Source organism: Pseudomonas kielensis (assembly GCF_030505375.1).
In the GTDB taxonomy this organism is placed as follows: Bacteria; Pseudomonadota; Gammaproteobacteria; order Pseudomonadales; family Pseudomonadaceae; genus Aquipseudomonas; species Aquipseudomonas kielensis.
In genome coordinates this window covers 3,044,161-3,100,882 of sequence record NZ_CP130043.1, presented here as the reverse complement: position 1 = coordinate 3,100,882, position 56,722 = coordinate 3,044,161, and the positions used below count along the sequence as shown (strand labels likewise).

The following is a 56,722-nucleotide window of genomic DNA, read 5'->3' as shown; positions in this document are numbered from 1 at the left end:
TTTCAGATCTGCACGAACTATCCACAACATATGCAGCAAACCAAGCCCCAGAATCCCGTAGACCAGGCGATGCAACTTCTTCCAGCGCACCCCCAAACGTCGCTGACTGTATCGATTGGAAGTCACCGCCAGCAGCAGCAACCCCACAAGGCCGAGACTGCCAACAATAATGTATGGCCGCTTGCTCAGTCTCCACCCCCAACTGCGACCAATCCAATCCGAGAACAAATACCAGATAGGCAGACAGATGCAGCGCAGCATAGGCAAAACTCCACAACCCCAACTGCCGCCTGACCGCTATCCAGCCCGGCCACCCGCTCAGTCTCTGCAAAGGCGTCATACCCAGGGTAATCAAGAGCAGCGTCAAGGTTCCCAACCCCAGGCGATCGACCAACACCTTGCCCGGGTCCGGCCCCAGCGCCGAACTCCAGGCCTCATACAACCAGAGTAGCGGCCACACCGCCGCCGCTATAAAGACGGCACAGCGCCAAAACACAAAGCGCATCAGTAGTGAGTCCTCAAGTCCATCCCTGCATACAGGTCGGCGACTTCATCCGCGTAGCCATTGAACATCTGAGTGTCGCGCACATTGGGCTTGAACAATCCGCTGGGCAAACGCCGCTCCCGCGCCTGAGTCCAACGCGGATGATCCACTGTGGGGTTCACATTGGCGAAGAAGCCGTACTCATCCGCGGCAATGCTCTGCCAAGTGGTTTTCGGCTGCTCGCTGACCAGGCTGATCCGCACGATGGATTTCACACTCTTGAACCCATACTTCCACGGCACCACCAGACGCAATGGCGCACCGTTCTGGTTCGGCAATTCGCGCCCGTACATCCCGACCGCCAGTATCGCCAGCGGATTCATCGCCTCATCCAGGCGCAGCCCTTCTATATAAGGCCAGTCGATCAGGGCAAACCCGGAGCGCTGGCCCGGCATACTCTTAGGATCCTGCAAGGTTTCGAAGCGAATGTAGCGAGCCTTGGAAGTAGGCTCGACCTGCTTGAGCAACGCCGAAAGAGGAAAACCGATCCAGGGGATCACCATCGACCAGGCCTCCACACAGCGCAGGCGGTAAATGCGTTCCTCCAACTGATAGGGTTTCATCAAGTCTTCCAAGGCATAGCGCCCCGGCTTCCCCACCTCCCCGTCCACCACCACGCTCCAGGGTTCGGTTTTCAAGGCGCCAGCATTGGCCGCTGGATCCCCCTTGTCGGTACCGAACTCATAGAAGTTGTTGTAGTGGGTCGCATCCTTGAAGGGCGTGATCGACTCATCCTTGACATTGACCGCCCCCCAGCGCGTCGCAGGGAGTTTCTCGTTGAACCAGGCAGGCGCCTTGCCAGGCTCGACGCCCGGGTAACGCGCAACGTCATCGGCGCTGGCCCAGCGCGGCAGACTGCTGGCAGCTATTACGCCGACAGCACTGCCCAGCACGCTGCGGCGAGAGAGATAGAGGGATTCAGGTGTGACGTCCGACTCAGTGCAGTCAGACGACTTGGGGAATTTGAATAACATGACAACTCCGCAGCATTGGAGGGCTGATGCACCAATAGACTGCGGAGTATGGGGGAAATTACATCACTCGGCTTTTTTGTGCCGGCGAAGGTGTAACAAGTACTGCACCGGGCCAGAGGCGGCGTAGGCGAGGAACACCAGCAGCAAGATGCGCGGCGGATCACTGAACACCACGGCAAACACCAGCACCACCGCCAGGATCGCCACAAAAGGCACGCGCCCCTTCAGGTCCAGCTCCTTGAAGCTGTTGTACTTGATGTTGCTGACCATCAGCATGCCGGCCGCGGCCACCATCAGCGCCACCAGGAAGGACATTTTTGAGCCCTGGATCCCGTAGTCGCTGAACGCCCAGACAATACCCGCCACCACACCCGCGGCAGCCGGGCTGGCCAGGCCAATGAAGTAACGCTTGTCCGCGGTCCCCACCTGGGTGTTGAAGCGCGCCAGACGCAAGGCCGCACCCGCTACATAGATGAAGGCAACCATCCAGCCGACCTTGCCCATGTCGCCCAGGGCCCAGCCGAAGGCCAGCAACGCCGGTGCAACGCCAAAGGCGACCATATCCGACAGCGAGTCGTACTCGGCGCCAAAGGCGCTCTGGGTGTTGGTCATCCGCGCCACCCGACCATCGAGGCCATCGAGCACCATGGCAACAAAGATCGCGATTGCCGCGAAAGCAAAATACTTGCTCGCGCCGGCAGCATCACCGGCACTCAAGGCACTCTGGGCGCTCATCGAGTTGATGATGGAGTAGAACCCCGCGAACAGGTTCGCGGTGGTGAACAGATTCGGCAGAAGATAGATACCACGATGCCGGACTTTACGGCCTTCAGCGTCATGCCCTTCTTCGATGTGTTCATCGATGGGCAGCAGGCTTTCGGCGTCAGAAGCCTGGTTTGGCTCTTCGGGACGTTCGCTCATGGACAGTACCTTGCAACGGTGTGGAAAGTTTCGACAGGTGTCTGCGCCAACGGTTCGCAGCACAAACGATGCAGCTTTATACCAGAACCTGCCCACCAAACGAAAAAACGCGGCCTAAGCCGCGTTTTTCGTACAGGGTCGTGACTTAGTTTTTGGCTTTGTCGACGATCTTGTTGGCACCGATCCACGGCATCATCGAACGCAGTTGCTCGCCGATGATTTCGATACCGTGCGCAGCGTTGTTACGACGCTTGGCGGTCATCGAAGGGTAGCCGGTAGCACCTTCGCTGATGAACATCTTGGCGTACTCGCCGTCCTGAATGCGTTTCAGGGCGTTGCGCATGGCCTGACGGGATTCGGCGTTGATAACTTCCGGGCCGGTCACGTACTCGCCGTACTCGGCGTTGTTGGAGATCGAGTAGTTCATGTTGGCGATACCGCCTTCGTACATGAGGTCTACGATCAACTTCAGTTCGTGCAGGCACTCGAAGTAGGCCATTTCTGGCGCGTAGCCAGCTTCAACCAGCGTTTCGAAACCGGCTTTGACCAGTTCAACGGTACCGCCGCACAGAACGGCTTGCTCGCCGAACAGGTCGGTTTCGGTCTCGTCCTTGAAGGTGGTTTCGATGATGCCGGTACGACCACCGCCAACGCCCGCAGCGTAGGACAGTGCAACGTTCTTGGCGTTGCCCGAAGCATCCTGGTAGATGGCGATCAGGTCAGGGATACCACCGCCTTTGACGAACTCGGAACGCACGGTGTGACCTGGAGCCTTCGGCGCGATCATGATCACGTCGAGGTCAGCGCGCGGCACAACCTGGTTGTAGTGGATCGCGAAACCGTGGGAGAAGGCCAGGGTGGCGCCTTTCTTGATGTTCGGCTCGATTTCGTTCTTGTACAGGGCAGATTGGAACTCGTCCGGGGTCAGGATCATGACCAGGTCGGCAGCGGCAACAGCGGAAGCCACGTCAGTCACTTTCAGGCCGTGAGCTTCAGCCTTGGCAACGGTAGCCGAACCTTTACGCAGGCCAACGGTAACGTCAACGCCGGAATCTTTCAGGTTGCACGCTTGAGCGTGACCCTGGGAGCCGTAACCGATAATGGCAACTTTCTTGCCCTGGATGATGGACAGGTCGCAGTCTTTTTCGTAATAAACTTTCATGAAATTCCCCTATATATCCAGGCCGTTCAGGCCATTCGCTAATTTGGTTTAGATGCTGAGTACTTTGTCGCCGCGGGCAATACCGGTTACGCCACTACGGACGGTTTCCAGGATCGAGGCGGTGCCAATGGACTGGATGAAGCTGTCGAGCTTGTCGCTGGTACCGGTCAGTTGAACGGTATACACGCTGGCGCTGACATCGACGATCTGCCCACGATAAATATCGGTAGTGCGTTTGATCTCGGCGCGCTGGGCACCGGTGGCCTTGACCTTGACCAGCATCAGCTCGCGCTCGATGTGCGCGCTTTCCGACAGGTCGACCAGCTTGACCACTTCGATCAGCTTGTTCAGGTTCTTGGTGATCTGCTCGATGATTTCATCGTGCCCCACGGTAGTCAGCGTCAGACGCGACAGGGTCGGGTCTTCGGTAGGTGCCACGGTCAGGCTTTCGATGTTGTAGTTACGCTGCGAGAACAGCCCGACCACACGAGACAGAGCGCCCGGTTCGTTTTCCAGAAGCAAGGAAATAATGTGCCGCATGATTAAGTACGCTCCGTCTTGCTCAGCCACATATCGCGCATGGAGCCGTCTTTGATCTGCATCGGGTAGACGTGCTCGCTGGTGTCGACCGAAATATCGATCACCACCAGGCGGTCCTTCATGGCAAACGCTTCTTCCATCTTCGACTTGAGGTCTTTCGAGTCGGTGATGCGCACGCCGACGTGGCCATAGGCCTCGGCCAGCTTGACGAAGTCAGGCAACGACTCCATGTAGGAGTGCGAATGACGGCTGCCGTAGCTCATGTCTTGCCATTGGCGAACCATGCCCAGCACACCGTTGTTGAGGATCACGATCTTGACCGGCAAGCCGTACTGCAGGCAGGTGGACAGTTCCTGGATGTTCATCTGGATGCTGCCTTCGCCTGTGACGCAGGCAACATCGACATCCGGGAAGCTCAACTTGATGCCCATGGCCGCCGGGAAACCGAAGCCCATGGTGCCCAGGCCGCCAGAGTTGATCCAGCGGTTTGGCTTGTTGAACTTGTAGTACTGCGCCGCGAACATCTGGTGCTGGCCCACGTCGGAGGTCACAAAGGCATCGCCCTTGGTCACTTCGCACAGGGTCTCGATCACGGTCTGTGGCTTGATGACGCTGCCATCACCCTTGTCGTAAGGGAACAGGCCACGATCACCGCGCCACTCGTCCACTTGCTTCCACCAACTGGCAACGGACTCCTTGTTCGGGGTCTCGCCGATTTCCTTGAGGATCGCGACCATTTCGTTCAGGACGCTTTCCACCGGGCCCACGATTGGCACGTCGGCCTTGATGGTCTTGGAGATCGAAGCCGGGTCGATATCGATGTGGATGATCTTGGCATTCGGGCAGAACTTCGCCGGGCCGTTGATCACACGGTCATCGAAACGGGCGCCGACCGCCAGGATCACGTCAGCGTGGTGCATGGCCAGGTTGGCGGTGTAACTGCCGTGCATGCCGAGCATGCCAATGAACTGACGGTCGGTGCCAGGGTAGGCACCCAAGCCCATCAGGGTATTGGTCACGGGCAGATTGAGCATCTGGGCCAGTTCGGTCAGCGGCGCGGAGCCGCCACCGAGGATCACGCCGCCACCTGCGTACAACACAGGACGCTTGGCCGCCAGGAGCATTTCTGCCGCCTTGCGGATTTGCCCGGAGTGACCACGAACAGCCGGGCTGTAGGAACGCAGCTTGGCTTTTTTCGGGAAGATGTATTCGAACTTCTCGGCCGGGTTGGTCATGTCTTTTGGAATATCGACAACCACCGGACCAGGACGACCGGATTGCGCCAGGTAGAACGCCTTCTTCATGACTTCCGGGATTTCCGAAGCGTGCTTGATCATGAAGCTGTGCTTCACGATCGGCCGGGAGATACCGATCATGTCGGTTTCCTGGAACGCGTCGGTGCCGACCATGGTGCTAGGCACCTGACCGGAAATGATCACCATTGGAATCGAGTCCATATAGGCGGTGGCAATCCCGGTGATGGCGTTTGTGGCGCCTGGACCGGAAGTCACCAATACCACGCCGGCTTTACCGGTGGCACGGGCGTAGCCGTCAGCCATATGGGTAGCCGCTTGTTCGTGGCGAACCAGGATGTGAGTCACTTCCGGTTCTTTGAACAGGGCATCGTATACATGAAGGAGAGCACCACCCGGGTACCCGTAGATATATTTGACGCCTTCGTCACGCAAAAAGCGGACGAGCATCTCACCGCCAGATAAAAGCTCCACGTTGTTCACCTCTAAAACGCCAGAATACCGCCCACATAAGGGGACGGGTCTTAATAGGTTTACTTCTCAGCAGAGCATGAGCGACGGTGGTCGCCGACTACGTCAGCACTGACTGAGCAAGTATTGGGAGCGTCCCAAGTGTTGCGGGACTTTCCCACCCAGCGCGAGGTAACGCGTTGCGGGTGTAACAGGTCGGCGCGGATGTGCGCCTCATGATCTGCTGAGCGGGCCTGCTTCTGGCAGTCCCTCTACAGCGGACTTTGGATTCTTCTGTTTCGCCCTCTGCAAGTCAAGCCGTCAATGTGCTTAATTCGAACTAAGCGCATGAGAACGCAAGAAAAAACCGCCAAACCCCAGGTCGGATTATTTCAATTGCGCAGTTTTGGCAAGAAAATGGCATACGAACGCACCTGTCGCAGCGCACAGAGTGGATTTTCTTGAGGGGTTAAGCGTCACTGCCAGCAGGACGCTGGCAGTGATCATATCAACGGGAAGCGCTGATCAGTTGGTCGAACTCTTTGAGCAGAACCTGCAACTGACGATCCCGGCCCTGGACATCGCGGGCGGCGAAGACCATTTCGGCCATCTCCTGAATCCCCGAGGCGTTGGGCAAGGGCAGATCCTGTTCGAGGATCAACTTCATCCGTGGCAGGAAGATCCATTGCAGCCACTGCTCGAAGTCCAGGGTGTCGACCGAGAACGGCTCCACACTGGACAGTGCCTGCGCAGAAGGCGAGACCTCGTCCCACCAGCCCTGGACCCGCAACTCGCGCTCGATCAGCAGCAACTGCTCGGCAATCTTCGGAAAACGTTGATCCATCACAGCGTAACCTTGGCCTTCTGCCGTGCCTGGGCGGCACCGGCGGCATCGCCCTGCTGCTCACGCGCCTGGGCGATCAACCCCCACAGGCTGGCCTGCAGGTCAGGACGGCCATTAGCCAGGGTCAGGCCGCGACGGGCGAACTGCTCCGCCTGAGGGGCATCGCCCTGGGCCATGCGCACTTGCGCCAGGCGATAGAGCACTTGCGGCTCACGCGGGGCTACCCGCTGGGCCCGCTCCAGGCTCGACGAGGCGCCATTGAGGTCACCGCCTGCCTGTTGCTGCTGGGCCGTGGTGAGCAAGGCCAGTACCGGGCCGTCCAACTGTTCATCAGCCGACAGACCACCGGCCGCGCTGCTGGCAGAAGGCACGCCGCTTGGCGTCGGCGGCAGGCTGTAGCTGGTGCTCGGCACGAGCGGACCACTGTCGACCGGCCCCGGAGTAATCGGTCCGGAGCTGATCGGGCCTGGGGTGATCGGCTGAGTGCTGATCGGCGTCGAGGTCGTGGCGCCGCCACCTGGCACCATCACCACCACACCGGTATCACCCTGTGGAATGGCCTGGACCTGACCCTGTGCAGGGCGGGTCACCGTAGTCTTGCGAAAGCCGCCGTTGGCAGAGAGCCGCTCGCTGTTGGACACCGCGGTGCCCGAATCAACCACCGGAATCGAACCGCGCTGCACGGTCGAGCAACCACTGAGCAAAGTCAGAGCCGTCAGCGTTACCGCTGGAATAAACCACTTGTTCACTTGAAACCCTCTCTGCTTAATTCATCCAGCCCTTGACCCAGTCCATCACCGATTCGCCTGACGCGGGGTCTGTGCCACCGCAGGCAGCGCCGGGAGGCGGTTCGCTGCCGCGAATATACGGCATCTGCACCGCGCCTGGGCAACTGGCATCCGAGCCCTGCCCGGTCCGCGAATCGACCCACGCCTGCACGATGTTATCCGGCTGCGGCATGTCCAGCGGCAGCGGATCGGCCTTGCGCATGAAACTGCTCCAGACCTGCAGCGCACCGGTGGCACCGGTGAACGGCGTCTTGCCGTTGTCATCGCGGCCCAGCCACACCACCGCCAGCAGGTCCTGGCTGAAACCGGCGAACCAGCTGTCGCGAGAATCGTTACTGGTGCCGGTCTTGCCTGCCAGGGTCAACGTCTTGGGCAGCACGTTGTAAACCGAACTGCCGGTACCCTCACGCATCACCCGCTGCATGGCGCTCTGGATCAGATAAATGGAAGCCGGATCAAAACGCTGCTGAATCTGGAACGGATACCGCTTGAGCGGCTCGCCCTCGGCCGTCAGCACGCTGCGAATCCCGCGCATCGGCGTATTAAAACCACCGTTGGCCAGGGTCTGGTACATGGTTGCCACTTCGATCGGCGTCAAGGCGCCCGCCCCCAACAACATCGACGGGAAGGCCGGGAACTCCCGGGTGACCCCCAGGCGACCGAGGGTCTTCAGGACATTCGGCACCCCGACTTCCAGACCCAGGCGCGCGGTCGAGAGGTTGTAGGAGTGCGCCAGGCCCTGATACAGGAAGACCGTGCCGTGGGACCGCCGATCATAGTTCTGCGGTTTCCAGACCTGGCCATCGGCGCCCTTCACCGAGAACGACTCGTCGGACAGCCAACTGGTCAGGGTGTACTTGCTCGGTTTTTCCAGCGCCGTCAGGTACACCGCCGGCTTGATCAGCGAGCCGATCGGCCGCACCGCATCCAGCGCCCGGTTGAACCCGGCAAAACCGGCCTGGCGACTGCCGATCATGGCCTGCACTTCCCCGGTTTCCGGGTTGGTCACCACCATCGCCGCCTCAACCTCGTCCGCGCCCTTGCGTCCGGAAAGACGCTTGAAGGTGTCGTTAACCGAGGCTTCGGCTTTCATCTGCAGGATCGGGTCGAAGCTGGTGAAAATCCGCAGGCCCTCTTCGGTCAAGTCTTCGTCGCGGTAGTCTTCGCGCAACTGGCGCTTGACCAGGTCGATAAAGCCCGGGAACGAACTGTCGGCCAGCTTGCCGCGGGTAGTGACACCCAGCGGCAGTTTTTTCGCGGCCGCCACCTGCTCGGCCGTGGCCACGCCCTGTTGCTCAAGGACATCCAGCACCAGGTTGCGCCGCTCCAGCGCCCGCTCGGGGTTGCGTCGCGGGTTGTAGTAGGACGGCCCCTTGACCATGCCCACCAGCATCGCCACTTGATGCAGTTTCAGCTCGGACAACGGCTGGCCGAAGAAGAACTGACTGGCCAGGCCAAAACCGTGCACCGCACGCTGGCCATCCTGACCGACGAACACTTCATTGAGGTACGCCTCAAGAATTTCGCGTTTGTCGTAATGCAGCTCAAGCAACATCGCCATCATGGCTTCCGTCAGCTTGCGGCTCAGGCTGCGCTCGTTGGTCAGGTAGAAGTTCTTGACCAATTGCTGGGTCAGCGTACTGCCGCCCTGGGTCATCTTGCCGCCAGAGGTGTTGACCCAGACGGCCCGGGCAATCGATTTGGGCGACACCCCCCAGTGGCTATAGAAATCCCGGTCTTCAACCGCGACCAGGGTTTCCAGCAAGTAAGGCGGGACCTGATCGAGCTTGATCAGAATCCGGTCTTCGAGATTTTTCGGGTAGATCCCGCCGATCAGCAGCGGCTCCAACCGCACCACGGAGAGCTTCGAGCCGTTCAGCGCAGACAGCTCGGCCACATAGTCACCGGAGAAGCGCACACGCACCGGCTGGGCCTTCTCCACGCCTTCATAGAACTGGAAACCACGGGTGTTCAGGTCCACGGTATTGCCGCTGACCGCAGCTGCGCCAGGGCCGTTGGCCACGCTTTCGCGGCGATAGCCCAGGGCATCGAGTTCCGTCAGGAAATCTTCCTTGCTGAGCTTTTGTCCGACGAACAGCTCCAGCGGACGGGCATAAACCTTGGCGGGAATGGTCCAGCGCTTGCCGGAGAACTTCTCCTGGACCACGGCATCAAGGTAAACGGCAAAGCCTGCCAGCACCACGAGGCCGACCAGACTGAGCTTCAGGGCCCAGCCCAGCCAAGGGCTCAGGCCTTTGGAGGGACGTTTTTTTGCAGTGCGGGGGGATCGGGTACGAGTCATGGCGGCGGATTATACGCACTTTATTCCTGATCAACATGAGCCCCGCGAGGTTTGCGTTGGCCCCGCTTGCGGCCATAATGGCGCCCTTGAATTTTCCCAGACTCTGAAGGATCGCCCGTGAGCCAATCCCTGATCGCTGCCCTGCAAAACCCGGCCCTCTACCCCCATCCGGTAGACGGATTCCAGGTCATCGAGACGCACATCTCCTGGGTGCTGCTCACCGGCCCCTACGCCTATAAAGTGAAAAAGCCGGTGAACTTCGGCTTCCTCGACTTCACCACGCTTGAAGCTCGCGAGCACTTCTGCGCCGAGGAGCTGCGCCTCAACCAGCGTCTGACCAATGACCTGTACCTGGAAGTCTTGCCGATCACCGGCAGCGCCGAAGCCCCCCAGTTGGGCGGCAGCGGTCCGGTACTCGACTACGCGCTGAAAATGCGCCAGTTCCCGCAAAGCCAACTGCTCAGCACCCTGCAGGCCAACGGCGAGCTGACCACCGCGCACATCGACGCGATGGCCCAACAGATCGCCCGCTTCCACCTCGAAGCGCCGCGGGTTCCGGCCGACCACGAAGCCGGCACGCCGGACAGCGTCATGGCGCCGGTACTGCAGAACTTCGACCAGATTCGCCCGTTCCTCAATGACAAGGCCGACCTGCTGCAACTCGAGGCCCTGCAAGCCTGGGCGCAAAGCAGCTTCGAGCGCCTCAAGCCACTGCTGGCCCAACGCAAGGCCGAGGGCTTCATCCGCGAATGCCACGGTGATATCCACCTGGGCAACGCCACCGTGATCGATGGCAACGTGGTGATTTTCGACTGCATCGAATTCAACGAGCCATTCCGCTTCACCGACGTCTATGCCGATACCGGCTTCCTGGCGATGGACCTGGAAGACCGCGGCCTGAAAAGCCTCGCTCGACGTTTCATGAGCCAATACCTGGAGCTGACCGGCGATTACCAGGGCCTGGAACTGCTGAACTTCTACAAAGCCTACCGCGCCCTGGTGCGCGCCAAGGTCAGCCTGTTCAGCATGCCTGCCGATGCCACCCCCGTGCAGCGGGCCACCACTCTGCGTCAGTACCGCAACTACGCCAACCTGGCGGAGAGCTACAGCACCATCCCGTCGCGCTTCCTGGCCATCACCCATGGCGTCTCGGCAGTCGGCAAAAGCCGCGTGGCCATGCGTCTGGTCGAAGCCCTGGGCGCCATCCGCCTGCGTTCCGATGTCGAACGCAAGCGCCTGTTCGGCGAGCAGCAGGTACCAAACGATCCGCAAGCCGGCATCTACAGTGCCGACGCCAGCGCAGCGACCTATGCACGCCTGCATGAGATTGCCGACGTGATCCTGCGTGCCGGCTTCCCGGTGGTGCTCGACGCCACGTACCTCAAGCGCGAGCAGCGCGATGGTGCGGCGCTCGTTGCGGAAGCCACCGGCGCCCCCTTCCTGATTCTCGACTGCAACGCCCCCCAGGCCGTGATCGAGAGCTGGCTCGCGCAGCGTCAGGCAGACAAAAACGATCCCTCCGACGCCAACCTGGCCGTTATCGCGGCTCAACAAGCCAATCGCGAAGCCCTGACGCCTGCAGAAATCCTCTGCAGCAAACGTGTCCAAACCAACGAAAGCGGGACCCTGGACACCGTCGTCGCGCAGATTCGCCAACGCCTGCCGGGCCTGTAAGCACATGGGGCAACTGACGTGGGGCTGTGACAGCCTCACGCCAGTCGCCTAGTGGCACTATACTGGCGTCATAAATCCAACACGGTGACGCCCATGAGCCAGCCCACACTACTCGATACCCCGCTCTATGCCCTGCTGCACAAAGACGACATTCAGGGCTTCAACCGCGAACGCCCAAAGAACGGCCCCATCGATATGGTGGGCGGTGACTTTCGTGGCCTCGACCTGCGCGAACTGAACGCCGAAGGCATCGACTTCAGCGATGCCTACTTCCGCTCCGCCGACCTGCGCGGCATCGATTTTCGCCAGGCGTCCCTGGAAGGCGCGAGCCTGGCCCATGCGCAAATCTCCGGCGCCTACTTCCCGCCCGAACTCTCGGCAGACGAAATCCTCATGTCGATGAACTTCGGCACCCGCCTGCGCTACCGCACTCGCTGATCCCCTCACGCCCCTGAAGTCCGGCACCGCCGCACGGCCGGACTTCAGGGGTCGTTTCGCGACACGCCTCCCCGCCCCCGCCTCCTGCAGAGCTATCTGGCACATAGCCTTAGAAGCTTTTGCGTTCAAACCGACCAAAGAACCACGCTTTTCCTACTGACCGCTACACTCCTCAAAGGTCCGCCCAACGCACTCTTCGCCCATCGCAAGGAGGCTTGATGAATGACGAACTGCAACACCTGAAGAATCTTGGCAAGACGTCGGCGCAATGGCTGCATGCCGTAGGCATTCACAGCGCTTCGGATTTGCGCCGATTAGGGGCGGTGGATGCATACAGGGCGGTACGCACCCGCGGATTCCGCGCATCGAAAGTGCTGCTGTACGCGATCGAGGGAGCGCTGATGGACATGCACTGGAACGATATTCCCGCCGAACGCAAAGACGCCCTCAACAAACAACTGGAAGCCATCTCGTCCCGGCAAAAGAATTGAGCACCCTAGACACCCGTCAACCCCAGGATTTGCGGGGGTTCAAACACGTGTTTAGCGAAATGAAAAAGAATTCGAGAAACATTCGTTGACATCGAAATGAGAATCGTTATGATTGCCACAACTGGTCGCGAGATCAGCCGATCTTCTGAAAGACCCTTGGTTCGGACTCTCAGATTATCTCCTCATCAGGCTAATCACGGTTATTTGACCCGGCTCTTGCCGGGTCTTTTTTTGCCTGTCGATCAGCCCGCAGGCAGCCGTTTACTGACGCATTGAAGCGCAATAGTCCTGCACCGGCCGAACGGCCGTGTACCAGACATAATCCGCCGAGGCCGCTGCCACCGACTCACCTTTCTCCGCCAGCATCAGCACCACTGCTGGCGGGCGAGCACCGAGGTCCTCCAGGTGCACCGGCACCCCGAGATCCAGGCGAGCGTGATAACCACCGGCAAACAGCATGGCCGGCGTCGGCGCGGTCATCAGGCGCTCAGCCATTCGCCGATCCCGATGCTGCTGCACGGCCAGCATCGCGGGCATCTGACTCTCGGGCAGCAGACCGCAATGGGATTGTGCAATCTGCGCCAGCAACGGCGCCTTGACCGCCTCCGCAGTCGAGCGCCCACCGCTCAGGGTTGGCGCCTCTTTGTAGAGGCGCCGCACCTCAGGCCCATCAAAATTGGCTGCCAGCAAGGGATAAGGCTGGGCCAAGGCGTAACGCACGATCGGACCGTACAGATTCCAGTCCCAACCCGGCTGCCAGGCCAGCGCTGCCGGTAGATCGGCCGGCCATTGCCCGGGACTGCGTGCGCGCAGTTGATCGACTGCGGCCTGTTGCTGCGGGGTGAGCATTTCCAGCAACAGACTGCCTTGCACTCGGCGCTGGGCCAACGCTTGCAACAGCCATAGCTGGACCTGATGGTGATCAGGGTTGTCATGCTGCTCGCCCACGATCACCCGAGGCGCTCCCGCCAACCGCTCGACCAGCGCCTGGGCGGTCAGTGCCTGCCCGCTGCGCAGATCGACAATCTCCCCAGCAGGCTGGCCTACGCCAGTCGGCACCCCGCTCTGGCAGGCCACCAGCAGCAGACACAGCACAATCAGGATGCGACCCATGAACTCACCTCAGCGCGCAATGATCAGCGGATGCCCACGCTCCGGGTGCGGCTGCACCAACACCTCCAGGCCAAACACCGCCTTCAGCGACTCGGGGCGCAGCACCTGTTGCGGGGTGTCCAGGGCATGGGGGCGACCGTTTTCCAGCAGCAGAATGCGGTCACAGTAGCGCGCCGCCAGATTCAGGTCATGCAGGATCACCAGCACCGCCGCGCCGCGATCGGCAAACTGGCGCACGGCCTGCAACGTCGTGTGTTGATGCAAGGGGTCGAGCATCGAGGTCGGCTCATCGAGCAGCAAGGTCTGCCCCGCTTCGCCCGGCCACAGTTGCGCCAGCACCCGCGCCAGGTGCACTCGCTGGCGCTCACCACCCGACAGTGCGGTGTAGCTGCGGCCGCTCAAGTGGCCAACATCTGCGGCCTGCAAGGCGGCGGCGACAATTTCGTCATCTCGCTGGCGTCCGGTCTGATAGGGCAAGCGACCCATGCCCACCACCTCCTCGACGCGAAAGGCAAAATCCAGGGTCGAACTCTGCGGCAGCACGGCCAGGCGTTGCGCGCGCCGCGCGCCGTCCCATTCAGCCAAGGGGCGCTGGTCCAGCCAGACGTGTCCATGATCGGCGCGCAGCTCTCCACACAGGGCGCCGAGCAAGGTGCTTTTGCCAGCACCGTTAGGGCCCAACACACCCAGCACCTCGCCCGGGTTGAGCGCAAGGTCGATGTCCGCCAGGACGATAGTGCCGCCTCGACGGATCTGCAGGTTTTCCACTCGCAGCATCAGGCACGACCTCGCAACAACAGGAACAGAAAGAACGGCGCACCAATGAACGCGGTGACGATGCCGATCGGCAATTCCGCCGGTGCCAGCGCCAGGCGCGCCACAAGGTCGGCCAGCAGCAACAGGCTGGCACCCGCCAGGATCGAGGCCGGCAACAACACCCGGTGATCGGGCCCGGCCAGCAACCGCACCAAGTGCGGCACCACCAGGCCGACAAAGCCGATCATCCCCGCCGCCGCGACGGCGGCGCCAACCCCCAGCGCGGTGCAGAACACCAGTTCGCGCTTGAGCCGCTCGACGTTGATCCCCAGGTGACTGGCTTCGGACTCGCCAAGCAGCAGCGCATTCAAGGCCCTGGCCCGACGCGGCAACCACAGCGCCACCACGGTCGTCACCAGCAGCAACGGCCACAGCCGCGCATAGCTGGCGCCATTGAGACTGCCCAGATTCCAGAACGTCAGGGTACGCAGGGTCGCATCGTCGGCCAAATACGTGAACAAGCCCACCGCAGAACCCGCCAGGGCCGTCAGGGCGATGCCCGCCAGCAACATGGTCGCGACATTGGTCTGGCCATTGCGCCGGCCCAGACGATAAACCAGCGCCGTCACCCCCAGGCCGCCGAGAAAGGCGCAGATCGACAACAAGTACGGACCGATCGCCTCCGGCAAACCGCCGAACAGCGCCCCCCCGACAATCGCGACAGCCGCGCCGAGGGCCGCGCCACTGGACACTCCCACCAGCCCCGGGTCCGCCAGTGGGTTGCGGAACAGCCCCTGCATCGCCACTCCGGACAGGGCCAGGACGCCACCCACCGCCAGCCCGAGCAGGGTGCGCGGCAAACGGATCTGCCCGAGAATCAGCTCGGCCTGCTCCAGGCCATCACCGGCAATCGGCAGCCCAAGCATGCGCAGGGCCGCCCGCAAGGTGTCCAGCAGCGGCAGGCTGACGGGGCCCAGCGCCAGGGACAGCCAGGTCGCCAACACACACAGCAGCCCCAGGCCAATAAACAACGAGCGCGGTTTTACCAGAGTGCTCATTGGGCGGCGGTGGCCTTGGCGGATTCAGCGGGATAGAAACCGGCAGACAGTTTGACCAGGCTTTGCGGCAAGCGCGGGCCCAGGCCGCCGACCAGCAGCGTCGGGTCCAGTTCCAGTACGCGGCCGGTCTTGGCCGCTGGCGTCGAGGTGAGGATCGGGTTCTGCTTGAACAACGCTTCGCGTGCGGCATCGCCGGTCAACGCCCGGTCCGAAAACACCAGGACATCCGGCGTCAGCCCCGCCAGGGACTCCACCGAAAACGGCTTGTAGCCACTGTGGGTCGCCAGGTTACGCCCGCCTGCCTGTTGCAGCAGCCAATCGGCGGCGGTGTCTTTACCCGCGATCAACGGCTTGCCCCCTGCGTGGCCGAGCAACAGCAGCACACCCGGCGCCTTGGCCGTGGTCTGGGCCTGGCTGACCCAGGCCTGCTGCTGCACAAGTTGCTGTTGATAACCGTCGAACAGTGCAGTGGCCTGCGCCTCGCTGCCCAGCAAACGCCCCAGGCGCTGCAAGGTGTTCTGCAGGGTGGGCAAGTCCGGCTGGGCCGAGAACAGTTCAACCTGGACCCCGGCACTGCGAATCTGCGACAACACCGGCGGCGGGCCCATTTCTTCGGTACCGATCAGAATCTGCGGACTCAGGCTCAGAATGCCTTCGGCCGACAGTTGGCGTTGATAACCGATACTCGGCAAGGCCTTGAGTGACTCCGGGTGTTGGCTGGTGGTGTCCACGCCCACCAGCCTGGCTTGCGCGCCCAGGGCACTGACCCACTCCGACAGCGCGCCCCCGGCACTGACCCAGCGTTGCGGCAATTCGACCGCGGCGGCGCCACGGGCAACCAGTAGTCCGACACAGAGCGCGATAGCGCTGGTACTCAGGCGCATAACAGGGTTTCCTTTCAGGCGTTTTCCCGCACAATCCCAGGCGCTTTGGCTTATGCACCTTCGCGGACGAAGCCGGCATTTGATAATTGTTAGCATTTGCACGTCAAGCACAGACACATTTGCTAACCAGCGCACGCAGCCCATAACCGCCGCAGGTCAGCGCCTTCGGCACCTGAGGATAGTCATGAAGTTTCTTTGTACCAGCGCCGAACTGGTCGATGCCAGCAGCCGTGGCTTCGACATCGCCGGACAAAAGGTCTTTGCCGTGCGCCGCGAAGGCCGGGTCTACGCCTACCAGAACCGTTGCCCGCACCGTGGCGTCGGCCTGGAATGGCAGCCGGACCAGTTCCTCGACCCCAGCGCCAGCCTGATCCAGTGCGCCACCCATGGTGCACTGTTCCTGATCGAGAGCGGTGAATGCGTGGCCGGTCCCTGCGCCGGCCAATCCCTCACGGCCCTGAAGTGCCGCGAAGACGCCCAAGGCATCTGGGTCCAAGGCTAAACGCCGAGCAGCACCTCAAGACGCCGCTCGACCCTGACCTCCTCGGCGGTCAGGTTCACGCCATAGGCCAACACTTCGACCCCGGACGCTTTGGCTTCCGCCAGGGCGGCGGCGTAGCCCGGATCGATCTCCACCGCCGGGCGCACTGCTTCGATGCCGGTCAGGTTCACGCAGTACAACTGCACGGCGCGAACCCCATCCCGGGCCAGGCACGCCAGCTCGCGCAAGTGTTTGGCCCCGCGCTGAGTCACCGCATCGGGAAAAGCCGCGACAGCCGAACCGTCGAACCCCAGGGTGACACTTTTGACTTCGACGAAAGCCGGTCCGTGGGGGTAATCCAGACGGAAATCGATCCGGCTGTTTTCCTGCCCGTACGGCACTTCCCGCTTGAGCCCGGTAAAGCCGGCCAGCTCGCTGATCAACCCGGCGCGCAGCGCTTCCTCGATCAACGGGTTGGCCCGCGCCGTGTTGACGCACGCCAAACGCCCTTGCGGGGTTTCGCTGATTTCCCAGGTACCGGGCAATTTGCGCTTGGGGTCGTTGGAGCGGCTGAACCACACCTGCCCGCCTTCGACCATGCAATTGAACATCGAGCCGGTGTTAGGGCAGTGAATGGTGAGCATCTCGCCGGTAACGGTTTCGATATCGGCAAGAAAACGCTTGTATCGTCGGATCAACCGACCTTCTTCCAAAGGGGGATCGAAGCGCATCAGCCTTGCCAGCTCCGCAAGCCACGGGCAATCCGCTCCACCGCTTCCTGCAACCGCGGCAGGCTCTGGGTGTAGGCAAACCGCACGTGATGCCCGGCCTGGTGCCGACCGAAGTCCAGCCCCGGGGTAAAGGCGATGTGTTCGGTTTCCAGGAAATGCCGGCAGAACGCAAAGGCATCGCCGCCAAAGGCGCTGATGTCCGCATACAGATAGAACGCGCCCTCCGGCTCTACCGCGATGCCGAAGCCCAGCTCACGCAATGCCGGCAGGAGGAAATCGCGGCGCCGGCCGAATTCGGCGCGGCGCTCTTCCAGAATGCTCAAGGTTGCCGGTTCGAAACAGGCCAACGCCGCGTATTGGGCCATGCTCGGTGCGCTGATATACAGGTTCTGGGCGAGCTTCTCCAATTCACTGACCGCCCCTTGCGGCGCTACCAGCCAGCCCAGGCGCCAGCCGGTCATGCCGAAATATTTAGAAAAGCTATTCAGGACAAAGGCACTGTCATCCACTTCCAGCACGCTGGCGGCATCGGTGCCGTAGGTCAGGCCGTGGTAGATCTCGTCCACCACCAGATGACCGTTGCGCCCCTTGATCGCCGTCGACAGGCCCGCCAGTTCGTCGCGGGTCAGAATGGTCCCGGTGGGGTTGGCCGGGGATGCCACCAGTGCGCCGACGCTGTCCTGGTCCCAATAACGCTGCACCAGGTCCGGGGTCAGTTGATAACGCACCTCCGGCCCGACCGGCACCAATTGCGCCGCACCCTCCACCAATCGCAGGAAGTGGCGGTTGCACGGGTAGCCGGGGTCGGCCAGCAACCAGTGCTTGCCTGGGTCCACCAGCAAAGCACTGGCCAGCAACAGCGCGCCCGACCCGCCCGGGGTGATCAGGATGCGCTGCGGGTCGATGTTCAAGCCGTAGCGTTGCTCGTAGAAGCCGCTGATGGCCTCACGCAGCTCAGGTATGCCGCGCGCCGCGGTGTAACGGGTTTTACCCGCCGTCAGCGCCGCCTGGCCAGCCTGGATGATCGGTTCGGCAGTGGTGAAGTCCGGTTCGCCGATTTCCAGGTGGATGACGTCGTGCCCGGCGGCTTGCAGCTCGTTGGCGCGCGCCAGCAGGGCCATGACGTGGAAAGGTTCGATAGCGCGGCTGCGCGCACTGTAGGACTGAGCCATTAGCCTTCCTTCAACGGGGTAAAAAAGAAACGATTCTACCCAAGGCCAGGAACGAGCGAGAAGCTAATGCGGTCACAAGACCAAGGTTCATGTGTCATAGAGCCATACGCGAGGCGCAGGATTGACTAAAATCAATATTTGATCAGGTCTCCAGAGCCGCCAGACCAGGCTTTGCAACCCTTTGCAAGCCTTCCGGGCCGCAGCCTCGACATGAGGGAGTAGCGCGGCCTGATTTGATCTGGTAAGTTCGCCCGCTTGCAGCCGCAGGGCCGGCAGGTGTCGGTGATGGAGCAATCCTGCGCAATGGATTACAAGAGTAGAGGCGGTCCATTTCATGCCCACCCAAGCAAAGCAACAGGCAAATCAGTCGATCAGCGGCTTCGAACCCTACGTTGAGTCCAAGGGCGAGGAGTACATGGGCAAGCCCATGCGCGCTCACTTCACCAAGATCCTGAACAAGTGGAAACAGGACTTGATGCAGGAAGTCGACCGTACGGTTGACCACATGAAAGACGAAGCGGCCAACTTCCCTGACCCGGCCGACCGTGCCAGCCAGGAAGAAGAATTCAGCCTCGAACTGCGCGCCCGCGACCGCGAGCGCAAGCTGATCAAGAAAATCGACAAGACCCTGCAACTGATCGAAGACGAAGAATACGGTTGGTGCGAGTCGTGCGGCGTCGAAATCGGCATTCGCCGTCTCGAAGCACGTCCTACCGCCGACATGTGCGTCGACTGCAAGACCCTTGCGGAAATCAAGGAAAAGCAAGTCGGCAAATAAGCCTCGACTTGAACCAGGAACGGAGCGTGCGAACGCTCCGTTTTTGTTTCTGATTTCCGTGCAGGCGCGAGCTTGCTCGCGAAGAACGACAACGATAACGCGAACTGGTTGAAGGCACGCGGTGTTCAGGAGTTTTTCGCAAGCGAGCCCGCTCCTACAATGTGATTGTCGCCAGCCCCACCAAGTAACAATGCCCTCATGACCAGCCTCACCTCCCCCGACTATATCGGGCGCTTCGCCCCGACCCCCAGTGGCCACCTGCACTTCGGTTCGCTGGTCGCCGCCCTGGCCTCCTACCTCGACGCCCGTTCGGTCGGTGGGCGCTGGCTGCTGCGCATGGAAGACCTTGACCCGCCCCGGGAAGAACCCGGTGCCCAGGCGGCGATTCTCAAGGCCCTGGAAAGCTACGGCTTTGAATGGGACGGCACGATGATTCGCCAGAGCGAACGGCACGCTGCCTACGCCCAGGTTCTCGACCAACTGTTCAACCACGGCCTGGCCTACGCCTGCACCTGCTCGCGCAAACAGCTGGAGCCCTATCACGGCATCTACCCGGGCCTGTGCCGCAACGCCGGCCACCCGGGCGAAGACGCGGCGATCCGCCTGCGGGTACCCGAGCTGGAATACCATTTCAATGACCGCGTGCAAGGCCAGTACCGCCAGCACCTGGGCCGTGAGGTCGGCGATTTTGTGATTCGTCGCCGCGACGGGCTCTACGCCTATCAATTGGCGGTGGTGCTCGACGATGCCTGGCAAGGCATCACCGACATCGTGCGCGGTGCCGACCTGCTCGACTCCACCCCGCGCCAGCTGTACCTGCAGGAACTGCTCGGCTTGCGCCAACCGCGTTACCTGCACCTGCCCCTGATCACCCAGCCCGATGGCAACAAGCTCGGCAAATCCTACCGCTCGCCACCGCTGCGCGCAGACCAGGCCACGCCCTTGCTGCTGCGCGCATTGCGGGCCCTGGGGCAAACGCCGCCTGCCGACCTGGACGATGCGACACCCGCCGAAGTGCTCAAATGGGGCAGCGCCCACTGGGACGCAACGCTGATCCCACGCACGCTGACACTGCCCGAAGCGTTATTACGCTGACTAAGCTTGCAGGTTGGCGCCCATCCGTTACCATCGCCGCACGTTTTCGGGCACGCACACAATAAAGAGAGGCCGGGATGTACATCTATCGCTTGGTCCTGCTGTTGGTAGTGGGGATCTATCTGTTCTCCCCCGCCATCATGGACTGGTGGATCGACGCCACTGGCGCCTGGTATCGCCCGTATCTGCTGTGGCTGATCCTGATCGTCGTGACCTTCATCCTGCAGAGCCAAAAAGATGCCGATGAGCTTTAGCCTGACCCAGATGATCCTGATCAGCGCCGCCTACCTGGCGGTGCTGTTCGGCGTTGCCTGGATCAGCGAACGTGGAATGATCCCACGGGCGATCATTCGCCACCCGCTGACCTACACCCTGTCGCTTGGGGTCTACGCCAGTGCCTGGGCGTTCTACGGCACGGTCGGCCTGGCCTATCAGTACGGCTATGGATTCCTGTCCAGTTACCTTGGGGTCTCCGGGGCCTTTTTGCTGGCACCGGTGCTGCTGTACCCGATCCTGAAGATCACCCGCACCTATCAATTGTCGTCCCTGGCCGACCTGTTTGCCTTTCGCTTTCGCAGTACCTGGGCCGGCGCGCTGACCACCATTTTCATGCTGATCGGCGTGCTGCCGTTGTTGGCCCTGCAGATCCAGGCCGTGGCCGACTCCATTGGCATCCTCACCCGCGAGCCGGTGCAGCATCGCGTGGCGCTGAGCTTCTGCGCGCTGATCACCCTGTTCACGATTTTCTTCGGCTCACGGCACATCGCCACCCGCGAGAAACACGAGGGCCTGGTGTTCGCCATTGCCTTTGAGTCGGTGATCAAACTGATCGCCATTGGTGGTGTTGGCCTGTACGCGCTGTACGGTGTGTTCGACGGCCCGCAACAGCTTGAATTGTGGCTGCTGCAGAACCAGACCGCCCTCGCCGCCCTGCACACACCGCTGCAGGAAGGTCCATGGCGCACGCTGTTGCTGGTGTTCTTCGCCTCGGCGATCGTGATGCCGCACATGTACCACATGACTTTCACCGAAAACCTCAACCCGCGCTCGCTGGTCAGTGCCAGCTGGGGTTTGCCGCTGTTCCTGCTGCTGATGAGCCTGGCCGTGCCACTGATTCTCTGGGCCGGGCTGAAACTGGGCGCCACCACCAACCCGGAATACTTCACCCTCGGGATCGGCATCGCCGCCAACAGCAAGGCCCTGGCCCTCCTGGCCTATGTCGGCGGGCTGTCCGCCGCCAGCGGCCTGATCATCGTCACCACCCTGGCGCTGTCCGGGATGGCCCTGAATCACCTGGTGCTGCCGCTGTACCAGCCGCCCGCCGAAGGCAACATCTACCGCTGGCTGAAATGGACCCGCCGTGCGCTGATCGTCGCGATCATCATGGCCGGTTATGGCTTCTACCTGCTGCTGGGCGCCGAACAGGACCTGGCCAACCTGGGCATTGTGGCCTTTGTCGCCACCTTGCAGTTCCTGCCGGGCGTGTTGTCGGTGCTGTACTGGCCGACCGCCAACCGACGCGGCTTCATCGCCGGATTACTGGCGGGCATCCTGGTCTGGCTGGTGACCATGCTGCTGCCGCTGGTGGGCAATCTGCAGGGGTTCTATATCCCGCTGCTGAACATGATCTACGTGCTCGACGACACCAGTTGGCACATGGCAGCCATCGCCTCGCTGGCGGCCAACGTGCTGATGTTCACCCTGATCTCGCTGTTCACCAATGCCAGCACCGAGGAAGCCAGCGCCGCCGAAGCCTGCGCCGTGGACAACGTGCGGCGCCCGCAACGACGCGAACTGCATGCCGCCTCCCCCCAGGAGTTCGCCACCCAACTGGCCAAGCCTCTGGGTGCCAAGGCCGCGCAAAAGGAAGTCGAGCAAGCGCTGCGCGACCTCTACCTGCCGTTCGATGAACGTCGGCCCTATGCCTTGCGTCGTCTGCGCGACCGCATCGAAGCCAACCTCTCCGGCCTGATGGGCCCCAGCGTGGCGCAAGACATGGTCGAGACCTTCCTGCCCTACAAGGCCGGCGGCGAAAACTATGTCACCGAAGACATTCACTTCATCGAAAGCCGGCTCGAGGACTACCACTCGCGCCTCACCGGCCTTGCCGCCGAACTCGATGCCCTGCGCCGCTATCACCGCCAGACCCTGCAAGAATTGCCGATGGGCGTCTGCTCGCTGGCCAAGGACCAGGAAATCCTCATGTGGAACAAAGCCATGGAAGAGCTGACCGGCATCGCCGCGCAGCGCGTGGTGGGTTCACGCCTGAGTACCCTGGGTGAGCCGTGGAAGGAACTGCTGCAAGGTTTCATCAACCTGCCCGACGAACACTTGCACAAACAGCACCTGGCCCTCGATGGCCAGACCCGCTGGTTGAACCTGCACAAGGCGGCCATCGACGAACCGCTGGCGCCGGGCAACAGTGGCCTGGTGTTGCTGGTCGAGGACCTGACCGAAACCCAGATGCTCGAAGACAAGCTGGTGCACTCCGAACGCCTGGCGAGCATCGGTCGCCTGGCGGCCGGCGTGGCCCATGAAATTGGCAACCCGATCACCGGCATCGCCTGCCTGGCGCAGAACCTGCGCGAAGAGCGGGAAGAGGATGGCGAGCTGACAGAAATCAGCGGGCAGATTCTCGAGCAGACCAAACGGGTGTCACGCATCGTACAGTCGCTGATGAGCTTCGCCCACGCCGGCAGCCACCAGCACAACGACGAACCGGTGTGCCTGGCCGAGGTGGCGCAGGACGCCATTGGCCTGCTGGCACTGAACCGACGCAACTTCGAAGTGCAGTTCTTCAACCTGTGCGATCCCGACCACTGGGTCGTGGGTGACCCGCAGCGGCTCGCCCAGGTCCTGATCAACCTGCTATCCAACGCCCGCGATGCAACACCGGCCGGCAGTGCGGTGCGGGTAAAAAGCGAAGCCAGCGAACACACGGTCGATCTGATCGTGGAAGACGAAGGCAGTGGCATCCCCGCGAACATCAAGGACCGCTTGTTCGAACCTTTCTTTACCACCAAGGATCCTGGCGAAGGCACCGGTCTGGGCCTTGCACTGGTCTATTCCATCGTTGAAGAGCATTATGGACAAATCACCATCGACAGCCCGGCTGACATCCAAAGCCAGCGCGGCACCCGTATTCGGGTGACCTTACCGCGTCATGTCGAAGCGACGTCCGCTGTGAACTGAGACCGTCGAGAGAATCGAATCAATGCCGCACATTTTGATCGTCGAAGACGAAACCATTATCCGCTCCGCCTTGCGCCGCCTGCTGGAACGCAACCAGTACCAGGTCAGCGAAGCCGGTTCCGTGCAGGAAGCACAAGAACGCTTCAGCATCCCCACGTTCGACCTGATTGTCAGCGACCTGCGCCTGCCCGGCGCTCCGGGGACTGAACTGATCAAGCTCGGCCAAGGCACGCCGGTGCTGATCATGACCAGCTACGCCAGCCTGCGCTCGGCAGTGGACTCGATGAAGATGGGCGCGGTGGACTACATCGCCAAGCCTTTCGATCACGACGAAATGCTCCAGGCCGTCGCACGAATCCTGCGCGACCGACAGACGGCACAGAGCACCCCCAGTGAGCGACCGGCCGGCAAGGTCGCCAATGGCAGTGACAAGCCAGGGGTGGACAACAGCAACGGCGAGATCGGCATCATCGGCTCCTGCCCACCGATGCAGGACCTCTACGGCAAGATCCGTAAAGTGGCGCCAACCGATTCCAATGTGCTGATCCAGGGTGAGTCCGGGACCGGCAAGGAGTTGGTGGCCCGCGCCCTGCACAACCTGTCCAAGCGCGCCAAGGCGCCGATGATCTCGGTGAACTGCGCAGCCATTCCGGAAAGCCTGATCGAGTCCGAATTGTTCGGCCACGAGAAAGGCGCCTTTACCGGCGCCAGCGCCGGGCGTGCCGGCCTGGTGGAAGCGGCGGACGGCGGGACCCTGTTCCTCGACGAGATCGGCGAGCTGCCACTCGAGGCCCAGGCACGCTTGCTGCGCGTGCTGCAGGAAGGCGAGATCCGCCGTGTTGGCTCGGTGCAATCGCAAAAAGTCGACGTGCGCCTGATCGCGGCCACTCACCGCGACCTCAAGAGCCTGGCGAAAATCGGCCAGTTCCGTGAAGACCTGTTTTACCGCCTGCACGTGATCGCCCTGAAACTACCGGCGTTGCGCGAACGCGGTGCCGACGTCAACGAAATCGCCAATGCCTTCCTTGCCAGGCAGAGTGCGCGGGTCAACCGTACCGACCTGAAGTTCGCCCCTGACGCCGAGCAGGCGATTCGTCATTACAGCTGGCCAGGCAACGTGCGCGAACTGGAAAACGCCGTCGAGCGTGCGGTGATCCTGTGCGAGAGCCCGGAAATCTCTGCCGAGTTGCTGGGCATCGACATCGAGCTCAGTGACCTGGAAGAGGACGAATTCATTGGCCTGGCACCGCATCAGGGCAGCACCAGCAATGCCAGCCACGAGCCGACCGAAGACCTGTCCCTGGAAGATTACTTCCAGCACTTCGTCCTCGAACACCAGGACCACATGACGGAAACCGAACTGGCCCGCAAACTCGGGGTCAGCCGCAAATGCCTGTGGGAACGCCGCCAGCGCCTGGGCATCCCGCGGCGCAAGACCGGGGTCACCAGCGAGGGCTGAACGTTACCTGTCGACTGTGCAGGTAACAGCTGAAAATGTGAAAAAACTGTTACCGCAGCTTTTTTCGTAACAAAAGCCGGGGCTTAAGGTAACGAAGCCCCGGCTTTTTTTCGCCTCGAAGAAAGCCCTCTACCGGGCTAACCCCTTGTTTTACTGGGGATCGCAAAAGTTGGCACGGCTTCTGCTATATGTTTGGTACAAGAACAATAACAAGCAATGCACAAGACAATAAAAATAAGACGAATCGACTCACGCACAATAAAAACAAGACGGCGAGAGGCGTAGCTAACTGATTCTTTTGGAGAGGCGTTGTATTTGGGGCTTGCCCCACAACCAGGCCGAGAACAACAAAAACTGCCCTAAGGCAGAGCCTGAACTGGTTGGATCGATAGATCATTGCAGCACAGCGATCAAAGCAATCCGTTTGCTCTTGGCTCCCGATTGGGAGGGTCATGCAGGGAAAACCTCATGACGTGGGCGCGACACAAAAACAAGAAGCCCGAAACCCATAATAAAAATAGAGCATGCAACTACTTCTTGGGGAGCTTCGGCTCCCCTTGTAGTTTCTGGCGTTTAGCCGCCTGAGACTGCGCAGTTCCCGCCTTCACGACGGCTTCGCCGGCGAACGCTGCTTCCCACGGCTCGACAGCTGCCACAGAGAACCGCGCAGCTTCCTACACCATCCCTCGACTAAATGCTAGAATCCCGGCCCATCATGCGGTCATTCTTGGTTATGGCCGAACATTCCTTCAAACAGTGCATCCCATGCTGAAGAAGCTGTTCCAGTCATTCCGTTCTCCCAAGCGTCATACGCAACACATTCGCAGCACGCCTGAAGTGCTCAACAGCGGCCAACATTCGCTGCAAAAGGGCCAATTCAGCCGTTACGCAGTGAATATCGTCGAGCGCCTGCAGAACGCCGGTTACCAGGCTTACCTGGTCGGTGGCTGTGTGCGTGACATGTTGCTCGGCATCACCCCCAAGGATTTCGACGTCGCCACCAGCGCCACGCCGGAACAGGTTCGCGCCGAGTTTCGTAACGCGCGCATCATTGGCCGTCGCTTCAAGTTGGTGCACATCCACTTTGGCCGCGAAATCATTGAAGTGGCGACCTTCCGCGCCAATCACCCGCAAAACGACGAAGAGGAAGACAGCAACCAGTCCTCGCGCAACGAAAGCGGGCGCATTCTGCGCGACAACGTCTACGGCACCCTGGAAGAAGACGCGCAACGCCGCGACTTCACCATCAACGCCCTGTACTACGATCCGGTCAGTGAACGCATCCTCGACTACGCCAACGGCGTACACGATATTCGCAACCACCTGATCCGCCTGATCGGCGACCCGACCCAACGCTACCAGGAAGACCCGGTACGCATGCTGCGTGCGGTGCGGTTTGCCGCCAAGCTGAACTTCGGTATCGAGAAGCACACGGCTGCGCCGATCCGCGACCTGGCCCCCATGCTGCGGGAAATCCCGTCGGCACGCCTGTTCGAAGAAGTGTTGAAGCTATTCCTCTCGGGGCACGCGGCTGACACCTTTGAAATGCTGGTCGACCTGCAATTGTTCGATCCATTGTTCCCGGCCAGCGCCGATGCACTGGAGCACAACCCGACCTACACCCACACCCTGATCAGTGAAGCGCTGATCAACACCGACCTGCGGATCAAGCAGAACAAGCCGGTGACCCCGGCCTTCCTGTTCGCCGCCCTGCTGTGGCCCGCGCTGCCCGCCCGGGTCCTGCGCTTGCAAGACCGTGGCATGCCGCCGATCCCGGCCATGCAGGAAGCCGCGCACGAACTGATCGCCGAGCAGTGCCAGCGGATTGCCATTCCTAAACGGTTCACCATGCCGATCCGCGAGATCTGGGACATGCAGGAACGCCTGCCCCGTCGCAGTGGCAAACGCGCCGACCTGCTGCTGGACAACCCGCGCTTCCGTGCCGGCTACGACTTCCTGCTGCTGCGCGAAAGCGCTGGCGAACAGACCAACGGCCTGGGCGAGTGGTGGACGGACTATCAGGACGCCAACGACAGCGAACGCCGTGACATGATCCGTGACCTCAGCGGCAAGGATGAAGGGACCGGCGCCGCCCCACGCAAACGTCGCCGTACCGGTGGCGCCAAGCGCAAACGTTCCGCGGACAGCACGAGCGCCTCAGGCGAGTAAGTCGATGGAACGTATCTACATCGGCATGGGCAGCAACCTCGCTGCCCCACAAGAGCAACTGCGCAACGCTGTACAGGCGTTGACGCAGTTACCCAAGACCCAGCTGACTGGCGTCTCGGCCTTCTATCAAAGCGACTCCCTGCTGCCGGGCCAGCCCCGCTACACCAACGCCGTGGCGGCGCTGGAGAGTGCCCTCACGCCTCTGGAGCTGCTCGATGCGCTGCAAGCCATCGAAAACCAGCAGGGCCGCGAACGCCTTGAGCGCTGGGGCCCGCGTACCCTCGACCTGGACATCCTGCTGTTCGGTGACCGCCTCATTGACGAGCCTCGCCTCAAAGTCCCCCACTACCAGATGCAGGAACGGGCCTTTGTGCTCTACCCCCTGGCCGAACTAGCGCCCGCCCAGTTGGAACTGGCGGACGGCCGGCGCTTGAGCGACCTGCTGGCGGCTTGCCCATTTGTCGGCCTGGATCGCCTGGCCACTGGCGATTAATCCTACAGAGAACTCCACTCTCTGCTGAATCGCATCAGTAACGCCGGTAACACCCAGGCGGTAACACATCCAATTGACTTCCCGAGTTCTCATCACGACTATAGGCGTCCCGCTGCCGCCAACCCGGCACCAAGGGCGCAATCCAGGCTTTTCAAGCACGACAAAAGACCGTGCGCCTGAGTCCATGAAGAATCACGCGCGTTACTCGCAGTAGTTTCCCAAGCGCCTGAACGAGGATCCTTTTCATGCCAGCTATTACTCTCACCACCCTGCAGTCCCTCAAGCAGAAAGGTGAAAAAATCACCATGCTGACCTGCTACGACGCCACGTTTGCCCACGCCTGCAATGAGGCCGGTGTAGAAGTGTTACTGGTGGGCGACTCCCTTGGCATGGTGTTGCAAGGCCATGACAGCACCCTGCCCGTCACGACGGCCGAGATGGCGTACCACGTGGCCTGCGTCAAGCGCGGCAACACCGATGCGCTGATCCTCGCCGACCTGCCGTTCATGGCCAACGCCACGATCGAGCAAACCATGATCAACAGCGCCCAGCTGATGCAGGCCGGCGCACACATGGTCAAGGTCGAAGGTGCACTGTGGCTGGCCGATTCGATTCGCTTGCTGGCCGAGCGTGGGGTTCCGGTGTGCGCGCACATGGGACTGACTCCACAGGCGGTGAACATCCTGGGCGGCTATAAGGTCCAGGGTCGCAACGAGAACCAGGCGCGGCAGATGCGTGCCGACGCCATTGCCCTGGAACAGGCCGGTGCCTCGATGCTGTTGCTCGAATGTGTGCCGAGCGAACTGGCCCTGGAAATCTCCCAGGCGGTGAAGATCCCGGTAATCGGTATCGGTGCCGGCAGCGGAACCGACGGCCAGGTGCTGGTCCTGCATGACATGCTCGGCCTGTCGCTCACCGGCCGTGCGCCCAAGTTCGTGAAGAACTTCATGGCCGGCCAGGAGAGCATCCACGCAGCCCTCAGCGCTTACGTCACGCAAGTCAAAGCCGTGACCTTCCCGGGCGCTGAACACGGATTTTCTGCATGAACACCGTCAAGACCGTACGTGAACTGCGGGCCGCGGTTGCCCGCGCGCGCAGCGAAGGCAAGCGCATCGGCTTCGTCCCGACCATGGGCAACCTGCACAGCGGCCACATGGCCCTGATCACCAAGGCCGCCCAGCGGGTGGATTTCGTGGTCGCGAGTATTTTCGTCAACCCGTTGCAGTTCGGCGCGGGCGAAGACCTGGACAAGTACCCGCGGACCCTGGCCGCCGATCAGGAGCAACTGCTGCAAGCCGGTTGCCACCTGCTGTTCGCGCCGACCGTCGAGCAAATGTACCCCGACGGCATGGCCAGTCAGACCCGCGTCAGTGTCCCGAACCTGGCAGAAGGCTTGTGCGGCGCCAGCCGTCCCGGGCATTTCGACGGCGTGGCGACGGTGGTCAGCAAGCTGTTCAACATGGTCCAGCCGGACCTCGCCGTGTTCGGCCAGAAAGACTTCCAGCAACTGGCGGTGATCCGCGCGCTGGTGCACGACCTGAACATGCCGATCCAGATCATTGGCGAGCCCACCGTTCGCGCCGCCGATGGCCTGGCCCTGTCGTCGCGCAATGGCTTCCTCGATGAGCAACAACGGGCCGTGGCCCCCGTGGTGTATCGCACCCTGAAGAACATTGCCGATGCCATCGTGCAGGGGCGACGCGATTACCCGGCGTTGCTGCAGGCACAGATCCAGCAGCTCGAAGCGGCTGGCTTGCGTCCTGACTACCTGGAGATTCGCCACGCGCAGAGCCTGCGCCCGGCGACCCCCGAAGATCGCGACCTGGTGATCCTGGTGGCAGCCTTCCTCGGCACCACCCGCCTGATCGACAACCTGCACCTGAACCTCGATACACCCGCCTGAACCCCGCACGCCCCCCCTGCAGGAGCGAGCTTGCTCGCGATGACGGCATGTCAGTCAATGAGCTGTAGAATCTGACGGCCTCATCGCGAGCAAGCTCGCGCCCACCACAAAGCCAAGACAGATGCCCCCTCAAGGTTTACTGTTATCGGCCTGCGTTTTGTAATCGTGTCTTCGTCGTATTACCGGATAATATCTGCCGCCCGGCAGGATGTTCCGGGCTTTTCAGTGTCCTAAAGGCAGTTCAAGTAAAAGGAAACCCGCAGCGATGGCGTACTACCGCAACCCTCAAGACGTTACCGCTCTGCCAGCCTGGCAGGCGCTGAATGATCACCGCCAAGCCATGCAGGATTTCAGCATGCGTGAAGCGTTCAATGCCGACCCGCAGCGTTTCACCCAGTTCACCCTGAGCAGCTGTGGGCTGTTCCTCGACTATTCGAAAAACCTGATCAACGAGCAAACCCGCAACCTGCTGGTGGACCTGGCGAACGAAGCCGGCCTGCAGGACGCCATCAAGGCCTTGTTCAGCGGCGAAATCGTCAACGCCTCCGAAGGCCGTCCGGCGCTGCACACCGCCCTGCGCCGTCCGGTGGGCGACAAGCTGTCGGTCAACGGCGTCAACGTGATGCCGGAAGTGCACAAGGTACTGAACCAGATCACCGACATGGTCGGGCGTATCCATGACGGCCTGTGGCGCGGCTACACCGAAAAACCGATCACCGACGTGGTGAACATCGGTATCGGCGGCTCGTTCCTCGGCCCGGAGCTGGTCTCCGAGGCCCTGCTGTCCTACGCCCAGAAAGGCGTACGCTGCCACTACCTGGCGAACATCGACGGCAGTGAGTTCCACGAACTGGCCCTGAAGCTGCGTGCCGAGACCACGCTGTTCATCGTTTCGTCGAAATCCTTCAACACCCTGGAAACCCTGAAAAACGCCCAGGCCGCTCGCGCCTGGTATCTGGCCCAGGGTGGCTCGGAAGCCGAGCTGTATCGCCACTTCATCGCGGTCTCGAGCAACAACGCCGCCGCCGTGGCTTTCGGTATTCGCGAAGAAAACATTTTCCCGATGTGGGACTGGGTTGGCGGTCGTTATTCGCTGTGGTCGGCCATCGGCCTGCCGATTGCCCTGGCGATCGGCATGTCCAACTTCAAGGAACTGCTGTCCGGTGCCTACACCATGGACCAGCACTTCCAGAGCGCGCCGTTCGAGCAGAACATGCCGGTGCTCCTGGCCCTGCTGGGCGTGTGGTACGGCAACTTCTGGGGCGCACAGAGCCACGCGATCCTGCCGTACGACCACTACCTGCGCAACATCACCAAGCACCTGCAACAACTGGACATGGAATCCAACGGCAAGAGCGTGCGCCAGGACGGCACGCCCGTGTCCACCGATACCGGCCCGGTGATCTGGGGCGGCGTGGGTTGCAACGGACAGCACGCCTACCACCAGTTGCTGCACCAGGGCACCCAATTGATCCCGGCCGACTTCATCGTGCCGATCGTCAGCTTCAACCCGGTAGCGGATCACCATCAGTGGCTGTACGCCAACTGCCTGTCGCAAAGCCAGGCGCTGATGCTGGGCAAGACCCTGGCCGAAGCGCAAGCCGAGCTGCGTGACAAGGGCATGAGCGAAGAGCAGATCGAGAAACTCGCACCGCACAAGGTGATCCCGGGCAACCGTCCGAGCAACACCCTGGTGGTCGAGCGCATCAGCCCACGGCGCCTCGGCGCACTGGTGGCGATGTACGAACACAAGGTCTTCGTGCAGAGCGTGATCTGGGGCATCAACGCATTCGACCAATGGGGCGTGGAGCTGGGCAAGGAACTGGGCAAAGGCGTCTACAACCGTCTGGTGGGCAGCGAAGAAGCCCCTGCCGACGATGCCTCGACCCAGGGCTTGATCAACTACTTCCGCGGGCGTCACCGCGGTTGATCTGAAGCCACACGGCTAACCCTGTGGGAGCGAGTCGGGCGGTCCTCCGTCTGTTCGCTCCCACAGTCGTTTTCGCCCATGACTTGAACCCACTGATCACTCGGCGCATCTTTATCTCTTGTGGCCAAGACAAGAATAAGGAACCGTCATGTTCGATATCAGCACGTTCCCCAAAGCCGATGCCGTCCGCCGGGCTGGGCAATTGAGTCAGGACGACTATCAACGCCTGTATCGCCAGTCCATCGATCATCCCGACACCTTCTGGGCCGAACAGGCCAGGCAGTTTCTCGACTGGTCCCACCCCTGGCAGAGCGTCCAGCACTCGGACATCAAGACTGGCCAGGCCCAATGGTTCGCCGGCGGCCAGCTCAACGTCAGCTACAACTGCATCGACCGTCACCTGGCCACACGCAGTCAACAGACCGCGATCATCTGGGAAGGCGACAACCCCGCCGACTCGCAACAGATCACCTACCAGCAACTGCATCAGCACGTCTGCCGCCTGGCCAACGTACTGAAAAGCCGTGGCGTGAAAAAAGGCGACCGGGTGTGCATCTACATGCCGATGATCCCTGAAGCCGCCTATGCGATGCTCGCCTGCTCGCGCATCGGGGCCGTGCATTCGGTGGTATTCGGCGGTTTTTCCCCGGACTCGCTGCGCGACCGCATCCTCGATGCCGACTGCCGCACGGTGATCACAGCCAACGAAGGCGTGCGCGGCGGCAAAAACGTGCCACTCAAACACAACGTCGACCAGGCCCTGCTCAGTTGCCCGGCGGTCAGTACGGTGATCGTGGTCCAACGCACCCAGGGCCAGGTCAATTGGCACGAGGGCCGCGACCTCTGGTATCACCAGGCCGTCGGCGGTGCCAGCGAGCAGTGCGCGCCCCAGCCGATGGACGCCGAGGACCCACTGTTCATCCTCTACACCTCTGGCAGCACCGGCAAACCCAAGGGCGTGCTGCACACCACCGGTGGTTATCTGCTGCAAGCGGCGATGACCTTCAAGTACGTGCTCGACTACCGCGACGGCGAAGTGTTCTGGTGCACCGCCGACGTCGGCTGGGTCACCGGCCACAGCTACATCGTCTATGGCCCGCTGGCCAACGGCGCCACCACCCTGATCTTCGAAGGCGTGCCCAACTACCCCAACAGCTCGCGCTTCTGGCACGTCATCGACAAGCACCAGGTCAATATCTTCTACACCGCCCCTACCGCATTGCGGGCCCTGATGCGTGAAGGCGCCGGTCCCTTGCAGGACAGCTCGCGCAGCAGCCTGCGCCTGCTGGGCAGCGTCGGCGAGCCGATCAACCCGGAAGCCTGGGAATGGTATTTCAATGCAGTCGGCGAACAACGCTGCCCAATCGTCGACACCTGGTGGCAGACCGAAACCGGCGGCATCATGCTCAGCCCCCTGGTCAGCGCACAACGGATCAAGCCGGGCTGCGCCACACAACCGATGTTCGGCGTACAGCCGGTGCTGCTCGATGAGCAAGGCCAGGAAATCACCGGCCCCGGCAGTGGCGTGCTGGCGCTCAAATCCAGCTGGCCGGCACAGATCCGCAGCGTCTACGGCGACCCGCAGCGAATGGTCGATACCTACTTCAAGCCCTACCCCGGCTACTACTTCACCGGTGACGGCGCCCGGCGCGACGAAGACGGCGACTACTGGATCACCGGGCGCATCGACGACGTGATCAACGTTTCCGGGCACCGCATCGGCACCGCCGAAGTCGAAAGCGCCCTGGTGCTGCACGACAGCATCGCCGAGGCGGCGGTGGTCGGTTACCCCCACGACGTCAAAGGCCAGGGCATCTACGCCTTCGTCACCCCGATGAACGGCATCGAACCCGACGCGGCCCTGAAACAACAATTGCTGGCCCATGTCAGCAAGGAGATCGGCAGCTTCGCCAAGCCGGACCTGATCCAGTGGGCGCCGGCCTTGCCGAAAACCCGCTCAGGCAAGATCATGCGCCGCATCTTGCGCAAGATCGCCTGCAATGAGCTCGACAGCCTCGGTGACACCTCGACCCTGGCTGACCCGAGTGTGGTCGCGGGGCTGATCGACAAGCGCCTGAACCAATGAATCCGCTGCGGCCTGTGGGCCGCAGCCTTTTTCTGCTGTCGCCAACGAGTTGTCATGGAATTCATTCGTACCCGCATTGAAACCCAGATCATGAGCCTGAGCGGACTGTCCCTGGGCAAGCTCGACCTGGAGAACCCCAAGGGCGATCCCGGCCTGTTCGGCCCCGACTCGGTGAGCTGGCAGGTCCACGGTGACTTCAGCAGCATGCTCATCGGCGGCATCAGTGCCTTGATGCTGCAGGCCTTGCACCCGCTGGCGCTGGCCGGCGTCTGGGACCATTCGAACTTTCGCCAGGACATGCTCGGGCGCCTGCGTCGCACCGGGCAGTTCATCTCCGGCACCACCTTCGGCTCACGGCAGGACGCCGAATGGCTGATCGAAAAAGTGCGCACCATCCACCTGCAAGTGGTCGGCACCGCCCCCGATGGCCGCGCCTACGCCGCCAGCGACCCGGACCTGCTGACCTGGGTGCACGTGGCCGAAGTCAGCAACTTCCTCGCCGCTCACCTGCGCTACCGCAATCCGCACCTTTCAGGCGCCGACCAGGACCGTTATTACGCCGAGATCGCGCTGATCGCCGAACGCTTGGGCGCCCGTGAGGTGCCGCGCTCGCGCCAGCAAGTCGCCGATTACCTGGAACGGATCCGTCCACAACTGCTGTGCGACGAACGCAGTCGGGAAGTGTTGCGCCTGCTGTTGAACGCGCCCGCCCCCAGTCGTCTCGCCAAACCCTTTGGCGGGCTGATGATGCAGGCCGGGATCGACCTGTTGCCGGACTGGGCCAGCGCCATGCTCGACGTCAGCCAGAGCCCGCTGCAACGGCAACTGATCCGCGCCAGCATCAACCGCAGTGCGCCGATGCTGCGCTGGGCGGTGCGTAATGGCTCGGTGCAGCGCGCCAAGCGACGTATGGGGCTGTTGTAGGTCCGGGCGCAAACGTGCTCACCCCTCCAGAGAAGCCCCATAGCTGTTAAACTCTCGCGCCCAATTCCCCCTGCAAGGCGCTACGCATGTCTTCCTTGAATCAGGCGCTGCGCGCCGCCCTCGATCATCGCCAAGACTTGCTCGCCGAGCTCCACCAGCAAGGCACCGACTGCTATCGCCTGTTCCATGGCAGCCAGGAAGGTGCCGGTGGCCTGACCGTCGACCGTTACGGCCCGCAGTTGCTGGTGCAGAGTTTTCACCAGGCGCTGGAGCGCGACGACCTGCTGGCGTTGCACGCCACGGTCAATCAACAGCTGGGCCTCGACACCCTGCTGGTCTACAACGACCGCTCCCGGGGCAATTCGCGCATCGACCGTGAAGACACCGTGTACCGCGCCGACGAGGCCGCGCTGGCAGACATGGTCGGCCACGAGTGGGGCCTGAACTACCGTGTGCGCGGACGCCACGCCGGGCAGGACCCGCTGCTGTTTCTCGACCTGCGCAATGCCCGTGGCTGGGTCAAGCAACATAGCCAGGGCAAGAGTGTGCTGAACCTGTTCGCCTACACCTGTGGAGTCGGCCTGAGTGCCGCCGCCGGTGGCGCGCGCGAAGTGTGCAACCTGGATTTCGCCGAGGGCAACCTGGCGGTCGGCCGGGAGAACGGTCAGCTCAACCCACAGTTGCCGGGCATGCAGTTCGTCCAGTCCGATTACTTCCCGGCGATCCGTCAATTGGCCGGCCTGCCAATCAGCCAGCGCCGTGGACAAAAGCTGCCCAGCTACCCGCGCCTGGAACAACGCCAATACGACCTGGTACTGCTCGACCCACCGGCCTGGGCGAAAAGCGCGTTCGGCACCGTAGACCTGCTACGCGACTACCAGAGCCTGCTGAAACCGGCGCTGCTCAGCACCGCGGACAATGGCGTACTGATCTGCTGCAACAACCTGGCGAAAGTCAGCATGGACGACTGGCGTGAGCAGGTGCTGCGGTGCGCGGAAAAAGCCGGGCGCCCGGTGCGCGAATGCACGGTGCTGCCGCCGGCCGCCGATTTCCCCTCGATGGATCAGCAACCACCGCTCAAAACCCTGATTCTGCAGCTCTGAGTCGCGGCGCCGGAATCTGAATAATCCTGATCGAGGTCATTGCTTCGGAACCAGAATCGCGTGCCATACTCCAAGGCACTCCGATTCAGACAGATGAAGCCACACATGCCCAAAGGATTGATTCGCGCCATCGGCGCCTTGTTGACTGCTCTGGCCCTCTATAGCTTGCTGGGCTTTCTGATTCTGCCGGGTGTCGCCTTGCGGATCGCCAATCAACAATTGGCCCATTACGCAGCGGTGCCGGCCAGTATCCAGCGCATCGAGTTCAACCCCTTCAGCCTGGAGCTGACCTTGTGGGGCCTGAACATCGGTGAGCCAGGCAAGGAGCAGGTCGGCTTCGAGCGTCTGTACGCCGACCTGCAGATCGACAGTCTCTGGACCCGCGCCCTGCACCTGGCCGATGTGCAACTGGACAAGCCAAAAACCTCGGTGCTGTTCAGCAAGGACGGCACCCTGAACCTCACCCAGCTGTTCAAGTTGCCCGCCAGTGAACCGACGCCGGCCGACCCCGAGGCCAAGCCCTTCCCGCTGCGCATCGACCGTATCGACCTGGCCCGTGGCTACATCCATTTCCAGGACCTGCGGCCCAGCGAACCCATCGAGTTCCTCTACGACAAACTGGATTTCGAGCTCAAGCACCTGAGCACCCTGCCGGAAGACAATGCCGACATGACCCTGGTGGCGATCGGTCCGGCCGGCGGCCAGATCGACTGGAGCGGCAAGATCAGCCTGGTGCCCATCGCGTCCGAAGGCAGCCTGAAAATCACCGACGGCAAGATGAAAGCCTTTTGGCCCTATGTGCGCGACGCCCTGCCACTGGTGCTTGAAGAGGGCACGGTCAGCCTCAGCACCGACTACAAGCTCAACCTGTCCAAGGAAACCGAACTGCTGCTGAGCAACACCTCGGCCAGCATCGCCCCCTTTGCCATCAAGGCCCCGGATGGCCGGCCGCTGGCCCGTCTCGAGCGCCTGGACATCAGCGAAACCAGCATCGACCTGGCCAAACAACAAGTGATTGTCGGCAAGATCCGCAGCCAGAAACTGGAAACCTGGGCCGCCCGCGAAGCGGATGGCCAACTCGACTGGCAGAAGCTGTTCGCCAGCCAGCCCGCCAAGCCGGCGGTCAAGCCGCAAGCGGTGAATGCGCCGGCCGCGGCCGACTCACCTAAAGCCGAGCCCGCTGCGCCGAGCAAACCCTGGCAGGTGCTGCTCAAGGATGTCGAGCTGCGCAACTACCAGGTGCACCTGAGCGATCGCCAGGTCAAACCGGCGGTGGCGCTTGAGGTCGGTCCGCTGAACCTGGACCTGAAAAATTTCGACAGCCTCAACGGCTCGCCCTTCACCCTCAAGCTCGATACCGGCGTGGGCAAGCAAGGCAAGCTGATGGCCGACGGCGAGGTCAACCTGGCCCCGGTCAGCGCCCGGCTCAAGGTACAGACCCGGGACATCGACCTGCGGGTCGCCCAGTCCTACATCAACCCGTTCATTCTGCTGGAGCTGCGCTCCGGGATGCTCGGCAGCGACCTGGCTGTCAACCTCAAGAGCACCGAGCCCCTGGCCTTCAACGTCACCGGCAAGGCCCAGGTCGACCAGTTGCACACCCTCGACACCCTCAAATCCCGTGACTTCCTCAAGTGGCAGAAGGTCATGGTCGAAGGGCTGAACTATCAGCACGGCGACAGCCTGTCGATCGATCGAATCAACCTGCAGCAGCCCTACGTGCGGTTCATGATCAACGATGATCGGACCACCAACGTCGACGACCTGCTGATCCCGCAACCGGCCGACAGCACGGCGAAAACCACGGCGGGCAGACCTGCTGCCAGCCAGGACAAGCCGCTGGGCATTCACATCGGCGGCATTGCGATCAACGACGGTTCGGCGAACTTTGCCGACTTCAGCCTGACACCCAACTTCGCCACCGCGATCCAGCAACTCAATGGCCAGATCGGCACCATCGACAGCCGCCAGGCCAAGCCGGCCTCGGTCGATGTCAAAGGCAAAGTCGACCGTTACGCCCCGGTGACCATCAAGGGCAGCGTCAATCCGTTCGACCCGATGGCGGCACTGGATATCGCCACCAGCTTCAAACGAGTCGAACTGACGACCCTGACCCCCTACTCCGGCAAATTCGCCGGCTACCGGATCCGCAAAGGCCGCCTCAATCTCGACCTGCACTACCGGATCACCAAGGGTCAGCTCAAGGCGGATAACAAGGTGGTGGTCGAGCAACTGGAGCTGGGCGAGAAAGTCGACAGCCCGGATGCCGTCAGCCTGCCGCTGAAACTGGCCGTGGCCTTGCTCAAGGACGTCGACGGCAAGATTTCCATCGAACTGCCGGTCACTGGTGACCTCAACAACCCCCAGTTCAGTGTGATGCCGATTGTCTGGCAAACCCTGCGCAACCTGATCGTAAAAGCGGCGGCTGCGCCATTCAAACTGATCGGCGGGTTGGTCGCCGGCGGCGGTTCCGAAGACCTGGGCACCGTGTCCTTCGCACCGGGCTCCAGTGAGTTGAGCAAGGACGCCGAAGGCGCACTGATCAAACTGGCCGGAGCCCTCAAGGAGCGTCCGGCCCTGCGCCTGGAAATCGAAGGCACCGCCGCGCAAAGCAGCGACGGCCCGTTGATTGCCGAGCAGCGCCTGGAGCGCGAATACCAGTACAACTACTACAAGATTCTCCAGCGTCGCGGCGACAAGGTACCGGCCCAGGCTTCGTTGCTGGAAGTCCCGGAAGGGGAAAAAACCCCGTTGCTCGAAGGTATCTACCGCACTCGCCTGAAAACCCAACCGCCGGCGCAATGGAAGGACCTGGGCAAGGAAGAGCGCGCCGCAAAAATGCGTGAAGGGGTCATCAAGTTCTGGGCGGGCAGCGATGTGCTGTTGCGTCAACTGGGCCAGGACCGCGCCAGCAGCATCAAGGACTACCTGGTGGACAAGGGCCAACTGGCCGATGACCGGGTGTACTTCATCGACGCCAGCCTGGGCCAGGCCGAAAGTGATGGCAGGGTCATCACGCCGTTGCACCTGGACGCCGAGTAGCCAAGGCTCGCGCCACTTTATCGCCGCCCAATAAAACAGGCCCCGACACGAATGTCGGGGCCTGTGGAGACCACATCCCTGTGGTCGGTCGCATGAACACTAGAGTCGCGGCAGGTGCATGACTGCGCTCACCTGCCGCTCCTTCTCCCAGTCCAGGCGAGAAGCCTGCGCCTTACTCGGCTTTCAGGCCGTCAGCCGATACCGCCTGAACGCCCTTGATGTTTTTCGCGATTCTCACCGCGGTTTCTTTCTGCGACTCGGTTACCGCAGTGGTGGAAGACAGTGATACCACACCTTTGTTGGTTTCTACTTTGATATCGGTACCCGGAATGCCTTTCTCAGTGACCAGGTCACCCTTCACTTTGGTGGTGATCCAGGTGTCGGAAGTCGCTTCCTTCGCCTCGGTCACTTCACCGGCAGCCAGCACCATTGGCGACTGGGTGTTTTGGGTGGTCTGCGCAAACGCTGCGTTGGCCAGTGTCAGGGTCAGAGCGGTAGCAGTTGCGGTAGCGATAGCGAACTTCTTCATACGGGTAACTCCTGTTTTTCCAGAAAGTCTGCTGTTTGCCTTCTCAGCAGGGTTACCGGTAATAGTGCGAACACTGTGCCAACTTTTGGAAACGCAATAAATCCTTAATAATCAACAACTTATAAAAACACCAAAAAACCGGAATCATGCAATTTGCATGACCCGGAGATTCTCGACATGCAAGTTGCCGGAATCAGCCCTCGCTGGTGGTACAGCCCTTGGGCGAATAGTCCGCGGCTACCGTGGTCGCGCAACTCCAGCTGCCCGCTTCGGAACGCGACAGGGTGAGGGTGCGGTTGAGCACCGGGCCTGGCGCGTTGACCAGGGTGCAGCCGAGGCTGCCTAACCCGGAAGCGCCCTTGCCCGCCGCCGAGATCGTGCAATGGCTGGTGGTCGCGCTGGCGCCGAGTCGTTCCAGGGTCGGATCGGCCCCCTGATTGATGACGTCTTCGAATGACACCCTGAGCGCCGAGATCTCGGCCAGTCCGGCCGTGACCTTGGCCCGCGCCTGATATTTGGAATACAGCGGCAATGCCACCGTGACCAGAATGCCAATGATCGCCACCACGATCAGCAGTTCGATCAGGCTAAATCCCCTTTGTCCCTTCATGGCTGCAACTCCCTTTTTGCATGAGGCGAACGCTCATGCTCGGCAGCGGATAACGCACAGCCCATGCCAAGTCCGTCAGCCCTTGCAGACCGGGCAGCGAAGCCGGGTTCCCCCCCATCCAAGGCGTTGCAAAACCGCACTAACTGACACTATTTGTCACTGCAGCGCGCCCGCACAACGTCCGCCCTTGGCTAGGCTTGCAGCGCAAGCAGCCGATAGGTCATCAAGGATCGAGACATGCCGTTCAAAGCAACAAAGGTCAGCCTGTACGCCTGGCAAGGCACCGATAGAACAGGCCGCAAAATGTCCGGTGAATCGAGCGCGCAGAATCCGGCCCAGATCAAGGCCCGGTTGCGCCAACGCGGCATCATCCCGGGCAAGGTACGGAAAAAGTTCGCCCCCCTGTTCCGCGCAGGCCAGCGGGTCACGGCCCAGGATATCGCGCACTTCACCCGGCAAATGGCGACCCTGCTCAAGGCCGGGGTGCCGTTGCTGCAGGCCTTCGACATCATCGCCGAAGGCTTCGATAACCCACGTATGCGTTGCCTGCTGGAGGGCTTGAAACAGGACGTGATGGCCGGCAGCAGCCTGACCAGTGCCTTGCGCAAAAAGCCGCAATACTTCGACGAGCTCTACTGCAACCTGATTGACGCCGGCGAACAGGCCGGCGCCCTCGACACCTTGCTGGAGCGGGTGGCGAGCGACCGGGAAAAAAGTGAACGGCTCAAGGCGCGGATGCGCAAAGCCATGACCTACCCGCTGGCGGTGCTCCTGGTGGCCGTGATCGTCAGCGCCATCCTGTTACTCAAGGTGGTGCCGCAGTTCGAAGTGATGTTCCACGGTTTTGGCGCCGAACTTCCCGCACTGACCCGCAGCGTGATCGGGCTCGCCGAATACCTGCGGCACAGCGGGTGGCTGCTGCTGGGTGGGCTGCTCGCTGCTGCGCTGGGCGTGCACCAGGCCCAACGCCGCTCCTCGAGGTTTCGCGACTGGCTGCAGACTCGCTGGCTGGATCTGCCAATTGTCGGCCCCCTGCTGCGAAAGTCGGCGGTCGCTCGTTATGCCCGGACATTAGCGACCACCTTCGCCGCCGGGGTGCCGCTGCTGGAGGCCTTGGATTCGGTGGCCGGAGCCACCGGCAACCGGCTGTTCAAACAGGCGGTGCTGATGATTCGCCAGGAGGTGTGTACCGGCATGCAGTTGCATGTGGCGATGCGCAACAGTGGGGTATTTCCCAACCTGGCGATCCAGATGACCGCGATTGGCGAAGAATCCGGGGCGCTGGACGAAATGCTCGGCAACGTCGCGGGCTACTATGAAGGCGAAGTCGAGTCCCTGGTCGATCACCTGACCAGTCTGCTGGAACCTCTTATCATGGGGGTACTTGGCGTAATCGTCGGCGGGCTGGTGGTTGCCATGTACCTGCCCATTTTCCAACTTGGTACGGCGATCTGAACATGCCCTTGAGTGAATTTCTCACCAGCTACCCGACGGCCTTCGTGGTCCTGGCCCTCGGGCTGGGGCTGGTGGTCGGCAGCTTTCTCAACGTCCTGGTCTGGCGCCTGCCGAAGATGCTGGCACGGGATTGGCGCCAGCAGGCCCGGGACATCCTCGAACTACCCGCCGAGCCCCCCGGCCCCACCTACAACCTGATGCTGCCCCACTCCCATTGCCCCCACTGCCGCCATCCTCTGCGTGCCTGGGAGAACATTCCACTGCTCAGCTACCTGATGCTGCGTGGACGGTGCGCACGTTGCAAAACCCCCATCAGTGCCCGTTACCCGCTGGTCGAGCTCAGTTGCGCGCTGCTCTGCGGGTTCATCGCCTGGCACCTGGGCTTTGGCTGGCAGACCGCGGGGCTGCTGGTGTTGAGCTGGGGCCTGTTGGCCCTGTGCCTGATCGACGCAGACCATCAGTTGCTGCCCGACGTACTGGTCATGCCGCTGCTGTGGCTGGGGGTGATCGTCAACGCGTTCGAGCTGTTCGTGCCACTGCAGGACGCCGTGTGGGGCGCCGTGGCCGGCTACCTGAGCTTGTGGACGGTGTATTGGCTGTTCAGGTTGATCACCGGCAAGGAAGGCATCGGCCATGGCGACTTCAAGCTCCTGGCGATGCTGGGGGCCTGGGGCGGCTGGCAGATCCTGCCGCTGACGATCCTGCTGGCCTCGCTGGTGGGGGCCGTCAGCGGGCTGCTCTGGCTGCGCTGGAAACGGGCGAAAACCTCGACGCCGATCCCCTTCGGTCCCTATCTGGCAATTGCCGGCTGGATTGCCTTGCTCTGGGGTGGTCAAATAACCGACTTCTATTGGCAGTTTGTCGGTTTGCAATGAATACCCCTGTGGAACAACCCTGGATTCTCGGCCTCACCGGTGGCATCGGTAGCGGCAAAAGCGCGGCGGCCCAGCATTTCATCGACCTCGGTATCCACGCGGTGGATGCCGATCATGCCGCGCGCTGGGTGGTCGAGCCCGGTCGCCCGGCGCTGGCGCAGATAGCCGAGCACTTCGGTGACGGCGTTTTGCAGGCAGATGGCCAACTGGACCGGGCGGCACTGCGCAAGCTGATCTTCGAAATCCCCGAGGAGCGCCGTTGGCTGGAAAAGCTCCTGCATCCATTGATCGCCGAGGAAATCGCCGCGCACCTGGCGCGGGCCAAATCCCCCTACGCGATCCTGGTGTCACCCTTGCTGATCGAGTCCGGACAGTTCGCCATGACCCAGCGGGTGCTGGTGATCGATGCCCCCGAACACCTCCAGATCGAACGCACCCTGCAGCGCGACCAGACCAGCGAACAGCAGGTCCAGGCGATCCTCAAGGCGCAGTCCAGCCGTCAGGAGCGCCTGCGCCATGCCGACGATGTGGTGGTCAATGACCGCGACCTCGCCTGGCTGCACAGCGAAGTCGAACGCCTGCATCACTTTTACCTAACTTTGCGTGGAGGCCAGTCATGAGCCAACCCCCTGTCGTCACCTGCCCAACCTGCGGCGCCCCCGTGGAATGGAGCGCCAGCAGCACCTTCCGGCCGTTTTGCTCGGACCGCTGCAAACTCATCGACCTCGGCGCCTGGGCCTCGGAAGAACACAAAATCCCGGTCAGCCCGGACGCCGAAGACGATCTGTTCAGTGAAGATTTCGAACCGCGCCACTAAGGCCGCATGAAGCTGTAGTCGGCACTGTCATCGAGGTTCTCGGCCAGGAACTGCAGCTCATCGGCCAGGTCCTCGACACTGCGCACCGCCTTGCTCTCCTCGACCACCGCGCTGAGCAAGGCGCGCAGGCTCAACCCCGGTTCAAAACCGGCTGCCTCCGCCGATGCCAGACTGTCGCGCAACTCTTGCCTCGCCCACTGGTAAACGCTCATGCCGCTGCTCCTGAGGATTTTTCGGAGCATAGGTGCGTCTGTTCGCCAGCCTGTTGATAAAGATCAAGACTTGTCTTCGTCTTTCCACGGCGCCGACAGGTAACGGGTGCGGTTGAAGGTCTCCAGCCACTCGGGGCAGAACACCACCAGGGCGCTGATCACCATGCCGTTGATAAAGGCTTCGGGAAAGATGATCAGCCACAGGTAGCCGACAAAATCCTCAAGCCATTCCGGCAGCGCAAAACGCTCGTCGAACCACAGCACGCCCAACGCCAGCAACAGGCAGAGCAGCGCCGACAAGGCGGCGGCAAAAAAACCCGAGCAAAAGATATACACAAACGGATTACGCGGTTGCGCGCGCTCCACCAGCAGGGCGCAGCCTTCGGTGACCAGTACCGGCAGCAGGATCAGCAAGGCACCGTTGACTCCCATCGCCGCAAGGTCCTGGCGCCCCAGCAGCACCAGGCCGATCTGGGCGACCAGCCCGCCGACGATCGCCAGGGGCCAGTCCAGCAGCAGGGTGACGGCGGTCATGCCGATGAAGTGATAGGACACGCCGGTGTCGAAGTCACGCCGCACCAGCCAGAGCAGGAACAACGCGAACACCGTGCCGAACAGCAGGTGCTGGCGCCGGCTGTCGCTGAACAGTTCGACCCAGGGCGCGCGCGCTATCGCCCAGAGCAACACCGGCACGTAAAGCAACCACCCCACGGTGAGGGTGAACGGTGACAGCAGTTCGGCACCGATCATGCCGGGACCTCCATCCACCCTGTTACGCAGACCTTCACGTCAGACTCCTTGGCGAAACCGAACAGGCCATCAGTCTACACCGCCCGGATGCCCCCTGGCGCACTGCCACAGGCCCTCCGAGAGCGGTGACTGTTACATCTGCTGCAAGACTGCATCCGGTTTTACCCCCTTTTTCAGCGGCCGGCGAAGACTAAACTTCAGGCATCGAGATCCACACGGAGTACCGCACGATGAAAAGCCTGATCAGCCTGTTGCTGGCCCTGGTCGCCACCTCGGCCCTGGCCGCCGGTAATGAACCGCCTGCCACTCCCTACGACCCGGCGCAGCCGCTGGATATCGCCAAGGTGGTTTCGGTCTCCGACACCGCCGGCGGCTGTGGCGTAGTGCCGGCGAGCATGGTCTATGTCGACCACCAGGGCCAGACACACCGGGTGTCTTATCAGGTCATGGGCGACTGCAGCGGCTCATAACAGGGTCCAGGTGTAGCTGAGGATCAGGCGGTTTTCGTCAATGTCACTGCGGTAGTTGGACCGTGCCATCGCATTGCGCACTCGAATCCCCAGGCCCTTGAGGCTGCCGCTCTGCAGCACATAGCCCAGGTCCAGGTCGCGCTCGCGATCCTTGCCTTCATAGCCCTTGCCGGTGTCGACATTATTGCCGGTGATGTAACGCACGGTACTGGTCAGCCCCGGTACACCGAGCGCCGCAAAGTCGTAGTCGTAACGTACCTGCCAGGACCGTTCATCGGTGTAGGCAAACTCGTAGGTGGGCACCTCGTTGCCCAATGGCGAGATATTGGCAAAGACGCGCGGGAAGGCACTGTCACCAAACATGCCCTGATAACCCAGGTAGAAGGTGTGGCCGCCACGCTTGGCCGACAGCAGGGAGAAGAACGCCTGGTTGTCGATGTTGCCCAGCAGCTTTTTGCCGTCTTGCCGTGAGTCGTAGTAGCCCAGGTTCGCGCCCAGGGTCCAGTCCCCCAGCGGCTCACTGTGTTTGAGCCCGAGAAAGCGCTGGTTGTAGATATCTTCCAGTTGCCCGTACCAGGCACTGAGCGAGCTGCGCTTGTCATTGAACCCGTAGTCGGCCCCGGCAAAGTTGAAGCCGTCGCTGCTGACCTGGCGCTGCGGCACATGACCGAGCATGGCCTGCATCTTTTCATCTCCGGACTCGTTGCGCAGGCTGGTGGAGTTCAGGTGACCGCCCTGCACGGTCAGGCCATTGAACTCGCTGGAGCTGATGCTCACCCCCTGGTAGGTGGGCGGCAGCAAGCGGATGTCGCTGAAGGCCAGCACCGGCAAGTTGGGTTGCAGCTCGCCGACCTTGAGCTCGGTTTTCGAGTAGCGCACTTTCAGCGCCGCCCCCAGGCGACTGTAGTCATCGGCCGCGCGGCCATCGTCCTGCACCGGCAGCAGGCCGGTGTTGACCCGGTCCGGGCTGCTGTCGAGCTTGAGGCCCAACTGGCCAATGACGTCCACGCCCACCCCGAGGGTGCCCGGGGTGTAGCCAGACTTGAGGTTGAAAATGAAACCCTGGGCCCACTCCTCGGCCTTGGACTGCTGATTGGCGCCGACGATGTCCGAGAAGTCGCGGCTGAAATAATAATTGCGGGCCTGCAAGGTCGCAGTGGTGTCTTTTACAAAGCCATTGTCGGCGGCCAGCGCACGGTCGGAAAAACCCGAGGCGAGCGTCAGGGACAACAGCGAAGCGGTTGTGGCGAGAGTCTGTTTCATCGTTTTGCTCTTATTGTTATTGATCGACAGGGTGCAGTGATCCGCCCGCAGCGCTGTCGCTGCGGGGGAAGGTCAAACGGGTAGGAATCAGTCCAGTGTGGTCAGCGCAGGGTGTGCGGGGCAGGCGTTGCCTTGGTCCCTGGAGCGGCGCGGCGCGCGTTCAACAGCAGGTGGGTGAGCATGCCGAAGATCAGCCCCCAGAACGCGGCGGACAAACCGAACAGCGACATGCCCGAGGCCGTCGCCAGAAAGGTCACCAGCGCCGCTTCGCGATCGTTGGGCACCGCCATTGCACCGGCCAATGCCCCGGCAATCGCCCCGAACAGCGCCAGCCCCGCAAGGGCCGCGATCAGCTCTTTGGGGAAGGCCGAAAACAGCGAGACCAAGGTCGCGCCGAAGATCCCCAGCACCAGGTAACACAAGCCGCCAACGACCCCGGCGACATACCGCTTGCCTGGGTCCTCGTGGGCTTCACGGCCGGTGCAGATCGCCGCGGTGATCGCCGCCAGGTTCAAGCCGTGGCAGCCAAAGGGCGCGAGCAATGCCGTGCCCAGCGCGCTGCTGGCAATGATCGGGCTGGCGGGGGTCGAGTAACCACTGGCCCGCAGCACCGCCATGCCGGGGACAAACTGCCCCGTCAGTGCCACCATCACCAGCGGCAACGCGATGTTCAAGGTTGCGCTCAGGCTGAATTGCGGGCTTATCCAGACCGGCGTGGCCAGGCCGATCACCAGCGCGTCGACCCGCAGGTCCCCGGCGAGCATGGCCATGGAGCACCCCACCAGCAGCACCATCAACACCGCGTAACGCGGCATCAGGCGTTTGCACATCAGGTAGGTGGCAAACATCGCCAGCACTAGCCACGGCTTGCCCTGCAACGACACGAACAGGCCCGTGCCGAAGCTGAACAGAATCCCCGCCAGCATGGCGGCGGCAATGGCGGCCGGCAGTTTGCTGATGATCCGGTCAAACGCGCCCGAGACCCCAATCAAAAAGATGATCAGGCTGCTGACCAGGTACGCCCCCACCGCTTCCGGCATGCTGATCCCCGGCAACAGCGCCACCAGCAGCGCCGAGCCCGGCGCCGACCAGGCGATGATCACCGGCACGCGGTAGCGCAGGCTCAAGCCGATGCCCAGCAGCGCACTGCCAATGGAAATCGCCCAGACCCACGAGGACAGCACCTCGCGCGACAGATGGGCGGCGTCGGCCGCCTGGAAAATGATCACCAGGGGGCCGGCATAGGAAATCACCGTGGCAATAAAACCGGCGACTGCCGCCGACAGCGAAAAGTCCCGCAATAGCCCTTTCATGCTTCAGACACCCGATGGCGACAGCGCGCTGGTAGCGCTCGATGCGCTGCGCTGACTACTGATGGCAAACACGGTCATGGCAATGGCGGCTACCGCACCCGGCAGGGCAAACGCCATGAAGTTGAGTTGCAGCGGCAGGTTGATCCCCAACAGGGCCCCCCCGAGCAATGGGCCGACAATAGCACCGTTGCGACCGATACCCGAAGCCCAGCCCAGGCCGGTGGAGCGGATCGTCATGGAGTAGAACTGTGCGGCGCAGGCGTACAACAGGATCTGCGAACCGATGGTGGTGGCGCCAGCAATGGCGATCAGCACATACAGCAGTGGCATCGGGCTGTTGAAACCGAGCAAGGTGATCGACACCGCCGCCATGGCGAAGAACACCGCCAACACCCGCGGCAGGTTCAGCTTGTCGCCCAGCACGCCGCCACCAACGGCGCCGAAGATCGCGCCGAAGTTCAGCACCAGCAGGAACGACAGGCTCGAACCCAGGCTGTACCCGGCGTTGGCCATCAACTTCGGCAGCCAGGAGCTCAAGGCATAGACCATCAGCAGACAGCAGAAGAACGCCAGCCACAGCATCAGCGTGCGCAGCGCCCGACCTTCGCGAAACAACTGCAGCACCGGGGTGCCCGTGCCCTTCACTTCGCTCATCTGCAGTTGATCACTTCTGTGGCCAACGTACGTCGGCTCCACGCGCTCCAGGACCTTGCGTGCCTCTTCATCGCGTCCCTGGCGCAGCATGAAACCCACCGACTCGGGCAGGAAGTACATGATCAGCGGCAGCATCAACAGGGGCAGCACTGCGACGTAGAACACCGACTGCCAGCCAAAACTGGGGATCAACACAATGCCCAGCCCGGCCGACAGCATGCCACCGACCGAATAGCCGCTGAACATGATCGCCACCAGGGTGCTGCGGATTTTTTTCGGCGCGTATTCGTTCATCAGCGCCACCACGTTGGGCATGACCCCGCCGATGCCCAGCCCAGCGATGAACCGGCAGATCCCGAACTCCGTCGGGTTGCGGGCAAACCCGTTGAGCACCGTGAAACCGCTGAACAGGATCACGCACAAGGTAATGGCTTTCTTGCGGCCGATCCGGTCTGACAGCGGGCCGAAAAACAATGCGCCGAACATCATCCCGAACAGCGCGTAACTGCCCAGGGCGCCGGCCTGCAACGGGCTGAGCCCCCACTCTTTCATCAGCATCGGCAGGACCACGCCGTAGATCACCAGGTCGTAGCCATCGAAGATGATGATCAGGGCGCACCAGAACAGCACCATCCAGTGGAAGCGGTTGAAACGAGCGTTGTCGATCAGCTCATGTACGTCGATCTTGCGCATGGCATCTGTCTCTTGTTGTTGTTTTTTTAAGAGCATCGGTCACGTGATAAGCGTGCGTATCACCGAGGGTAGGGAGGCCTGCAGCGCAGCAATATCCGCTTTGCGCAGATCGTTATCCGTTTTGTGCAGCGGGTCGATTGCATTACACCCCTGGGGGCAAGGCCGAAGGCCGCGACAGTCCGCTGGTCGGAAAACAGCCACACTTCCGGAATTATCCGTCTACACCTTTTACCTATCTGATGGATCAGTTTCAGCGTGTCAGGGCAACGGCTGCCTGTGGAGTATGAATATGAGTGGAGCCAGGCCTTAGAGAGAGCCATCAGGACGATGCCAACATTCATTCAGTAGGGATACGTCATGTTCCATCACCTAAGGCTAAGCACGCTCCTGCCGTGCGCCTCGCTCTTGCTCCTCGCCAGTCCCGTCGCCCAGGCGGCTTGTACCCTGCTCCCCGGCCCCGGCGATACCCGCCATACGTGCGACAGTGGCACCAGCGGCCCACTCACCGACACCCAGGGCAACAACTCCCTGACCTTCCCGGCCAACGGCTCCGGCACGATCAATGGCAACGTCACGTTCGGGGCCGGAGTGGACCGGGTAGTGATGGATTCCGGCAGCATTACCGGATCGCTGGACCAGGGCGATGGCAACGACTCCCTGGAGATCAACGCCGGACAGATCACTGGCGCGGTTAACCAGGGCAACGGTATCGATGAGTTCAAAATGACCGGCGGGCAGGTCCAGTCGCTGGCCCAGGGCGACGGGCGGGATCGCTTCCTGATGAGCGCGGGCACCATCGTCGGGGCCTTCGAGGACGGCGATGTGGCGACGATGACCGGGGGCACCATCGGCCGCGTCGACATGAAACTCGATAACAATATTTTTGATATGTCGGGCGGACGGATTCTCGGCAACCTGGTTACCGGATTTGGCCTGGATACCATCACCGTGTCGGAGGGCTCGATCGGCGGCAACATCAGCACCAGCGGTGGCGATGACATCATCAGCGTCTCCGGCGGGGTGATTGCCGGGCAGATCCGCGCCAGCGCTGGCAACGATCGCCTCACCTGGCGCAACGGCGGACAGATCAATTCCGCCATCCTCATGGGTGACGGCGACGACAGCGCCCTGTTGAGCAATCTCTCCGAGACCACACTCGCCTCCACCCCCTCTGTGGACGGTGGGCTGGGCACTGACCGCCTGAGCTTCGACAACAGCACCTCGGCAGGCGCGGCACGTTATGTCGGCTGGGAGTCGGTGACGCTGGGCAATCACTCGCGCTTCTCGCTGGCGGGGGACTTCTTCCTCGGGGACAGCGCCAGCGCCACGGGCGTATTGGCCATTGACGGCAGCAGTACCCTGGCCGTGACCCAAGGCGCTATCCGCCCCTACACCGCCGGCCAACTGACGACACTGAGCAACGCCGGGACCATCGACATGACCAGCGGCAGCAGCCGTGCCAGCGATGCACTGACGGTCCATGGCAACTACGTTGGCAACAACGGGCAACTGTTGCTGCAAACCGTGCTGGGTACCGACAGTTCCGCCAGCGACAAGCTGGTGGTGTCCCAAGGCACCCTCAGCGGTAACACCCAACTGGGCATCACCAACCTCGGCGGCCTGGGCGGTTTGACTCGCCAGAACGGGATCGAAGTGGTGCAGGCACGTAACGGCGCCATCAGCCGCAGCGATGCCTTTGCCTTGAAGGGCTCGCTGTCCGCCGGCGCCTATCAGTACTACCTGTTCAAGGGCGGGGTCACCGCGGGATCCGAGAACAACTGGTACCTGCGCTCATCGGTGGTGGCAGTGCCGCCGCCAACCGTTCCACCCGCCGTTGTCCCCCCGGTCGTGCCCCCGGCCCCACCACCGATCCAGCAGCCGGCGCCCGTGGTTGACCCGGATGAGCCCGCCGTCGAACCACCGACCGCGCAACCGGTGGCGCCCGTCGAGCCGAACCAGGTGCCGCCGCCACAAACCCTGGCCCAGACTTCGCCGACACCGGCCATCAGCACACCGCCGATCCCCAAGGCCGTGGCCGGCGCCGATCCGATTCCCCTGTATCGCCTGGAAGTCCCGGTGTATTCCGTGGTCATCCCCGCCGCCCAACTGCTGACGATGCAAGCCCTGGGCACCTTCCATGATCGCCAGGGCGAGCAAAGCCTGCTGAGCGAAATCGGAGCCGTACCCGCCGGATGGGGCCGTCTGTATGGCAGTAATCTGCAAAAAAGCTGGTCCGGCACCGTGACCCCGAGTTTTGACGGCTCGCTCCAGGGCTTCCAGATTGGTCATGATCTGTATGCCTCGCAGACCAACGGCGGACAATTGCAACGCTTCGGTTTTTTTGTCGGCCACAGTCACCTGCAAGGCGACGTCGATGGGTTTGCCGAAGGCTTCCAGGACCGACGCTCGGGCCGGGTCAAGCTCGACGGCGATCAGGTGGGCGCCTACTGGACCTTGGTCGACCCCAGCGGCTGGTATTTCGATACCGTGGCGATGTGGTCGAGCCTGGACGGCGACAATCGCTCCGATCGCGGCGTGAAGATGGACACCGACGGCCATGCGCTGGCGCTGTCCGTAGAGGCTGGGTACCCAATTGCCGTCGCGCAAGACTGGGTGCTGGAACCCCAGGTGCAAGTGATCAACCAGCAGATTGACCTGGACTCGCAGAACGACGGTATCTCCAATGTGGCATTCGACTCCCAGGATTACTGGACCGGCCGCCTCGGTGCCCGCCTCAAGGGGCGGTTCATGGCGCAGGACATCCCGCTCGAACCCTATCTGCGGGCCAACCTGTGGAAAACGTTCGGTGGTTACGACACCGTCACCTATGACGACATCGACCGGATCAAGAGCGAGCACAAGTCCTCATCGGCGGACCTGGGCGTGGGCCTGGTGGCGAAGCTGTCTTCGAGTGTCAGTGTTTACATGGGCGCCGACTACAACACCCATCTGGACAGCAACGATCTGGACGGCGTCTCCGGCAATCTGGGCGTGCGCATGAGCTGGTAGCCGCCTCGAGCATCGTCACGGCCGCGCCAGGACATCCCGTCCGCCAGGCTGACGGGAAATCAAAAGTTTGCGTCTGTCCGACAAACTGTGTTCTTTGTGATCGCATTTGAACGCTAAGCTTGGCCTATGGATGATTCAGATTACTTACGCCTGCTGACCATTGCGGCCGAGCAGGCCAACGCGTTCCTCTCCAATGCCCGCAAATGGGAGCGTGAGCGTTGGGTGTGTCAACGCCTGTTGCAGGGCTTGAACATTCCTTACCGCGCCGACGAGTTCAGCCCCGCCGGCGAGCCGCCCGACGTGCTGTTTCGCGAGGCCAATTTCGAAGTGTTTTTCGTTCTCGACGAAGGTCGGCGGCTCAATGACGAGTGGCGCGATGAACTGCAGCGTCGGCGCAGCGCGTTCTCCCTGAGCCAGTTGGTGCGCCGCGAGGCCAAGCCCAAGCGGATTCCGGCCAACGAGTTCTTGCTCAGGCTGGCGCCGACCCTGCGCAAGAAAGCACACAACTACAAAGAGCGCGGCATGGACCTGGGTGAACTGGACATCATCGCTTTCGCCAGCCTCAAGCGTGAAGTGCTGGACCTCAACAGCCACTTCCCGCCCCCCACCGAATACCTGCGACAAGGCTGGCGCTCGCTCTCGCTGGTCGGCCCGACCTTCGCCCGCGTGCTGTTCGCCCACCCCGATGCACCGGACTTCCTGCGCAGCAACCTGGGGCGCAGCATTGTCTTCGACGTCGGGATCAGCCTGTGAGCCCGTTGCAGGAGCTGATCGCCGCCGTGCCGCAACAAGGCCGGGTGCGCTGGCTGGGCGTGCGCCCACAATCGCGCGGGCCGATGCTCGCGCTCGACGCCGTGGAAGCACGCCTGGAGGCCGGCCTGACGGGTGATCATGCGCGGCCCGGGGTGCGCAATGCGCGACAGGTTACGTTGATCCAGTGGGAACACCTCGCCGTGATCAGCTCCCTGATGGAACGCCCTGCCGACCAGCCGATACAACCCCAGGACTTGCGCCGCAACATCGTGGTCAGCGGGATCAATCTGTTCAGCCTCAAGGGCCGGCGCTTTCGGATCGGCCAGGCCATCTTCGAAACCACGGGCTGGTGCCAGCCCTGCGCCCGGCTCGAACAGAACCTCGGCCCAGGGACTTTCCAGGCTGTGCGCGGCCATGGCGGGATTACCGCGCGGGTGCTACAAAGTGGCATCATTCGCCTGGATGACAGGCTGTGTGTCGAGCCCGTGCCAGCGAGCGGCTATGCTCCGTTCAATACGGGCTGACGGCTGACTTGGCCGCGCGCTGTAGCTTCTACACCTTTAGCAACGTCTACCTGACGAGGCCTTGATATGACCAGCCGCCTGAACCCGGACGACCAACAGCATGTCGAAGAGTACCTGCACCTGTCCCAGCACCAAGTCGAGCGCCGGCCTTTTCGGCCGTGGATGCTCCTGGTGATTGTCCTGGCGGTGACCATTGGCCTGGGCCTGCTGAGCCGTTTTATCAGTTACCTGACGCTATGAGCTGCGTGGCGCTCGCTCGGGTAACTGCACCGATTTCTTTTAGCCTTGCGAGATATCCCCATGACTCATCGTATTGTCATCGTTGGCGGCGGCGCCGGCGGTCTGGAGTTGGCTACCCGTCTGGGTAAGACTCTGGGCAAGCGTGGCACGGCCAGTGTGATGCTGGTCGACGCCAACCTGACCCACATCTGGAAACCGCTGCTGCATGAAGTGGCCGCCGGTTCGCTGAACTCTTCCGAAGACGAACTCAACTATGTCGCCCAGGCCAAATGGAACCACTTCGAGTTCCAACTGGGGCGCATGAGCGGGCTCGATCGCGCGCAGAAGAAAATCCAGCTGGCCGCCACCTACGACGAAGCCGGCCTGGAGCTGGTACCGGCTCGTGAAGTGGCCTACGACTCGCTGGTCATCTCGGTGGGCAGCACCACCAACGACTTCGGCACCCTGGGCGCGGCCCAGCACTGCCTGTTCCTCGACACCCGCAAACAGGCTGAGCGTTTCCACCAGCAACTGCTCAACCATTACCTGCGCGCCCATGCCGGACAGACCGATAAGGTCGAGCAAATCAGCGTGGCCATCGTCGGCGCTGGCGCCACCGGTGTCGAACTGGCCGCCGAACTGCACAACGCGGCCCATGAACTGGCCGCCTACGGCCTGGACCGGATCAAGCCGGAAAACATGCACATCACCCTGATCGAGGCTGGCCCCCGGGTACTGCCGGCCCTACCGGAACGGATCGGCGGGCCTGTGCATAAAACCCTGGAGAAACTGGGGGTCAATGTCATGACCAACGCGGCGGTCAGCGAAGTGACGGCCGACAGCCTGATCACCGCCGATGGCAATGTGATCAAGGCCAGCTTGAAAGTCTGGGCGGCCGGGATCCGCGCACCGGGTTTCCTCAAGGATATCGACGGCCTGGAAACCAACCGCATCAACCAGCTGCAGGTATTGCCGACCCTGCAGACCACCCGCGACGAAAACATCTTCGCCTTCGGCGATTGCGCCGCCTGCCCACAGCCCGGAAGTGATCGCAATGTGCCGCCGCGCGCCCAGGCGGCGCACCAGCAGGCCTCGCTACTGGCCAAATCGTTGAAACTGCGGATCGAAGGCAAACCACTGCCGTCCTACAAGTACACCGATTACGGCTCGCTGATCTCGCTGTCGCGGTTTTCGGCTGTGGGTAACTTGATGGGTAACCTGACTGGCAGCGTGATGCTGGAGGGCTGGCTGGCGCGGATGTTCTACGTGTCGCTGTACCGCATGCACCAGGTGGCGTTGTACGGGCCGTTTCGCACGGCGATGCTGATGCTGGGCAGCAAGATTGGACGCGGCACCGAGCCACGCCTGAAACTTCACTGATGTAACACCTGTGGGAGCGAGCGGCTCGCTCCCACATTGGTTTTGCAGTGCTTGAATTTTCAACAGACAAAAAAAATCCCCGTATCTTTCGATACGAGGATTTTTAATATGGTCGGGGTAAGGGGATTCGAACTCCTGACATCCTGCTCCCAAAGCAGGCGCGCTACCGGACTGCGCTATACCCCGGTAAAAAAAAGGCGACCTTTACAAGTCGCCTTCTTCGATCAGCGCTTTTGGCCTCTGATCTTAAGATTCGATTCCAGCGTTAACTGGTTTCAAAAATGGTGGGTCGTGTGGGATTCGAACCTACGACCAATTGGTTAAAAGCCAACTGCTCTACCAACTGAGCTAACGACCCAAAAATGGTCGGGGTAAGGGGATTCGAACTCCTGACATCCTGCTCCCAAAGCAGGCGCGCTACCGGACTGCGCTATACCCCGGTTTGAAATTGGCTCCGTGACCAGGACTCGAACCTGGGACCCAATGATTAACAGTCATTTGCTCTACCGACTGAGCTATCACGGAACTACACATTTCAATCACAACATTTGAAGCTTTACTGCGTTCTCTTCGACCCGTTCGCATCGCTGCGTTCGTGTGTCTGAGGCGCGCTATTCTACAACCTTAAACACCTCTGTCAACCCCCTAAATTGCTTTCAAGACAATGATTTGCAACTTATTTCAGATTTCTACTTGGGGAGTGGAAACCCTTGGAGCGACTTACTGCGGGGCGCACTTTACAAGCCTTTTCCTTACAGTTCAACACCCTGTGAAAAAAAAGGCCCCGCAATGCGAGGCCTTTGCTCTTTTGCAGCAATCACGCCTTAGTTGAAGACGATTTCGTCGTTCACCACGGTGGCCGTTACGCTGGTGCCTGGCAGGAAGCTGCCCGACAGAATCAGCTGGGCCAACGGGTTTTCGATCCAGCGCTGGATCGCTCGTTTGAGCGGCCGTGCGCCATAGACCGGGTCGTAACCCACCGCGATCAACTTATCCAACGCTTCGCTGCTCAGTTCCAGCGTCAGCTCACGCTCAGCCAGACGGCTGCGCAGACGGCCCAACTGGATTTCAGTGATGCCGGCAATCTGATCACGGGCCAGGGGCTCGAAGATCACCACTTCGTCGATCCGGTTGATGAACTCCGGACGGAAGTGTGTCGACACCGCATCCATCACCGCGGCACGTTGCGCCTCACGATCACCCACCAGTTCCTGGATCTGTACCGACCCCAGGTTGGACGTCATGACGATCACCGTATTACGGAAATCCACGGTGCGTCCGTGACTGTCGGTCAGGCGACCGTCTTCCAGCACTTGTAGCAATACGTTGAACACATCCGGGTGGGCCTTCTCGACCTCGTCCAGGAGGATCACCGAGTACGGCTTGCGACGTACCGCTTCGGTCAGGTAACCGCCCTCCTCGTAGCCCACATAGCCTGGTGGTGCCCCGATCAGCCGCGCCACGGAATGTTTCTCCATGAACTCGGACATATCGATGCGCACCATCGACTCTTCCGTATCAAACAAGAACTCGGCCAGGGCCTTGCACAGCTCGGTCTTGCCCACGCCAGTCGGGCCGAGGAACATGAACGAACCGCTTGGGCGGTTGGGGTCGGACAACCCGGCGCGGGAACGCCGCACGGCGTTGGCCACCGCCACCACGGCCTCGTTCTGGCCGATCACACGTTGGTGCAACAGGCTTTCCATCTTCATCAGCTTGTCGCGCTCACCCTCGAGCATTTTCGACACCGGGATGCCGGTCCATTTCGATACGACTTCGGCAATCTCTTCTTCAGTTACCTTGCTGCGCAGCAACTGGTTTTCGCTCTTGCCATGCTGGTCGACCATTTGCAGGCTGCGCTCCAGGTCCGGGATCACCCCGTACTGCAACTCGGCCATGCGATTCAGGTCACCTTTGCGGCGGGCAGTTTCCAGCTCCTGGCGCGACTGCTCGATTTTCTGCTGGATCTGCGCAGAACCCTGCACTTCCGCTTTCTCCGAGGTCCAGATTTCTTCCAGGTCGGAATACTCGCGCTCTAGCCGGACAATCTCTTCCTGGAGTTTTTCCAGGCGCTTGATCGCCGCTTCATCATCTTCTTTCTTCAGGGCCTGGGATTCGACCTTGAGTTGAATCAGGCGCCGCTCCAGGCGATCCAGCACTTCGGGCTTGGAGTCGATTTCCATGCGAATGCGGCTGGCCGCTTCGTCAATCAGGTCGATGGCCTTGTCCGGCAACTGCCGGTCAGTGATGTAGCGATGGCTCAACTTGGCCGCCGCAATGATCGCACCGTCCGTGATCGCCACCTTGTGGTGAACCTCGTAGCGCTCTTTCAGGCCACGCAGGATAGCGATGGTGTCTTCCTCGCTCGGCTCATCCACCAGCACTTTCTGGAAGCGTCGTTCGAGGGCCGCGTCCTTCTCTATATATTGGCGGTACTCGTTGAGCG

Annotated in this window: 50 protein-coding genes, 4 tRNA genes and 1 pseudogene (2 of these 55 running past the window's edge); 28 read left to right on the top strand and 27 right to left on the bottom strand. The window is 61.8% G+C overall.

Going from position 1 to position 56,722, the window contains the following annotated elements; translation table 11 throughout:
• The 9 genes and pseudogenes from msrQ to mrcB all read right to left on the bottom strand — a co-directional run.
• Nucleotides 1–505, bottom strand: a pseudogene (gene msrQ, locus Q1W70_RS14460) (protein-methionine-sulfoxide reductase heme-binding subunit MsrQ); it reaches 117 nt to the left of the window's first position.
• Complete coding sequence (msrP, locus tag Q1W70_RS14455; protein WP_166592431.1) at nt 505–1,518, bottom strand: protein-methionine-sulfoxide reductase catalytic subunit MsrP; 1,014 nt, start codon at nt 1,516–1,518, stop codon at nt 505–507. Before msrP ends, msrQ begins: the two are co-directional and overlap by 1 nt.
• Nucleotides 1,519–1,581: 63 nt before the next feature.
• Nucleotides 1,582–2,439 carry a CDP-diacylglycerol--serine O-phosphatidyltransferase gene (gene pssA / locus Q1W70_RS14450; RefSeq protein ID WP_095166608.1) on the bottom strand — a complete coding sequence of 286 codons (858 nt, stop codon included), beginning with the start codon at nt 2,437–2,439 and terminating at the stop codon, nt 1,582–1,584.
• 145 nt (nt 2,440–2,584) lie between these two features.
• A complete protein-coding gene (gene ilvC, locus Q1W70_RS14445) occupies nt 2,585–3,601 on the bottom strand; it encodes a ketol-acid reductoisomerase (protein ID WP_007948647.1) in 1,017 nt (338 codons plus the stop codon).
• Nucleotides 3,602–3,649: 48 nt separating this feature from the next.
• A complete protein-coding gene (gene ilvN, locus Q1W70_RS14440; RefSeq protein ID WP_003205610.1) occupies nt 3,650–4,141 on the bottom strand; it encodes an acetolactate synthase small subunit in 492 nt (163 codons plus the stop codon).
• A 2-nt stretch (nt 4,142–4,143) separates the two neighbouring features.
• Complete coding sequence (locus Q1W70_RS14435; protein ID WP_166592430.1) at nt 4,144–5,868, bottom strand: acetolactate synthase 3 large subunit; 1,725 nt, start codon at nt 5,866–5,868, stop codon at nt 4,144–4,146.
• Nucleotides 5,869–6,352: 484 nt separating this feature from the next.
• Nucleotides 6,353–6,688, bottom strand: a complete 336-nt coding sequence (locus tag Q1W70_RS14430; RefSeq protein ID WP_095166606.1) for a YqcC family protein — start codon at nt 6,686–6,688, stop codon at nt 6,353–6,355.
• A complete protein-coding gene (locus Q1W70_RS14425; RefSeq protein ID WP_166592429.1) occupies nt 6,688–7,437 on the bottom strand; it encodes a tetratricopeptide repeat protein in 750 nt (249 codons plus the stop codon). The genes Q1W70_RS14430 and Q1W70_RS14425 overlap by 1 nt, the downstream gene beginning before the upstream one ends.
• A gap of 16 nt (nt 7,438–7,453) precedes the next feature.
• Complete coding sequence (gene mrcB, locus Q1W70_RS14420; protein ID WP_302097470.1) at nt 7,454–9,778, bottom strand: penicillin-binding protein 1B; 2,325 nt, start codon at nt 9,776–9,778, stop codon at nt 7,454–7,456.
• 117 nt (nt 9,779–9,895) lie between these two features.
• Here mrcB and Q1W70_RS14415 point away from each other — a divergent pair, with 117 nt between their 5' ends.
• The 3 genes from Q1W70_RS14415 to Q1W70_RS14405 all read left to right on the top strand — a co-directional run bounded on the left by Q1W70_RS14415 (nt 9,896) and on the right by Q1W70_RS14405 (nt 12,381).
• Nucleotides 9,896–11,452 (top strand): bifunctional aminoglycoside phosphotransferase/ATP-binding protein, encoded by a 1,557-nt coding sequence (locus tag Q1W70_RS14415; protein ID WP_166592427.1) that lies wholly within the window; start codon nt 9,896–9,898, stop codon nt 11,450–11,452.
• A gap of 93 nt (nt 11,453–11,545) precedes the next feature.
• The gene (locus tag Q1W70_RS14410; RefSeq protein WP_166592426.1) at nt 11,546–11,890 is read left to right on the top strand and encodes a pentapeptide repeat-containing protein; all 345 of its coding nucleotides are present in this window, start codon (nt 11,546–11,548) and stop codon (nt 11,888–11,890) included.
• A 218-nt stretch (nt 11,891–12,108) separates the two neighbouring features.
• Nucleotides 12,109–12,381, top strand: coding sequence for a TfoX/Sxy family protein (locus tag Q1W70_RS14405; RefSeq protein WP_166592425.1), 273 nt, complete (start codon nt 12,109–12,111; stop codon nt 12,379–12,381).
• A 261-nt stretch (nt 12,382–12,642) separates the two neighbouring features.
• Here Q1W70_RS14405 and Q1W70_RS14400 read toward each other — a convergent pair whose 3' ends face one another.
• From Q1W70_RS14400 to Q1W70_RS14385, 4 genes are read right to left on the bottom strand one after another with little or no spacing between them, the layout of a single operon-like run.
• Entirely contained in the window at nt 12,643–13,494 is an 852-nt protein-coding gene (locus Q1W70_RS14400) for a ChaN family lipoprotein (RefSeq protein WP_166592424.1), read from the bottom strand.
• A 9-nt stretch (nt 13,495–13,503) separates the two neighbouring features.
• Nucleotides 13,504–14,271, bottom strand: coding sequence for a heme ABC transporter ATP-binding protein (locus Q1W70_RS14395; protein ID WP_166592423.1), 768 nt, complete (start codon nt 14,269–14,271; stop codon nt 13,504–13,506).
• On the bottom strand, nt 14,271–15,254 hold the full coding sequence (locus tag Q1W70_RS14390) for a FecCD family ABC transporter permease (RefSeq protein WP_166592433.1): 984 nt from the start codon (nt 15,252–15,254) through the stop codon (nt 14,271–14,273). Before Q1W70_RS14390 ends, Q1W70_RS14395 begins: the two co-directional genes overlap by 1 nt.
• Nucleotides 15,255–15,304: 50 nt before the next feature.
• Nucleotides 15,305–16,192, bottom strand: coding sequence for a heme/hemin ABC transporter substrate-binding protein (locus tag Q1W70_RS14385; RefSeq protein WP_166592422.1), 888 nt, complete (start codon nt 16,190–16,192; stop codon nt 15,305–15,307).
• A gap of 184 nt (nt 16,193–16,376) precedes the next feature.
• Between Q1W70_RS14385 and Q1W70_RS14380 the strand changes: the two genes are divergently transcribed.
• On the top strand, nt 16,377–16,694 hold the full coding sequence (locus Q1W70_RS14380) for a Rieske (2Fe-2S) protein (RefSeq protein ID WP_166592421.1): 318 nt from the start codon (nt 16,377–16,379) through the stop codon (nt 16,692–16,694).
• Here the strand turns inward: Q1W70_RS14380 and sfsA are convergent.
• Together sfsA and Q1W70_RS14370 are read right to left on the bottom strand one after the other, a co-directional pair.
• Entirely contained in the window at nt 16,691–17,404 is a 714-nt protein-coding gene (gene sfsA / locus Q1W70_RS14375; protein ID WP_302097468.1) for a DNA/RNA nuclease SfsA, read from the bottom strand. The two genes, Q1W70_RS14380 and sfsA, sit on opposite strands and share 4 nt — an antisense overlap.
• A complete protein-coding gene (locus Q1W70_RS14370; protein WP_166592419.1) occupies nt 17,404–18,576 on the bottom strand; it encodes a pyridoxal phosphate-dependent aminotransferase in 1,173 nt (390 codons plus the stop codon). Before Q1W70_RS14370 ends, sfsA begins: the two co-directional genes overlap by 1 nt.
• A gap of 334 nt (nt 18,577–18,910) precedes the next feature.
• On the opposite strand from Q1W70_RS14370, the gene dksA reads away from it, so the two are divergent.
• From dksA to Q1W70_RS14300, 14 genes are all read left to right on the top strand, one after another.
• Nucleotides 18,911–19,354, top strand: a complete 444-nt coding sequence (gene dksA / locus Q1W70_RS14365) for an RNA polymerase-binding protein DksA (RefSeq protein WP_095166579.1) — start codon at nt 18,911–18,913, stop codon at nt 19,352–19,354.
• A 198-nt stretch (nt 19,355–19,552) separates the two neighbouring features.
• On the top strand, nt 19,553–20,449 hold the full coding sequence (gluQRS, locus tag Q1W70_RS14360; protein WP_166592418.1) for a tRNA glutamyl-Q(34) synthetase GluQRS: 897 nt from the start codon (nt 19,553–19,555) through the stop codon (nt 20,447–20,449).
• A 77-nt stretch (nt 20,450–20,526) separates the two neighbouring features.
• A complete protein-coding gene (locus Q1W70_RS14355) occupies nt 20,527–20,703 on the top strand; it encodes a hypothetical protein (protein WP_003176118.1) in 177 nt (58 codons plus the stop codon).
• Nucleotides 20,687–23,641 (top strand): sensor histidine kinase, encoded by a 2,955-nt coding sequence (locus tag Q1W70_RS14350; RefSeq protein WP_166592417.1) that lies wholly within the window; start codon nt 20,687–20,689, stop codon nt 23,639–23,641. The genes Q1W70_RS14355 and Q1W70_RS14350 overlap by 17 nt, the downstream gene beginning before the upstream one ends.
• Nucleotides 23,642–23,663: 22 nt before the next feature.
• The gene (locus tag Q1W70_RS14345) at nt 23,664–25,100 is read left to right on the top strand and encodes a sigma-54-dependent transcriptional regulator (protein ID WP_166592416.1); all 1,437 of its coding nucleotides are present in this window, start codon (nt 23,664–23,666) and stop codon (nt 25,098–25,100) included.
• 765 nt (nt 25,101–25,865) lie between these two features.
• Nucleotides 25,866–27,269 carry a polynucleotide adenylyltransferase PcnB gene (locus Q1W70_RS14340; protein WP_166592415.1) on the top strand — a complete coding sequence of 468 codons (1,404 nt, stop codon included), beginning with the start codon at nt 25,866–25,868 and terminating at the stop codon, nt 27,267–27,269.
• Nucleotides 27,270–27,273: 4 nt separating this feature from the next.
• The gene (gene folK, locus Q1W70_RS14335; protein ID WP_166592414.1) at nt 27,274–27,762 is read left to right on the top strand and encodes a 2-amino-4-hydroxy-6-hydroxymethyldihydropteridine diphosphokinase; all 489 of its coding nucleotides are present in this window, start codon (nt 27,274–27,276) and stop codon (nt 27,760–27,762) included.
• 245 nt (nt 27,763–28,007) lie between these two features.
• Nucleotides 28,008–28,808 carry a 3-methyl-2-oxobutanoate hydroxymethyltransferase gene (gene panB / locus Q1W70_RS14330; protein WP_166592413.1) on the top strand — a complete coding sequence of 267 codons (801 nt, stop codon included), beginning with the start codon at nt 28,008–28,010 and terminating at the stop codon, nt 28,806–28,808.
• Nucleotides 28,805–29,665 carry a pantoate--beta-alanine ligase gene (gene panC / locus Q1W70_RS14325; RefSeq protein ID WP_166592412.1) on the top strand — a complete coding sequence of 287 codons (861 nt, stop codon included), beginning with the start codon at nt 28,805–28,807 and terminating at the stop codon, nt 29,663–29,665. Before panB ends, panC begins: the two co-directional genes overlap by 4 nt.
• Before the next feature lie 265 nt (nt 29,666–29,930).
• Nucleotides 29,931–31,595, top strand: coding sequence for a glucose-6-phosphate isomerase (pgi, locus tag Q1W70_RS14320; protein ID WP_166592411.1), 1,665 nt, complete (start codon nt 29,931–29,933; stop codon nt 31,593–31,595).
• A gap of 148 nt (nt 31,596–31,743) precedes the next feature.
• Nucleotides 31,744–33,681, top strand: coding sequence for an acetate--CoA ligase (gene acs / locus Q1W70_RS14315; protein WP_166592410.1), 1,938 nt, complete (start codon nt 31,744–31,746; stop codon nt 33,679–33,681).
• Nucleotides 33,682–33,735: 54 nt separating this feature from the next.
• Nucleotides 33,736–34,605 carry an oxygenase MpaB family protein gene (locus Q1W70_RS14310; RefSeq protein WP_166592409.1) on the top strand — a complete coding sequence of 290 codons (870 nt, stop codon included), beginning with the start codon at nt 33,736–33,738 and terminating at the stop codon, nt 34,603–34,605.
• An 86-nt stretch (nt 34,606–34,691) separates the two neighbouring features.
• Nucleotides 34,692–35,708, top strand: coding sequence for a class I SAM-dependent rRNA methyltransferase (locus Q1W70_RS14305; RefSeq protein ID WP_166592408.1), 1,017 nt, complete (start codon nt 34,692–34,694; stop codon nt 35,706–35,708).
• A 93-nt stretch (nt 35,709–35,801) separates the two neighbouring features.
• Nucleotides 35,802–38,750 (top strand): DUF748 domain-containing protein, encoded by a 2,949-nt coding sequence (locus Q1W70_RS14300; RefSeq protein ID WP_302097466.1) that lies wholly within the window; start codon nt 35,802–35,804, stop codon nt 38,748–38,750.
• A 172-nt stretch (nt 38,751–38,922) separates the two neighbouring features.
• On the opposite strand, the gene Q1W70_RS14295 is transcribed toward Q1W70_RS14300, so the two are convergent.
• Together Q1W70_RS14295 and Q1W70_RS14290 are read right to left on the bottom strand one after the other, a co-directional pair.
• Nucleotides 38,923–39,279, bottom strand: coding sequence for a BON domain-containing protein (locus tag Q1W70_RS14295; RefSeq protein ID WP_302097465.1), 357 nt, complete (start codon nt 39,277–39,279; stop codon nt 38,923–38,925).
• A gap of 193 nt (nt 39,280–39,472) precedes the next feature.
• Nucleotides 39,473–39,889 (bottom strand): pilin, encoded by a 417-nt coding sequence (locus tag Q1W70_RS14290; protein ID WP_166592405.1) that lies wholly within the window; start codon nt 39,887–39,889, stop codon nt 39,473–39,475.
• 237 nt (nt 39,890–40,126) lie between these two features.
• Between Q1W70_RS14290 and Q1W70_RS14285 the strand changes: the two genes are divergently transcribed.
• From Q1W70_RS14285 to yacG, 4 genes are read left to right on the top strand one after another with little or no spacing between them, the layout of a single operon-like run.
• Nucleotides 40,127–41,344, top strand: a complete 1,218-nt coding sequence (locus Q1W70_RS14285) for a type II secretion system F family protein (protein ID WP_302097464.1) — start codon at nt 40,127–40,129, stop codon at nt 41,342–41,344.
• 2 nt (nt 41,345–41,346) lie between these two features.
• Entirely contained in the window at nt 41,347–42,219 is an 873-nt protein-coding gene (locus Q1W70_RS14280) for a prepilin peptidase (protein ID WP_182342365.1), read from the top strand.
• A complete protein-coding gene (coaE, locus tag Q1W70_RS14275) occupies nt 42,216–42,839 on the top strand; it encodes a dephospho-CoA kinase (protein ID WP_166593127.1) in 624 nt (207 codons plus the stop codon). Before Q1W70_RS14280 ends, coaE begins: the two co-directional genes overlap by 4 nt.
• A complete protein-coding gene (gene yacG / locus Q1W70_RS14270; protein ID WP_095166544.1) occupies nt 42,836–43,036 on the top strand; it encodes a DNA gyrase inhibitor YacG in 201 nt (66 codons plus the stop codon). The genes coaE and yacG overlap by 4 nt, the downstream gene beginning before the upstream one ends.
• Here yacG and Q1W70_RS14265 read toward each other — a convergent pair.
• On the bottom strand, nt 43,033–43,248 hold the full coding sequence (locus Q1W70_RS14265; protein ID WP_166593126.1) for a hypothetical protein: 216 nt from the start codon (nt 43,246–43,248) through the stop codon (nt 43,033–43,035). The genes yacG and Q1W70_RS14265 overlap by 4 nt on opposite strands.
• 63 nt (nt 43,249–43,311) lie before the next feature.
• The gene (locus Q1W70_RS14260) at nt 43,312–43,998 is read right to left on the bottom strand and encodes an energy-coupling factor ABC transporter permease (RefSeq protein ID WP_166593125.1); all 687 of its coding nucleotides are present in this window, start codon (nt 43,996–43,998) and stop codon (nt 43,312–43,314) included.
• A 230-nt stretch (nt 43,999–44,228) separates the two neighbouring features.
• Between Q1W70_RS14260 and Q1W70_RS14255 the strand changes: the two genes are divergently transcribed.
• Complete coding sequence (locus tag Q1W70_RS14255; protein WP_166593124.1) at nt 44,229–44,468, top strand: DUF2790 domain-containing protein; 240 nt, start codon at nt 44,229–44,231, stop codon at nt 44,466–44,468.
• Here the strand turns inward: Q1W70_RS14255 and Q1W70_RS14250 are convergent.
• From Q1W70_RS14250 to Q1W70_RS14240, 3 genes are all read right to left on the bottom strand, one after another.
• Entirely contained in the window at nt 44,463–45,731 is a 1,269-nt protein-coding gene (locus Q1W70_RS14250; protein ID WP_182342367.1) for an OprD family porin, read from the bottom strand. The two genes, Q1W70_RS14255 and Q1W70_RS14250, sit on opposite strands and share 6 nt — an antisense overlap.
• Nucleotides 45,732–45,832: 101 nt before the next feature.
• Complete coding sequence (locus Q1W70_RS14245; protein ID WP_302097461.1) at nt 45,833–47,044, bottom strand: benzoate/H(+) symporter BenE family transporter; 1,212 nt, start codon at nt 47,042–47,044, stop codon at nt 45,833–45,835.
• A gap of 3 nt (nt 47,045–47,047) precedes the next feature.
• On the bottom strand, nt 47,048–48,391 hold the full coding sequence (locus Q1W70_RS14240) for an aromatic acid/H+ symport family MFS transporter (RefSeq protein ID WP_166593121.1): 1,344 nt from the start codon (nt 48,389–48,391) through the stop codon (nt 47,048–47,050).
• Nucleotides 48,392–48,748: 357 nt separating this feature from the next.
• Here Q1W70_RS14240 and Q1W70_RS14235 point away from each other — a divergent pair, with 357 nt between their 5' ends.
• From Q1W70_RS14235 to Q1W70_RS14215, 5 genes are all read left to right on the top strand, one after another.
• The gene (locus tag Q1W70_RS14235) at nt 48,749–51,400 is read left to right on the top strand and encodes an autotransporter family protein (RefSeq protein ID WP_302097460.1); all 2,652 of its coding nucleotides are present in this window, start codon (nt 48,749–48,751) and stop codon (nt 51,398–51,400) included.
• A gap of 126 nt (nt 51,401–51,526) precedes the next feature.
• A complete protein-coding gene (locus Q1W70_RS14230) occupies nt 51,527–52,153 on the top strand; it encodes a DUF1780 domain-containing protein (RefSeq protein ID WP_095166529.1) in 627 nt (208 codons plus the stop codon).
• The gene (locus Q1W70_RS14225) at nt 52,150–52,677 is read left to right on the top strand and encodes an MOSC domain-containing protein (RefSeq protein WP_166593099.1); all 528 of its coding nucleotides are present in this window, start codon (nt 52,150–52,152) and stop codon (nt 52,675–52,677) included. Before Q1W70_RS14230 ends, Q1W70_RS14225 begins: the two co-directional genes overlap by 4 nt.
• A gap of 66 nt (nt 52,678–52,743) precedes the next feature.
• Nucleotides 52,744–52,917, top strand: a complete 174-nt coding sequence (locus Q1W70_RS14220; RefSeq protein ID WP_095166525.1) for a DUF3094 domain-containing protein — start codon at nt 52,744–52,746, stop codon at nt 52,915–52,917.
• 60 nt (nt 52,918–52,977) lie between these two features.
• Entirely contained in the window at nt 52,978–54,276 is a 1,299-nt protein-coding gene (locus tag Q1W70_RS14215; protein WP_182342379.1) for an NAD(P)/FAD-dependent oxidoreductase, read from the top strand.
• Between the two features lie 109 nt (nt 54,277–54,385).
• Here the strand turns inward: Q1W70_RS14215 and Q1W70_RS14210 are convergent.
• The 5 genes from Q1W70_RS14210 to clpB all read right to left on the bottom strand — a co-directional run.
• Nucleotides 54,386–54,462 (bottom strand) — tRNA-Pro (locus Q1W70_RS14210).
• 96 nt (nt 54,463–54,558) lie between these two features.
• Nucleotides 54,559–54,634: transfer RNA gene (locus tag Q1W70_RS14205), tRNA-Lys, on the bottom strand.
• 5 nt (nt 54,635–54,639) lie between these two features.
• Nucleotides 54,640–54,716: transfer RNA gene (locus Q1W70_RS14200), tRNA-Pro, on the bottom strand.
• 9 nt (nt 54,717–54,725) lie between these two features.
• Nucleotides 54,726–54,801: transfer RNA gene (locus tag Q1W70_RS14195), tRNA-Asn, on the bottom strand.
• A gap of 299 nt (nt 54,802–55,100) precedes the next feature.
• Nucleotides 55,101–56,722, bottom strand: partial view of an ATP-dependent chaperone ClpB gene (gene clpB / locus Q1W70_RS14190; protein ID WP_166593097.1) — the 3' portion only. Its footprint extends 943 nt past the window's final position; only the last 1,622 of its 2,565 coding nucleotides appear in the window; the start codon falls outside the window, past its right edge; its stop codon occupies nt 55,101–55,103.

Excerpts from the sequence above, each read along its gene's own strand:
- gluQRS (WP_166592418.1), top strand. The coding sequence starts at position 19,553 with ATGACCAGCCTCACCTCCCCCGACTATATCGGGCGCTTCGCCCCGACC.
- Q1W70_RS14250 (WP_182342367.1), bottom strand. The coding sequence starts at position 45,731 with ATGAAACAGACTCTCGCCACAACCGCTTCGCTGTTGTCCCTGACGCTC.
- Q1W70_RS14290 (WP_166592405.1), bottom strand. The coding sequence starts at position 39,889 with ATGAAGGGACAAAGGGGATTTAGCCTGATCGAACTGCTGATCGTGGTG.
- Q1W70_RS14410 (WP_166592426.1), top strand. The coding sequence starts at position 11,546 with ATGAGCCAGCCCACACTACTCGATACCCCGCTCTATGCCCTGCTGCAC.
- dksA (WP_095166579.1), top strand. The coding sequence starts at position 18,911 with ATGCCCACCCAAGCAAAGCAACAGGCAAATCAGTCGATCAGCGGCTTC.
- Q1W70_RS14245 (WP_302097461.1), bottom strand. The coding sequence starts at position 47,044 with ATGAAAGGGCTATTGCGGGACTTTTCGCTGTCGGCGGCAGTCGCCGGT.
- Q1W70_RS14305 (WP_166592408.1), top strand. The coding sequence starts at position 34,692 with ATGTCTTCCTTGAATCAGGCGCTGCGCGCCGCCCTCGATCATCGCCAA.
- panB (WP_166592413.1), top strand. The coding sequence starts at position 28,008 with ATGCCAGCTATTACTCTCACCACCCTGCAGTCCCTCAAGCAGAAAGGT.
- Q1W70_RS14295 (WP_302097465.1), bottom strand. The coding sequence starts at position 39,279 with ATGAAGAAGTTCGCTATCGCTACCGCAACTGCTACCGCTCTGACCCTG.
- Q1W70_RS14370 (WP_166592419.1), bottom strand. The coding sequence starts at position 18,576 with ATGGCTCAGTCCTACAGTGCGCGCAGCCGCGCTATCGAACCTTTCCAC.
- sfsA (WP_302097468.1), bottom strand. The coding sequence starts at position 17,404 with ATGCGCTTCGATCCCCCTTTGGAAGAAGGTCGGTTGATCCGACGATAC.
- Q1W70_RS14285 (WP_302097464.1), top strand. The coding sequence starts at position 40,127 with ATGCCGTTCAAAGCAACAAAGGTCAGCCTGTACGCCTGGCAAGGCACC.
- Q1W70_RS14240 (WP_166593121.1), bottom strand. The coding sequence starts at position 48,391 with ATGCGCAAGATCGACGTACATGAGCTGATCGACAACGCTCGTTTCAAC.
- Q1W70_RS14300 (WP_302097466.1), top strand. The coding sequence starts at position 35,802 with ATGAAGCCACACATGCCCAAAGGATTGATTCGCGCCATCGGCGCCTTG.
- ilvN (WP_003205610.1), bottom strand. The coding sequence starts at position 4,141 with ATGCGGCACATTATTTCCTTGCTTCTGGAAAACGAACCGGGCGCTCTG.
- Q1W70_RS14280 (WP_182342365.1), top strand. The coding sequence starts at position 41,347 with ATGCCCTTGAGTGAATTTCTCACCAGCTACCCGACGGCCTTCGTGGTC.
- Q1W70_RS14395 (WP_166592423.1), bottom strand. The coding sequence starts at position 14,271 with ATGCTGCGAGTGGAAAACCTGCAGATCCGTCGAGGCGGCACTATCGTC.
- Q1W70_RS14380 (WP_166592421.1), top strand. The coding sequence starts at position 16,377 with ATGAAGTTTCTTTGTACCAGCGCCGAACTGGTCGATGCCAGCAGCCGT.
- Q1W70_RS14400 (WP_166592424.1), bottom strand. The coding sequence starts at position 13,494 with ATGGGTCGCATCCTGATTGTGCTGTGTCTGCTGCTGGTGGCCTGCCAG.
- Q1W70_RS14310 (WP_166592409.1), top strand. The coding sequence starts at position 33,736 with ATGGAATTCATTCGTACCCGCATTGAAACCCAGATCATGAGCCTGAGC.
- Q1W70_RS14255 (WP_166593124.1), top strand. The coding sequence starts at position 44,229 with ATGAAAAGCCTGATCAGCCTGTTGCTGGCCCTGGTCGCCACCTCGGCC.
- Q1W70_RS14405 (WP_166592425.1), top strand. The coding sequence starts at position 12,109 with ATGAATGACGAACTGCAACACCTGAAGAATCTTGGCAAGACGTCGGCG.
- folK (WP_166592414.1), top strand. The coding sequence starts at position 27,274 with ATGGAACGTATCTACATCGGCATGGGCAGCAACCTCGCTGCCCCACAA.
- coaE (WP_166593127.1), top strand. The coding sequence starts at position 42,216 with ATGAATACCCCTGTGGAACAACCCTGGATTCTCGGCCTCACCGGTGGC.
- mrcB (WP_302097470.1), bottom strand. The coding sequence starts at position 9,778 with ATGACTCGTACCCGATCCCCCCGCACTGCAAAAAAACGTCCCTCCAAA.
- Q1W70_RS14430 (WP_095166606.1), bottom strand. The coding sequence starts at position 6,688 with ATGGATCAACGTTTTCCGAAGATTGCCGAGCAGTTGCTGCTGATCGAG.
- Q1W70_RS14215 (WP_182342379.1), top strand. The coding sequence starts at position 52,978 with ATGACTCATCGTATTGTCATCGTTGGCGGCGGCGCCGGCGGTCTGGAG.
- Q1W70_RS14345 (WP_166592416.1), top strand. The coding sequence starts at position 23,664 with ATGCCGCACATTTTGATCGTCGAAGACGAAACCATTATCCGCTCCGCC.
- pgi (WP_166592411.1), top strand. The coding sequence starts at position 29,931 with ATGGCGTACTACCGCAACCCTCAAGACGTTACCGCTCTGCCAGCCTGG.
- Q1W70_RS14260 (WP_166593125.1), bottom strand. The coding sequence starts at position 43,998 with ATGATCGGTGCCGAACTGCTGTCACCGTTCACCCTCACCGTGGGGTGG.
- acs (WP_166592410.1), top strand. The coding sequence starts at position 31,744 with ATGTTCGATATCAGCACGTTCCCCAAAGCCGATGCCGTCCGCCGGGCT.
- Q1W70_RS14355 (WP_003176118.1), top strand. The coding sequence starts at position 20,527 with ATGTACATCTATCGCTTGGTCCTGCTGTTGGTAGTGGGGATCTATCTG.
- msrP (WP_166592431.1), bottom strand. The coding sequence starts at position 1,518 with ATGTTATTCAAATTCCCCAAGTCGTCTGACTGCACTGAGTCGGACGTC.
- Q1W70_RS14220 (WP_095166525.1), top strand. The coding sequence starts at position 52,744 with ATGACCAGCCGCCTGAACCCGGACGACCAACAGCATGTCGAAGAGTAC.
- panC (WP_166592412.1), top strand. The coding sequence starts at position 28,805 with ATGAACACCGTCAAGACCGTACGTGAACTGCGGGCCGCGGTTGCCCGC.
- Q1W70_RS14235 (WP_302097460.1), top strand. The coding sequence starts at position 48,749 with ATGTTCCATCACCTAAGGCTAAGCACGCTCCTGCCGTGCGCCTCGCTC.
- Q1W70_RS14265 (WP_166593126.1), bottom strand. The coding sequence starts at position 43,248 with ATGAGCGTTTACCAGTGGGCGAGGCAAGAGTTGCGCGACAGTCTGGCA.
- Q1W70_RS14340 (WP_166592415.1), top strand. The coding sequence starts at position 25,866 with ATGCTGAAGAAGCTGTTCCAGTCATTCCGTTCTCCCAAGCGTCATACG.
- Q1W70_RS14385 (WP_166592422.1), bottom strand. The coding sequence starts at position 16,192 with ATGCGCCTGAGTACCAGCGCTATCGCGCTCTGTGTCGGACTACTGGTT.
- ilvC (WP_007948647.1), bottom strand. The coding sequence starts at position 3,601 with ATGAAAGTTTATTACGAAAAAGACTGCGACCTGTCCATCATCCAGGGC.
- pssA (WP_095166608.1), bottom strand. The coding sequence starts at position 2,439 with ATGAGCGAACGTCCCGAAGAGCCAAACCAGGCTTCTGACGCCGAAAGC.
- Q1W70_RS14350 (WP_166592417.1), top strand. The coding sequence starts at position 20,687 with ATGCCGATGAGCTTTAGCCTGACCCAGATGATCCTGATCAGCGCCGCC.
- Q1W70_RS14230 (WP_095166529.1), top strand. The coding sequence starts at position 51,527 with ATGGATGATTCAGATTACTTACGCCTGCTGACCATTGCGGCCGAGCAG.
- yacG (WP_095166544.1), top strand. The coding sequence starts at position 42,836 with ATGAGCCAACCCCCTGTCGTCACCTGCCCAACCTGCGGCGCCCCCGTG.